The 56,277-nt window shown below is 70.4% G+C and carries 53 protein-coding genes (2 of these 53 cut by a window edge); 34 read left to right on the forward strand and 19 right to left on the reverse strand.

All coding sequences use genetic code 11. The features are described 5' to 3' along the window. The 3 genes from ilvA to ACY34M_RS09480 all read left to right on the forward strand — a co-directional run. Positions 1 to 232, forward strand: partial view of a threonine ammonia-lyase gene (gene ilvA / locus ACY34M_RS09470; protein WP_462716039.1) — the end only. It extends 1,010 nt beyond the left edge of the window; 232 of the gene's 1,242 nt are visible here — the last part of the coding sequence; the start codon falls outside the window, past its left edge; it ends in the stop codon at positions 230 to 232. 119 nt (positions 233 to 351) lie between these two features. Next, positions 352 to 1,347, forward strand: a complete 996-nt coding sequence (locus ACY34M_RS09475) for an ATP-binding cassette domain-containing protein (protein WP_462716038.1) — start codon at positions 352 to 354, stop codon at positions 1,345 to 1,347. Next, positions 1,344 to 2,150, forward strand: coding sequence for an ABC transporter permease (locus ACY34M_RS09480; RefSeq protein WP_462716037.1), 807 nt, complete (start codon positions 1,344 to 1,346; stop codon positions 2,148 to 2,150). Before ACY34M_RS09475 ends, ACY34M_RS09480 begins: the two co-directional genes overlap by 4 nt. 65 nt (positions 2,151 to 2,215) lie before the next feature. On the opposite strand, the gene greA is transcribed toward ACY34M_RS09480, so the two are convergent. Further along, positions 2,216 to 2,713 (reverse strand): transcription elongation factor GreA, encoded by a 498-nt coding sequence (gene greA, locus ACY34M_RS09485; RefSeq protein ID WP_462716036.1) that lies wholly within the window; start codon positions 2,711 to 2,713, stop codon positions 2,216 to 2,218. A gap of 143 nt (positions 2,714 to 2,856) precedes the next feature. Beyond that, positions 2,857 to 3,261, reverse strand: a complete 405-nt coding sequence (locus tag ACY34M_RS09490) for a DUF4307 domain-containing protein (RefSeq protein WP_462716035.1) — start codon at positions 3,259 to 3,261, stop codon at positions 2,857 to 2,859. A 133-nt stretch (positions 3,262 to 3,394) separates the two neighbouring features. On the opposite strand from ACY34M_RS09490, the gene mca reads away from it, so the two are divergent. Then, positions 3,395 to 4,276, forward strand: coding sequence for a mycothiol conjugate amidase Mca (gene mca, locus ACY34M_RS09495; protein WP_462716034.1), 882 nt, complete (start codon positions 3,395 to 3,397; stop codon positions 4,274 to 4,276). Next, the gene (locus ACY34M_RS09500) at positions 4,269 to 4,511 is read left to right on the forward strand and encodes a hypothetical protein (protein WP_462716033.1); all 243 of its coding nucleotides are present in this window, start codon (positions 4,269 to 4,271) and stop codon (positions 4,509 to 4,511) included. The genes mca and ACY34M_RS09500 overlap by 8 nt, the downstream gene beginning before the upstream one ends. Before the next feature lie 115 nt (positions 4,512 to 4,626). Here ACY34M_RS09500 and ACY34M_RS09505 read toward each other — a convergent pair whose 3' ends face one another. Beyond that, positions 4,627 to 7,836, reverse strand: a complete 3,210-nt coding sequence (locus ACY34M_RS09505; protein ID WP_462716032.1) for a tetratricopeptide repeat protein — start codon at positions 7,834 to 7,836, stop codon at positions 4,627 to 4,629. A 117-nt stretch (positions 7,837 to 7,953) separates the two neighbouring features. Here ACY34M_RS09505 and ACY34M_RS09510 point away from each other — a divergent pair, with 117 nt between their 5' ends. Continuing rightward, positions 7,954 to 9,984: a thioredoxin domain-containing protein gene (locus ACY34M_RS09510; protein WP_462716031.1), complete on the forward strand. Its 2,031-nt coding sequence runs from the start codon at positions 7,954 to 7,956 to the stop codon at positions 9,982 to 9,984. Between the two features lie 35 nt (positions 9,985 to 10,019). Here the strand turns inward: ACY34M_RS09510 and trhA are convergent, their stop codons facing one another. After that, the gene (gene trhA / locus ACY34M_RS09515; protein ID WP_462716030.1) at positions 10,020 to 10,703 is read right to left on the reverse strand and encodes a PAQR family membrane homeostasis protein TrhA; all 684 of its coding nucleotides are present in this window, start codon (positions 10,701 to 10,703) and stop codon (positions 10,020 to 10,022) included. 229 nt (positions 10,704 to 10,932) lie between these two features. Between trhA and ACY34M_RS09520 the strand changes: the two genes are divergently transcribed. Next, a complete protein-coding gene (locus tag ACY34M_RS09520; RefSeq protein ID WP_462716029.1) occupies positions 10,933 to 12,771 on the forward strand; it encodes a phosphoenolpyruvate carboxykinase (GTP) in 1,839 nt (612 codons plus the stop codon). Between the two features lie 72 nt (positions 12,772 to 12,843). Here ACY34M_RS09520 and ACY34M_RS09525 read toward each other — a convergent pair whose 3' ends face one another. Then, complete coding sequence (locus ACY34M_RS09525) at positions 12,844 to 13,254, reverse strand: SCO4983 family protein (RefSeq protein ID WP_462716028.1); 411 nt, start codon at positions 13,252 to 13,254, stop codon at positions 12,844 to 12,846. A gap of 86 nt (positions 13,255 to 13,340) precedes the next feature. Further along, positions 13,341 to 14,552, reverse strand: a complete 1,212-nt coding sequence (locus ACY34M_RS09530; RefSeq protein WP_462716027.1) for a pyridoxal phosphate-dependent aminotransferase — start codon at positions 14,550 to 14,552, stop codon at positions 13,341 to 13,343. Positions 14,553 to 14,802: 250 nt separating this feature from the next. On the opposite strand from ACY34M_RS09530, the gene ACY34M_RS09535 reads away from it, so the two are divergent. Then, the gene (locus tag ACY34M_RS09535; RefSeq protein WP_462716026.1) at positions 14,803 to 15,420 is read left to right on the forward strand and encodes an alpha-ketoglutarate-dependent dioxygenase AlkB; all 618 of its coding nucleotides are present in this window, start codon (positions 14,803 to 14,805) and stop codon (positions 15,418 to 15,420) included. 15 nt (positions 15,421 to 15,435) lie between these two features. Here ACY34M_RS09535 and ACY34M_RS09540 read toward each other — a convergent pair whose 3' ends face one another. Then, entirely contained in the window at positions 15,436 to 17,034 is a 1,599-nt protein-coding gene (locus tag ACY34M_RS09540) for an N-acyl-D-amino-acid deacylase family protein (RefSeq protein ID WP_462716025.1), read from the reverse strand. Positions 17,035 to 17,231: 197 nt separating this feature from the next. Further along, complete coding sequence (locus ACY34M_RS09545) at positions 17,232 to 18,503, reverse strand: amino acid deaminase (RefSeq protein WP_462716592.1); 1,272 nt, start codon at positions 18,501 to 18,503, stop codon at positions 17,232 to 17,234. 173 nt (positions 18,504 to 18,676) lie between these two features. Between ACY34M_RS09545 and ACY34M_RS09550 the strand changes: the two genes are divergently transcribed. The 6 genes from ACY34M_RS09550 to ACY34M_RS09575 all read left to right on the forward strand — a co-directional run bounded on the left by ACY34M_RS09550 (position 18,677) and on the right by ACY34M_RS09575 (position 24,553). Beyond that, positions 18,677 to 19,750 carry a sugar kinase gene (locus tag ACY34M_RS09550; RefSeq protein WP_462716024.1) on the forward strand — a complete coding sequence of 358 codons (1,074 nt, stop codon included), beginning with the start codon at positions 18,677 to 18,679 and terminating at the stop codon, positions 19,748 to 19,750. Beyond that, positions 19,747 to 20,496: an IclR family transcriptional regulator gene (locus ACY34M_RS09555; protein ID WP_462716023.1), complete on the forward strand. Its 750-nt coding sequence runs from the start codon at positions 19,747 to 19,749 to the stop codon at positions 20,494 to 20,496. The genes ACY34M_RS09550 and ACY34M_RS09555 overlap by 4 nt, the downstream gene beginning before the upstream one ends. Before the next feature lie 26 nt (positions 20,497 to 20,522). Next, positions 20,523 to 20,933, forward strand: coding sequence for a RidA family protein (locus ACY34M_RS09560; protein ID WP_426901506.1), 411 nt, complete (start codon positions 20,523 to 20,525; stop codon positions 20,931 to 20,933). Positions 20,934 to 21,076: 143 nt separating this feature from the next. Next, the gene (locus tag ACY34M_RS09565; protein ID WP_462716022.1) at positions 21,077 to 22,558 is read left to right on the forward strand and encodes a GntP family permease; all 1,482 of its coding nucleotides are present in this window, start codon (positions 21,077 to 21,079) and stop codon (positions 22,556 to 22,558) included. Between the two features lie 77 nt (positions 22,559 to 22,635). Beyond that, entirely contained in the window at positions 22,636 to 23,160 is a 525-nt protein-coding gene (locus tag ACY34M_RS09570) for a hypothetical protein (protein ID WP_462716021.1), read from the forward strand. A gap of 61 nt (positions 23,161 to 23,221) precedes the next feature. Continuing rightward, positions 23,222 to 24,553 carry an Nramp family divalent metal transporter gene (locus ACY34M_RS09575; protein WP_462716020.1) on the forward strand — a complete coding sequence of 444 codons (1,332 nt, stop codon included), beginning with the start codon at positions 23,222 to 23,224 and terminating at the stop codon, positions 24,551 to 24,553. 66 nt (positions 24,554 to 24,619) lie between these two features. On the opposite strand, the gene ACY34M_RS09580 is transcribed toward ACY34M_RS09575, so the two are convergent. After that, on the reverse strand, positions 24,620 to 25,639 hold the full coding sequence (locus tag ACY34M_RS09580) for a chitinase (protein WP_462716019.1): 1,020 nt from the start codon (positions 25,637 to 25,639) through the stop codon (positions 24,620 to 24,622). Between the two features lie 281 nt (positions 25,640 to 25,920). On the opposite strand from ACY34M_RS09580, the gene ACY34M_RS09585 reads away from it, so the two are divergent. The 11 genes from ACY34M_RS09585 (at position 25,921) to ACY34M_RS09635 (ending at position 35,327) form a co-directional block, all read left to right on the forward strand. Then, positions 25,921 to 26,865: a hypothetical protein gene (locus tag ACY34M_RS09585; protein WP_462716018.1), complete on the forward strand. Its 945-nt coding sequence runs from the start codon at positions 25,921 to 25,923 to the stop codon at positions 26,863 to 26,865. 66 nt (positions 26,866 to 26,931) lie between these two features. Beyond that, complete coding sequence (cpaB, locus tag ACY34M_RS09590; RefSeq protein ID WP_462716017.1) at positions 26,932 to 27,651, forward strand: Flp pilus assembly protein CpaB; 720 nt, start codon at positions 26,932 to 26,934, stop codon at positions 27,649 to 27,651. 94 nt (positions 27,652 to 27,745) lie between these two features. Further along, positions 27,746 to 29,332 carry an AAA family ATPase gene (locus ACY34M_RS09595; RefSeq protein WP_462716016.1) on the forward strand — a complete coding sequence of 529 codons (1,587 nt, stop codon included), beginning with the start codon at positions 27,746 to 27,748 and terminating at the stop codon, positions 29,330 to 29,332. Positions 29,333 to 29,496: 164 nt separating this feature from the next. Beyond that, on the forward strand, positions 29,497 to 29,826 hold the full coding sequence (locus ACY34M_RS09600) for a TadE/TadG family type IV pilus assembly protein (protein WP_462716015.1): 330 nt from the start codon (positions 29,497 to 29,499) through the stop codon (positions 29,824 to 29,826). A 9-nt stretch (positions 29,827 to 29,835) separates the two neighbouring features. After that, positions 29,836 to 31,218 carry a CpaF family protein gene (locus ACY34M_RS09605; RefSeq protein ID WP_462716014.1) on the forward strand — a complete coding sequence of 461 codons (1,383 nt, stop codon included), beginning with the start codon at positions 29,836 to 29,838 and terminating at the stop codon, positions 31,216 to 31,218. Then, entirely contained in the window at positions 31,215 to 32,171 is a 957-nt protein-coding gene (locus ACY34M_RS09610) for a type II secretion system F family protein (protein ID WP_462716013.1), read from the forward strand. The genes ACY34M_RS09605 and ACY34M_RS09610 overlap by 4 nt, the downstream gene beginning before the upstream one ends. A 7-nt stretch (positions 32,172 to 32,178) precedes the next feature. After that, positions 32,179 to 33,081 (forward strand): DUF5936 domain-containing protein, encoded by a 903-nt coding sequence (locus ACY34M_RS09615; RefSeq protein ID WP_462716012.1) that lies wholly within the window; start codon positions 32,179 to 32,181, stop codon positions 33,079 to 33,081. 198 nt (positions 33,082 to 33,279) lie between these two features. Beyond that, a complete protein-coding gene (locus ACY34M_RS09620) occupies positions 33,280 to 33,477 on the forward strand; it encodes a hypothetical protein (RefSeq protein ID WP_462716591.1) in 198 nt (65 codons plus the stop codon). Positions 33,478 to 33,512: 35 nt separating this feature from the next. After that, positions 33,513 to 34,085, forward strand: coding sequence for a pilus assembly protein TadG-related protein (locus tag ACY34M_RS09625; protein WP_462724112.1), 573 nt, complete (start codon positions 33,513 to 33,515; stop codon positions 34,083 to 34,085). Between the two features lie 19 nt (positions 34,086 to 34,104). Then, positions 34,105 to 34,692 carry a hypothetical protein gene (locus ACY34M_RS09630; RefSeq protein WP_462716011.1) on the forward strand — a complete coding sequence of 196 codons (588 nt, stop codon included), beginning with the start codon at positions 34,105 to 34,107 and terminating at the stop codon, positions 34,690 to 34,692. Between the two features lie 2 nt (positions 34,693 to 34,694). Then, positions 34,695 to 35,327 (forward strand): OmpA family protein, encoded by a 633-nt coding sequence (locus ACY34M_RS09635; protein ID WP_462716010.1) that lies wholly within the window; start codon positions 34,695 to 34,697, stop codon positions 35,325 to 35,327. Between the two features lie 34 nt (positions 35,328 to 35,361). Here the strand turns inward: ACY34M_RS09635 and ACY34M_RS09640 are convergent, their stop codons facing one another. Next, entirely contained in the window at positions 35,362 to 36,663 is a 1,302-nt protein-coding gene (locus ACY34M_RS09640; RefSeq protein ID WP_462716009.1) for a cytochrome P450, read from the reverse strand. 207 nt (positions 36,664 to 36,870) lie between these two features. On the opposite strand from ACY34M_RS09640, the gene ACY34M_RS09645 reads away from it, so the two are divergent. Beyond that, positions 36,871 to 37,704 carry a methyltransferase domain-containing protein gene (locus tag ACY34M_RS09645; protein ID WP_462716008.1) on the forward strand — a complete coding sequence of 278 codons (834 nt, stop codon included), beginning with the start codon at positions 36,871 to 36,873 and terminating at the stop codon, positions 37,702 to 37,704. Positions 37,705 to 37,768: 64 nt separating this feature from the next. Continuing rightward, complete coding sequence (locus ACY34M_RS09650) at positions 37,769 to 38,458, forward strand: DUF6882 domain-containing protein (protein WP_462716007.1); 690 nt, start codon at positions 37,769 to 37,771, stop codon at positions 38,456 to 38,458. A 24-nt stretch (positions 38,459 to 38,482) separates the two neighbouring features. Here ACY34M_RS09650 and ACY34M_RS09655 read toward each other — a convergent pair whose 3' ends face one another. Next, positions 38,483 to 38,833, reverse strand: coding sequence for an ArsR/SmtB family transcription factor (locus tag ACY34M_RS09655; RefSeq protein ID WP_457480831.1), 351 nt, complete (start codon positions 38,831 to 38,833; stop codon positions 38,483 to 38,485). Between the two features lie 80 nt (positions 38,834 to 38,913). Between ACY34M_RS09655 and ACY34M_RS09660 the strand changes: the two genes are divergently transcribed. Next, positions 38,914 to 40,854 (forward strand): heavy metal translocating P-type ATPase, encoded by a 1,941-nt coding sequence (locus ACY34M_RS09660; RefSeq protein WP_462716006.1) that lies wholly within the window; start codon positions 38,914 to 38,916, stop codon positions 40,852 to 40,854. A gap of 456 nt (positions 40,855 to 41,310) precedes the next feature. On the opposite strand, the gene mgrA is transcribed toward ACY34M_RS09660, so the two are convergent. Then, complete coding sequence (gene mgrA, locus ACY34M_RS09665; protein WP_462716005.1) at positions 41,311 to 42,348, reverse strand: L-glyceraldehyde 3-phosphate reductase; 1,038 nt, start codon at positions 42,346 to 42,348, stop codon at positions 41,311 to 41,313. Positions 42,349 to 42,458: 110 nt separating this feature from the next. Here mgrA and ACY34M_RS09670 point away from each other — a divergent pair, with 110 nt between their 5' ends. From ACY34M_RS09670 to ACY34M_RS09685, 4 genes are all read left to right on the forward strand, one after another. Next, positions 42,459 to 43,232, forward strand: coding sequence for an isoprenyl transferase (locus ACY34M_RS09670; protein ID WP_462716004.1), 774 nt, complete (start codon positions 42,459 to 42,461; stop codon positions 43,230 to 43,232). A gap of 301 nt (positions 43,233 to 43,533) precedes the next feature. Continuing rightward, positions 43,534 to 44,859, forward strand: a complete 1,326-nt coding sequence (locus ACY34M_RS09675; RefSeq protein WP_462716003.1) for a PhoH family protein — start codon at positions 43,534 to 43,536, stop codon at positions 44,857 to 44,859. A 417-nt stretch (positions 44,860 to 45,276) separates the two neighbouring features. After that, positions 45,277 to 45,999: an aggregation-promoting factor C-terminal-like domain-containing protein gene (locus ACY34M_RS09680; RefSeq protein WP_462716002.1), complete on the forward strand. Its 723-nt coding sequence runs from the start codon at positions 45,277 to 45,279 to the stop codon at positions 45,997 to 45,999. 108 nt (positions 46,000 to 46,107) lie between these two features. After that, a complete protein-coding gene (locus tag ACY34M_RS09685; RefSeq protein ID WP_462716001.1) occupies positions 46,108 to 47,490 on the forward strand; it encodes an AI-2E family transporter in 1,383 nt (460 codons plus the stop codon). A gap of 100 nt (positions 47,491 to 47,590) precedes the next feature. Here ACY34M_RS09685 and ACY34M_RS09690 read toward each other — a convergent pair whose 3' ends face one another. Both ACY34M_RS09690 and ACY34M_RS09695 read right to left on the reverse strand, forming a co-directional pair. Next, positions 47,591 to 48,121: an alkyl hydroperoxide reductase gene (locus tag ACY34M_RS09690; RefSeq protein ID WP_462716000.1), complete on the reverse strand. Its 531-nt coding sequence runs from the start codon at positions 48,119 to 48,121 to the stop codon at positions 47,591 to 47,593. A gap of 2 nt (positions 48,122 to 48,123) precedes the next feature. Beyond that, positions 48,124 to 48,678, reverse strand: a complete 555-nt coding sequence (locus ACY34M_RS09695) for a peroxiredoxin (RefSeq protein WP_399227668.1) — start codon at positions 48,676 to 48,678, stop codon at positions 48,124 to 48,126. Positions 48,679 to 48,810: 132 nt separating this feature from the next. On the opposite strand from ACY34M_RS09695, the gene ACY34M_RS09700 reads away from it, so the two are divergent. Continuing rightward, positions 48,811 to 49,758, forward strand: coding sequence for a LysR substrate-binding domain-containing protein (locus ACY34M_RS09700; protein WP_462715999.1), 948 nt, complete (start codon positions 48,811 to 48,813; stop codon positions 49,756 to 49,758). Between the two features lie 16 nt (positions 49,759 to 49,774). Here ACY34M_RS09700 and ACY34M_RS09705 read toward each other — a convergent pair whose 3' ends face one another. The 5 genes from ACY34M_RS09705 to ACY34M_RS09725 all read right to left on the reverse strand — a co-directional run bounded on the left by ACY34M_RS09705 (position 49,775) and on the right by ACY34M_RS09725 (position 54,652). Further along, complete coding sequence (locus ACY34M_RS09705) at positions 49,775 to 52,171, reverse strand: ABC transporter permease (protein ID WP_462715998.1); 2,397 nt, start codon at positions 52,169 to 52,171, stop codon at positions 49,775 to 49,777. Then, complete coding sequence (locus tag ACY34M_RS09710; RefSeq protein WP_462715997.1) at positions 52,168 to 52,866, reverse strand: ABC transporter ATP-binding protein; 699 nt, start codon at positions 52,864 to 52,866, stop codon at positions 52,168 to 52,170. Before ACY34M_RS09710 ends, ACY34M_RS09705 begins: the two co-directional genes overlap by 4 nt. Then, complete coding sequence (locus ACY34M_RS09715; protein WP_462715996.1) at positions 52,863 to 53,390, reverse strand: PadR family transcriptional regulator; 528 nt, start codon at positions 53,388 to 53,390, stop codon at positions 52,863 to 52,865. Before ACY34M_RS09715 ends, ACY34M_RS09710 begins: the two co-directional genes overlap by 4 nt. A gap of 99 nt (positions 53,391 to 53,489) precedes the next feature. Further along, positions 53,490 to 53,720 (reverse strand): type II toxin-antitoxin system antitoxin, encoded by a 231-nt coding sequence (locus ACY34M_RS09720; protein ID WP_462715995.1) that lies wholly within the window; start codon positions 53,718 to 53,720, stop codon positions 53,490 to 53,492. Further along, positions 53,717 to 54,652, reverse strand: coding sequence for an SPFH domain-containing protein (locus ACY34M_RS09725; RefSeq protein ID WP_462715994.1), 936 nt, complete (start codon positions 54,650 to 54,652; stop codon positions 53,717 to 53,719). Before ACY34M_RS09725 ends, ACY34M_RS09720 begins: the two co-directional genes overlap by 4 nt. A gap of 279 nt (positions 54,653 to 54,931) precedes the next feature. Between ACY34M_RS09725 and ACY34M_RS09730 the strand changes: the two genes are divergently transcribed. Next, positions 54,932 to 56,277 carry the 5' portion of a transglycosylase domain-containing protein gene (locus tag ACY34M_RS09730; RefSeq protein WP_462715993.1) on the forward strand. 901 nt of this gene lie beyond the right edge of the window, so 1,346 of the gene's 2,247 nt are visible here — the first part of the coding sequence; the start codon lies at positions 54,932 to 54,934; the stop codon falls past the right edge of the window.

Below are 56,277 nucleotides of genomic sequence, written 5' to 3' on the forward strand. Positions count from 1 at the left end.
CTACCTGTCGCTGCGGCTGCGCCTGACCGACCGCCCCGGCGCCCTGGCCACGCTCCTCCAGGTGCTGTCGGTGGCCGACGCCAACGTCACCGATGTGAGCCACGTACGGACCGATCCGCGGCTCGGGCTCACGGAGGCGGAGGTGGAGCTGCACCTGGAGACCAAGGGGCCCGCGCACTGCGCCGAGGTCGGCGCGGCGCTGCGGGAGGCGGGCTACACGGTCATCGACTGATCCCGGGTTCACCCGTTCGCCGGGCGCAGCGAACCCGGCATATTTACACTTTCTCCACGTAAGGCGATGTACCCAGGCACAGAACGCATCAGGTAGCACCCACACAATGGGGGAACCACATGCCAGGCGCCATCTACGCCGAAGGTCTGGTGAAGACCTTCGGCGATGTCAGGGCCCTTGACGGCGTCGATCTGGACGTACCGGAGGGCACGGTGCTCGGCCTGCTCGGGCCGAACGGGGCGGGGAAGACCACGGCCGTGCGCTGTCTGACGACGCTGCTCACGCCGGACAGCGGCAGGGCGGTCGTCGCGGGCATCGACGTACTGAAGAATCCGAACGAGGTGCGGCGCTCCATCGGCCTGTCCGGCCAGTTCGCCGCGGTCGACGAATACCTGACGGGGCGGGAGAACCTGCAGATGGTCGGGCAGCTCTACCAGCTGTCCAAGAAGGCCGCCAAGAAGCGGGCCGGCGAGCTCCTGGAGCGCTTCAACCTCGTGGACGCGGCCGACCGCCCCTCGAAGACGTACTCCGGCGGCATGCGCCGCAGGCTCGACCTCGCGGCCGCACTCGTCGTGTCCCCGCCGGTGATGTTCATGGACGAGCCGACGACGGGCCTCGACCCGCACAACAGGCAGCAGCTGTGGGAGGTGATCCAGGAGCTGGTCGCGGGCGGTACGACGCTGCTGCTCACCACCCAGTACCTGGAGGAGGCCGACCACCTGGCGCACGACATCTGCGTCGTGGACCACGGCCGGGTCATCGCCCGCGGCACCGCCGACCAGCTCAAGGCGCAGACCGGCGGCGAGCGCGTCGAGGTCGTGGTGCGCGAGCGGGAGCACATCGCGGCCGCGCGCGAGGTCCTGAGCGGCTTCGGCAAGGGCGGGACGACCGTCGCCGAGCACACCCGCAAGCTGACCGTCCCCGTCACCGGCGGCGCCAAGCTCCTCGCGGAGGTCATCCGCGACCTGGACGCGCGCGGCATCGAGATCGACGACATCGGACTGCGCCGCCCGACCCTCGACGACGTGTTCATCTCGCTGACCGGCCATGTCGCCGAGGAACCGGCGCCCGACGCGGGCGAGCCGGTCGAGGACCAGAAGGGGGCGAGGGCATGAGCGCCTGGAGCGACTCCCTGGTCGTCGGCAAGCGGAACCTGATCCGGATGACCCGGATCCCCGAGATGATCCTGTTCGGGATCATCCAGCCGGTGATGTTCGTGGTCCTGTTCACGTATGTCTTCGGCGGCTCGATCGCCATCCCGGGCGCCGGGGTCAGTGCCAGCGCCTACAAGGAATTCCTGATGGCCGGCATCTTCGCCCAGACCGTCACCTTCGCCACGGCGGGCGCGGGTGCGGGCATCGCGGACGACATGCACAAGGGACTCATCGACCGGTTCCGCTCGCTGCCCATGGCGCGCGGCGCCGTGCTCACCGGCCGGACCCTCGCCGACCTGGTGCAGACGGCGGTGACGCTGGCCGTGCTCGCGGTGGTGGCGCTGCTCGTCGGCTGGCGGACGCACGAGAACCTCGGCAAGGTCCTGGCGGGCTTCGGTCTGCTCCTGCTGCTCGGGTACGCGTTCACCTGGATCGGCGCGCTGATCGGCCTGTCGGTGCGCACCCCGGAGGCGGCGACCTCGGGCGGCCTGATCTGGCTCTTCCCGCTGACGTTCATCTCGATCGCGTTCGTGCCGGTCAACGGCATGCCGAGGTTCCTCCAGTACGTCGCGGAGTGGAATCCCTTCAGCGCGACGGTGGCGGCGGCCCGCGAGTTGTTCGGCAACATGATCGACGGCGTGCCGAAGTCGGTGACCGGCGCCTGGCCGATGGAGCACCCGGTCTGGGCCTCGGTGATCTGGTCCGTCCTGATCATCCTGGTCTTCCGCACCCTCGCGGTGCGCAAGTACCGCAAGGCGGGCTGAGACAGAAACAGGGCCCCGCGGCGTGCACGCGCCGCGGGGCCCTGCTCCTGTCTGTCCGGAGGGCGTCAGCCGCTGTAGGGCTCCGCCTTGAGGATCTTGACCGAGGCCTTCTTGCCGTTCGGCAGCTCGTACTCGGCGTCCTCGCCGACCTTGTGGCCGTTGACCCCCGTGCCGAGCGGGGACTGCGGGGAGTAGGTCTCGAAGTCGCTGCTCGCGTACTCGCGCGAGGCGAGCAGGAACTCCAGGGTGTCGTCCTCGTCCCCGTCGAAGGCGATCGTGACGACCATGCCGGGCGCGACCACACCGGTCGCCGCCGGGGCCTCGCCGACCTTGGCCTTCTCCAGGAGCTGGGTCAGCTGGCGGATGCGGAGCTCCTGCTTGCCCTGCTCCTCCTTGGCCGCGTGGTACCCGCCGTTCTCGCGCAGGTCGCCCTCCTCGCGCGCCGCCGCAATCTTCTGCGTGACTTCCTCGCGCGCGGGACCAGACAGGTACGCCAGCTCGTCCTTGAGCTTGGTGTACGCCTCCTGCGTCAGCCAGGTGACGTCTTCGCTGGTCTGGGTCACAGGTCGCTCCTCGTAGGTACTGGGTATACAAAGCATCGCCCTACCCAGAAGGATGTTCCCTGCTGAGTGGGCGAAACCACGAGCCTAACAATTCAGACGTGAAAGGGGGAGGACAAAAGGCCTCAGTGTTGCGTCGTCGCAGGTCAGTCGGCGTGACAGCCGATGAGTTCCGCTGTCGTGCCGTTGCCGGTCGTCTTCAGGGTGACGACCTTGTCGATCCGCTCGGTCCTCTGGTCGAAGCGGAAGTCGGCGCGGCCCACCTCGGCGCCCGCGGCGTCCTGCGAGCGGACCGTGCAGTAGCCGGTGGCGTCGGTGTCCTTGCGGATCTCCATGTGGACCTGGACGTCGTGCTTGTTCGTGTCGAAGGCGATGACCTCGCCGCTGAACTTGCTGCCGCCGACGACGTAGTACCAGCCGAACCAGACCAGCAGGACCGCGAACAGGGCGCCGAGCACGATTCCCGTGATCTTCAGCTTGCGGTCGGCGCGGGCGTCGGCGGAGCGCGAGGATCCGTATCGGCCCTCGGGCAGCTGCTGCACGGCGCTCATCGGCCAGTTCCTCTCGCGTCGCCCGGCATGTTCGGCGGGCACCGGAATTTTCCACCCCCCGGTTCCGTCACTATAGAAGCCGCCCGGTGCATCTCAGGCACCCGGGCGCCCGAATCTCACCGAGGAACTTGTCTTGACTGAGCAGCTGCGACTGATGGCCGTTCACGCCCACCCCGACGACGAGTCGTCGAAGGGCGCGGCCACGATGGCCAAGTACGTGTCCGAGGGGGTGGACGTGCATGTCGTGACCTGCACGGGCGGCGAGCGCGGCTCCATCCTCAACCCGAAGCTCCAGGGCGACAGGTTCGTCGAGGAGAACATCCGGGAGGTCCGCCGCAAGGAGATGGACGAGGCGCGCGAGATCCTCGGCGTCAAGCAGGACTGGCTGGGTTTCGTCGACTCGGGCCTGCCCGAGGGCGACCCGCTGCCGCCGCTGCCGGAGGGCTGCTTCGCCCTGGAGGACGTCGACCACGCGGCCGGCGCCCTGGTCAAGCAGATCCGAACTTTTCGTCCGCAGGTCATCACGACGTACGACGAGAACGGCGGATACCCGCACCCCGACCACATCATGACCCACAAGATCTCGATGGTGGCCTTCGAGGGCGCGGCGGACGCGGAGAAGTACCCCGAGGCCGAGTTCGGCCCCGTCTACCAGCCGAAGAAGCTCTACTACAACCAGGGCTTCAACCGCCCGCGCACCGAGGCGCTGCACAACGCGCTGCTGGAGCGCGGCATGGAGTCGCCGTACGGGGACTGGCTCAAGCGCTGGGACGACATGGCGCGGGTCGAGCGCACGCTGACCACGCACATTCCGTGCGCCGACTTCTTCGAGATCCGTGACAAGGCGCTGATCGCGCACGCCACGCAGATCGACCCGGACGGCGGCTGGTTCCGCGTGCCGATGGACATCCAGCAGGAGGTCTGGCCGACCGAGGAGTACGAGCTCGCGAAGTCGCTCGTCGATACCTCCCTCCCCGAGGACGACCTCTTCGCGGGCATCCGACACAATGCCTGATGTGAACGCGAATCTGGCATTGACCCATCTCGTCCCCCTTGCCGCCAAGGAGGTCGACGAGAACAAGGTGACTCCGGGCGTGCTCGGCTTCATCGTCTTCGCCGTGATGGCCGTCGCGGTGTGGGGCCTGATGAAGTCGATGAACAAGCACATGGGAAAGGTCGACTTCAAGGAGAAGTCGGACCCGTCCACCGGTGCGGCGAGCGGCAAGGACGCCGGACAGACGTCCTCCTGACCCCGCCTTCGGCCCCGCGCACGAGACGCGCGGGGCCGCTGAGCTGTCCGCCGTGCGCCCCCTGCCTGTCATGTCCAGGACGGGGCCCGGCGGCGGACGTGTGCGACCGGTGCCGCTACGACCGCTGCGCGCCCTCGACGACTCCCATCACGTCCCGCGCGTGCCGGTTCGGCACCATGCCGAGCCGCCAGGCCTGCCAGCCGGCGTCCAGGTCCACCCCCCGCTCCAGGAGCAGCTGGTACGCCTCCACGTAGTCGTCGAGCTTTCCGTCGCGGGCCGGGTGCGTGGCTTCGGCGAGCTGGGACAGCTCCTCCTGGGCGACCGCCGTGCCCACCTCCGAACCGCCCGGCGAGGCGTACGGGAGCAGGGTGCAGCGCAGGAACGTCGCCCAGTCCTCGCCCCTGCGGTCCCCGTACCCGGCGAACAGGCCCGCCGCCTCCTCGCACAGCTCCATCGCCTGCCCGAGCCGCGCGTTGCCCGCGTCGACCACCGCCAGCTCCAGGCACGTCCACGCCTCGCCGTGCGGCACGCCGATGCGCTGGAAGTCGGCGCGGGCGTCGACCAGGAGCTGCCGGGCGAAGCCGGAGTTCCTGAGCGAGCCCGTCTGCGCCGCCCGTTCGTCGCGGGTGACGCGTGCCGAGTGGTGCCGGGCGCAGGCGAGCCCGTACACGTCCCGCATCCGGGAGAACATCGTGCGCGAGCGCTCCAGCTCCCGCACCGCCTTGTCGAGGTCGCCGACCTCCTCCAGGGCCTGACCCAGGTAGTAGTACGACCACGCCTCGCCGCGCGCGTCCTCGTTCTCCCGGTGCCGGGAGGCCGCCTGGCGCAGCCCGTCGACCGCCGCCGACGCCTCGCCGTCGATGAGCCGGGCGCGGGCCAGCTCGGTCAGCGCCCAGGCCTGGCCGCGGTTGTCGCGGGTGCGCCCGTACAGGTCGAGCGCCGCCCGCAGCTCCTCCTCCGCACGCGGCACATTGCCCATCCGCAGGCACAGCTGGCCGAGCTGGAAGTGCGCCCACGCCTCGCCGTGCAGCGACTCGTTCTCGCGGTGCAGGGCGAACGCGTCGGTGAGCAGGGTGAGCGACTCGCGTACGTTCGCCCGGTCGCGCTCGACCGCCGCGAGCGCGTGCAGCGTCCAGCCGCGGTCGCCCTTCGTCTCCGGCGTCGTCTGCAGCTCCAGCGCCTCCCGCAACCGCTGCGCCGCCTCGGTGAGTTGGCCCTGGTGGTGCAGGGTGATGCCGAGGGAGCACAGGGCGCGGCCCTCGCCCGCGCGGTGGTGGGCCTCGCGGTACAGGTCGACCACCGAGGTCAGCGTGGTGTGCGCCTTGTCCAGCTCACCGAGCTGGCGGGCCGCGATACCCGTGCGCCACTGGACCGAGCGCATGAGCAGGCCCTGGTCGATGGACTGCGTCAACTCCTGGATCTCGCCGAGCCGGTAGAGATCGCCGCGCAGCAGGCAGTAGTCGCACAGCGCGCCGAGCAGACCGAGCACCGCGTCCTGGTTGACCCCCTCCGCGTGCCGCAGCGCCGCCGTGATGAAGCTCGACTCGTCGTCCAGCCAGCGCAGCGCCGCGTCCAGGGACGTGAAGCCGTGCGGCCCGGTCTGGCCCGCACGCGTCGACATGTTGCCGTCGACCAGGCGGATCACCGAGTCGGCCAGGTCCGCGTAGTTCTGGATCAGCCGCTCCTGCGCGGCCGTCCGCTCCGCGGGCTCCTCCTCGTCGGCGAGACGGGCCTGGGCGAAGGCGCGGACGAGGTCGTGCAGCCGGTAGCGGCTGCCGCGCACATGGTCGACGAGCCCGGCCCCGGCGAGCGCCGTCAGATGCCGCTTGGCGTCCGTGCTGCTCGTGGCGAGCAGCGCCGCGGCGGCCGAGGCGCCCAGCGAGGCGCGCCCGGCGAGCGCGAGCCGCCGCAGCAGCCGCCTGCACTGCTCGGACTGGTCGGTGTAGCGCAGCCACAGCACCCGGTCGACCGGGTCCACGGGCCCGTACGCGCCCAGATCGGCGGCGAGCTGGCGCGTCGTGCGCGGGCCGATCGCGGAGCCCGCGATCCGCAGCGCCAGCGGCAGTCCGCCGCACAACTCCCGTACGGCGTCCGAGGATTCCGCGTCGTACGGTCCGCTCGCGTCCTGTGCGGCCTCCCGCAGCAGCTCCTCCGCGCCCGCCGCGTCGAGCGCCCTGACCGGCAGGTGGTGCACCCAGGCGGGCGTGTGGTCGCCGAGGTCCAGGTGCTCGCGCGACGTGACGATCACGAGGCTGTCGGAGCGCTCCGGGACGAGGGTGCGGACCTGCTCGGCGCTCGCCGCGTCGTCGAGGACGATCGTCACCGGCAGCCCGGTCAGATGCTGGTGGTACAGCTCGCTGAGCCGCTTGACCTGCTGTTCCTGCGAGGACCGCTCACGGAACAGCAGCTGCTCGCGCGGCGCCCCGAGCCGGTTCAGGAGGTGCAGCAGGGCGTCCCGCGTGGGCAGCGGCGGCGTGTCCGGGCGGTCGCCGCGCAAGTCCACCACGCACGCCCCGCGGAACTGGTCCCGCAGCTCGTGCGCCGCGCGCACCGCGAGCGTCGTGCGCCCCGAGCCCGGCTCCCCGTGCAGCACCACCACGGTCGGCCGGGTCTCGGTGCTGGCCCGCGCCGCGTGCACCCACTGCGCGATCTGCGACATGGCGGCCCGGCGACCCGCGAACGGGCCCTCCGGTTCCGGCAGTTGGCCGAACGACTGCTCGAGCACGCTGCGGCGCCGCGCGGCCGCGCTCTTGTCGGTCCGCCGCAGCTGCGGCGCCGCCGTCTTCTTCGACGTGCCGGTGCTCGCCGCGAGCACCCGCTGCTGATCGAGGAAGGGCCGTATGCCCCGCACCTCCAGGGCGGTCAGCCACTGCAGCCGCAACTGCTCAGGACCGCCCGGCTGATTGCGCGCCCCGGCGCTGCGGCTCGCGGCCGGCAGGTGCGCGGCGGTCACCTTCGCGACGGTCGCGGCGGACCCGAGCACGGCGACGGCGACACCCGCGCCGACGGCCGTCCCGGTCCCCGCGCCCAGCACCAGATCCGCCACGCAGGCGGTGACCGCGCCGACTCCCGCCACCATCAGCGGAGTTGACCCGCCCTCCTTGGCGAACCGCTGCCCGAACGTCATCCGCCCCGCGTCGGCCTCGTCGAGGGCCCGGGTGAACGCGTCGTACTCGTCGGCGGCGCTGCGCCCCATGGCGTCGAGCGCGCCCTTGGCCCGCGACAGCAGTACGGCCCCGTCCGCCCGCCCGCCGGACCGCCTGACCTCTTCCTCCACTGCCCGAGCCAACAGCCGCTCGGCTTCCGCCCGATGGCTGTCCCGCATCTTGACCCCCTCCGATGGCGACAGTACGGGGTCAAGTGTGCTGCGTATGGGGTGTCGGCGCGAGGGTCCCGGCGATCAGAGACGCGACGTGGATCGCCATGAGCGAGGATGGGAGGCATGCCGAACCGACTGGCCCATGAGACGTCCCCCTACCTCCTCCAGCACGCCGACAACCCGGTGGACTGGTGGCCCTGGTCGGCCGAGGCCTTCGCGGAGGCGCGGCGTCGCGGGGTGCCGGTGCTGCTCAGCGTCGGGTATTCGAGCTGTCACTGGTGCCATGTGATGGCCCACGAGTCCTTCGAGGACGCGGCCACCGCCGCCGTCCTGAACGACAACTTCGTCAGCGTCAAGGTCGACCGTGAGGAGCGCCCCGACGTCGACGCCGTCTACATGGAGGCGGTGCAGGCCGCCACGGGCCAGGGCGGCTGGCCGATGACCGTGTTCCTCACGCCGGACGCCGAGCCGTTCTACTTCGGCACGTACTTCCCGCCCGAGCAGCGGCACGGCATGCCCTCGTTCACCCAGGTCCTCCAGGGCGTGCGGGACGCGTGGACCGAGCGGCACGGCGAGGTCACCGAGGTCGCAGGGAAGATCACCGCCGATCTGGCCGGGCGGGAACTGCCGTACGGGAACACGGAGTTGCCGGGGGAGAACGAGCTGGCGCAGGCGCTGCTCGGGCTCACCCGCGAGTACGACGCGACGTACGGCGGCTTCGGCGGCGCGCCCAAGTTCCCGCCGTCCATGGTGATCGAGTTCCTGCTGCGGCACCACGCGCGCACCGGCGCGGAGGGCGCGCTGCAGATGGCCGCCGACACGTGCGAGCGGATGGCGCGCGGCGGGATCTACGACCAGCTCGGCGGCGGCTTCGCGCGGTACTCGGTGGACCGGGAGTTCACGGTGCCGCACTTCGAGAAGATGCTGTACGACAACGCGCTGCTGTGCCGCGCGTACGCGCACCTGTGGCGTTCCACGGGCTCCGAGCTCGCCAAGCGCGTCGCTCTGGAGACCGCCGACTTCATGGTGCGCGAGCTGCGCACGAACGAGGGCGGGTTCGCGTCCGCGCTCGACGCCGACAGCGAGGACCCGGCGAGCGGCAAGCACGTCGAGGGCGCGTACTACGTGTGGACGCCGCGGCAGCTCACCGAGGTCCTCGGTGAGGACGACGCGGAGGTGGCCGCCCGCTGTTTCGGCGTCACGGCGGAGGGCACCTTCGAGGAGGGCGCCTCCGTGCTCCAGCTCCCTCAGGAGGACGCGGTGTTCGACGCCGCGCAGATCGAGCGGATCCGGCAGCGGCTCGCCGCGGCCCGTGACGAGCGCCCCGCCCCCGGCCGGGACGACAAGGTCGTCGCCGCGTGGAACGGGCTCGCGATCGCCGCGCTCGCCGAGACCGGCGCCTACTTCGGGCGCCAGGACCTCGTGGACACCGCCGTGTGCGCGGGCGACCTGCTCGTGCGCCTGCACATGGACCCGCTGGCCCGGCTGGCGCGGACCAGCAAGGACGGGCACGTCGGGGCCAACGCGGGCGTCCTTGAGGACTACGCGGACGTCGCCGAGGGCTTCCTCGCGCTCGCGTCCGTGACCGGCGAGGGCGTGTGGCTCGAGTTCGCCGGGTTCCTCCTCGACCACGTCATCGACCGGTTCACCGACCCGGAGAGCGGGGCGCTGTACGACACCGCGGCCGACGCGGAGCAGCTCATCCGGCGGCCCCAGGACCCGACGGACAACGCCACGCCCTCCGGCTGGACCGCCGCCGCGGGCGCCCTCCTGTCGTACGCGGCGCACACCGGCTCCGAACCGCACCGCACTGCCGCGGAGCGGGCCCTCGGCGTGGTCAAGGCGCTGGGCCCGCGGGCGCCGCGGTTCATCGGCAACGGTCTTGCGGTCGCCGAGGCGCTGCTCGACGGGCCGCGCGAGATCGCGGTCGTGGGGGAGGTCGGCGGGCGGCTGCACCACGCGGCGCTCACCGGGACGGCGCCCGGTGCCGTCGTCGCCGCCGGTGCGGAGGGTGGCGGAGAGCTTCCGCTGCTGGCCGACCGGCCGCTCGTCGACGGACGCGAGGCCGCCTACGTGTGCCGCCACTTCGTGTGCGACGCGCCGGTGACGGACGCGGACGAGCTGGGGCGGATGCTGGGCGAGACGCAGGCGTAGGCCGGGGACCGGCACGGCCGGCCCCCGGCAGGGGGTCAGCCGTGCTGGTAAGCCACCAGCGAGATGCCCACGTAGTGCACGACGAACGCGGCCAGCGTGAACGAGTGGAAGACCTCGTGGAAGCCGAACCAGCGCGGGGAGGGGTTCGGGCGCTTGATGCCGTAGATGACCCCGCCCGCGCTGTAGAGCAGTCCGCCGACGATCACCAGGACGAGCACGGCGATGCCGCCCGTGCGCATGAAGTCCGGCAGGAAGAAGACGGCGGCCCAGCCCATCGCGATGTAGCAGGGCGTGTAGAGCCAGCGCGGGGCGCCGACCCAGAACACGCGGAAGATGATCCCCGCCGCGGCCGCCGCCCAGATGCCCCACAGCAGCCACTGCCCCTTGGCGCCGGGCAGCAGAAGCATGGTCAGCGGCGTGTACGTACCGGCGATGATCAGGAAGATGTTCGCGTGGTCGAGCCGGCGCAGGACGCCGCCCGCGCGCGGCCCCCAGTTCCCCCGGTGGTAGAGGGCGCTCACGCCGAACAGCAGGCAGGCTGTGAGGACGAAGATCCCGCAGGCGACCCTGCCGCGCGTGGAGTCCGCGAGGGCCGTGAGGAAGATGCCCGAGATCAGTACGGCGGGGAACATGCCGGCGTGCAGCCATCCGCGCAGTCTCGGCTTCAGCGCGGAGGGCTGGACGGCGGGGACTTCGGGCTGCTCGGTGGCGACGCTCATCCCGGCATCGTACCTACGCGACCGTAGGTAACGGGCCGTTCGAGTGGTGATGCTCACCTCGCTCACCTGTGAGGCCCCCTGGACAGATGGGCGATTCGGTCGGATGATCAAATGAGTGCGGTCGGCACCGGATGAGCGCCCACTGAGCTCCAGTGGATTGGGAGGCGCAGCGTCCGGGTCGCAGCCCCCACGGGGCATCAACCTCAGAACCCCTCATTTAGGAGCGATCGTGGCGCGCGACATCGCGGCTCCCTCCCTGGACACCCTCCCGACCAACCACCAGGAACTGATCTCGTGGGTCAACGAGATCGCCGAACTGACGCAGCCGGACAGTGTGGTCTGGTGTGACGGCTCCGAGGCCGAGTACGAGCGCCTCGCCGAGGAACTCGTCGCGCAGGGGACGTTCAAGAAGCTCGACCCCATCAAGCGCCCCAACTCGTACTACGCCGCTTCCGACCCGACCGATGTCGCGCGGGTCGAGGACCGTACGTTCATCTGCTCCGAGAAGGAGGAGGACGCGGGCCCCACGAACCACTGGAAGGCCCCCGCCGAGATGCGGGAGATCTTCCGGGGCAACGAGGGGAACGGGGGGATCTTCCGCGGCTCGATGCGCGGTCGCACGATGTACGTCGTCCCGTTCTGCATGGGTCCGCTCGGCTCGCCGCTGTCCGCGATCGGCGTCGAGATCACCGACTCGGCCTACGTGGCCGTCTCCATGCGCACGATGACCCGGATGGGCCAGCCGGTCCTCGACGAACTGGGCGAGGACGGTTTCTTCGTCAAGGCCGTGCACACGCTGGGCGCCCCGCTGGGTCCCGACGAGGCGGACGTGCCGTGGCCGTGCAACTCCACGAAGTACATCTCGCACTTCCCCGAGGACCGCGAGATCTGGTCCTACGGCTCCGGCTACGGCGGCAACGCCCTGCTCGGCAAGAAGTGCTACGCCCTGCGCATCGCGTCCGTCATGGCGCGCGACGAGGGCTGGCTCGCCGAGCACATGCTGATCCTCAAGCTCACCCCGCCGACCGGTGAGTCGAAGTACGTCGCCGCCGCCTTCCCCTCCGCCTGCGGCAAGACGAACCTCGCGATGCTGGAGCCCACGATCTCCGGCTGGACCGTCGAGACGATCGGTGACGACATCGCCTGGATGCGGTTCGGCGAGGACGGCCGCCTCTACGCGATCAACCCCGAGGCCGGCTTCTTCGGCGTCGCGCCCGGCACCGGCGAGCACACCAACGCCAACGCGATGAAGACCCTCTGGGGCAACTCCGTCTTCACGAACGTCGCGCTCACCGATGACAACGACATCTGGTGGGAGGGGATGACCGAGGAGACCCCGGCGCACCTCACCGACTGGAAGGGCAACTCCTGGACCCCGGACTCGGGCGTCCCGGCCGCGCACCCCAACGCGCGCTTCACCACCCCCGCCTCGCAGTGCCCGATCATCGCGCCGGAGTGGGAGGACCCGAGGGGCGTGCCGATCTCGGCGATCCTCTTCGGTGGCCGCCGCGCCTCGGCCGTGCCGCTGGTCACCGAGTCCTTCGACTGGAACCACGGCGTGTTCCTCGGTGCGAACGTCGCCTCCGAGAAGACCGCCGCCGCCGAGGGCAAGGTCGGCGAGCTGCGCCGCGACCCCTTCGCCATGCTGCCGTTCTGCGGCTACAACATGGGCGACTACATGGCGCACTGGGTGAAGGTCGGTGCCGACAAGGACGCGACGAAGCTCCCGAAGATCTACTACGTCAACTGGTTCCGCAAGAACGCCGACGGCAAGTTCGTGTGGCCCGGCTTCGGTGAGAACTCGCGCGTTCTGAAGTGGATCGTGGACCGCCTCGACGGCCGCGCCGAGGGCGTCGAGACGCCGATCGGCATCCTGCCGACCAAGGAGTCCCTGGACACGAACGGCCTGGACCTGGCCGACGCCGACCTGGACTTCCTGCTGACGGTGGACAAGGAGGCGTGGCGCGACGAGGCGTCGCTCGTCCCGGCGCACCTGAACACGTTCGGCGACCACACGCCGACGGAGCTGTGGGACGAGTACCGCAAGCTCGTGGAGCGGCTCGGCTAGAGCTGAGGCGATGAAGAAGGGGCGCGGCCGACAGGCCGCGCCCCTTCTCGTTTCTCCGTCTTTCTCCGTCGGTCACACAGCGACGAGGTCCCCCGCGGACGCGTGCGCCTCCATGCGCTGCGCGGCCAGGATCGCGGCCGCCGTGTCCGCGCGGGACGCCGCGACCACCAGGGCGCGGCCCGCGAGGGCGTGCGCCCGCTGGTGCAGCGCGGCGACGTGCGGCTCGTGCACCGCGGCCGCCACGGTCGAGCGGACCGGCGCGTGGCCGCCGCGCAGCCGGGCGACCTGCGCGGACAGCGCCTCGGCCGCCTCGTCCAGGTCGGCCGCGGGGCGCAGCGCGCGCAGCTCGTCGGTGAGGGCGAGCAGCGCGCTCAGGTGCCCGGCGAGCTGGATGTCCAGCTCTTCCTCTCGGGAGCGGTGGGGGAATTCGCCGCTGTTGGCCGCCGTCGAGTGGACCGACTTGGTGCGGATCGGCTCGTACATGGGAGGCCTCCAGGGCATGCGTGTCAGCTTGGCCTCCATCGTACCTTAGATCGTGTCTAAATTAGAACCTGTCCAAAGTGGGGATGTCACGGCTGGCTGTAGCCGTCGAGGAAGTTCCCGATCCGGGTCACGGCCTCCGTCAGCTGCCGGGTGTCGGGCAGCGTGACGACGCGGAAGTGGTCGGGCTCCGGCCAGTTGAAGCCGGTGCCGTGCACCACCATGATCTTCTCGGCCCGCAGCAGGTCGAGCACCATCTGGCGGTCGTCCTTGACCTTGAAGACCTTCGGGTCGAGCCGCGGGAAGAGGTACAGGGCCCCCTTCGGCTTGACGCAGGTCACGCCCGGGATCTGCGTCAGCAGGTCGTACGCCACGTCCCGCTGTTCCTTCAGCCGCCCGCCCGGCAGCACCAGCTCGTTGATCGTCTGCCGCCCGCTGAGCGCCGCGACGACGCCGTGCTGGCCCGGCATGTTCGCGCACAGGCGCATGTTGGCGAGGATCGTCAGGCCCTCGATGTACGACTCCGCGTGGGCGCGCGGACCGGAGATCGCCATCCAGCCCACCCGGTAGCCGGCCACCCGGTACGCCTTCGACATGCCGTTGAAGGTGAGCGTCATGAGGTCCGGCGCGACGGCGGCGGTGGGGGTGTGCGTGGCGTCCTCGTAGAGGATCTTGTCGTAGATCTCGTCGGAGCAGACGAGGAGGTTGTGGCGGCGGGCGATGTCGGTGAGGCCGCGCAGCATCTCGTCGCTGTAGACGGCGCCCGTGGGGTTGTTGGGGTTGATGATGACGATGGCCTTGGTGCGGTCGGTGACCTTCCGCTCCACGTCCGCCAGGTCCGGCATCCAGTCCGACTGCTCGTCGCAGCGGTAGTGCACGGCGGTGCCGCCGGAGAGCGAGACCGCGGCCGTCCACAGGGGGTAGTCCGGGGCGGGGACGAGCACCTCGTCGCCGTCGTCGAGCAGTCCCTGCATCGCCATGACGATCAGCTCGGACACGCCGTTGCCGATGAAGACGTTCTCGACGTCCGTCTCCACGCCGAGCGTCTGGTAGTGCATCATCACCGCGCGGCGGGCGGCGAGCAGGCCCTTGGCATCGCCGTAGCCGTGGGCGTCGCCGAGGTTGCGGAGCATGTCCTCGAGGATCTCCGGCGGGCAGTCGAAGCCGAACGCCGCGGGGTTGCCGGTGTTCAGCTTCAGGATGCGGTGCCCTGCCGCCTCCAGCCGCATCGCCTCCTCGAGCACCGGGCCACGGATCTCGTAGCAGACGTTGGAGAGCTTGGTCGACTGGATGAGCTGCATCCCCAAACTTTACGGCTGCGTTTCGGGATGGCGCGCACCCTTTGTCGGCCGGTGGGGCGGGGTGGGCGGCACCGGTTTCGGATGCGGTGGCACGCGGTGCCGGATGCCTCCGGATCGGCGGGTTCCGGGGTGGGTGCGGCTTTGATGGGGCGGGTCGGCGGGGCGGGTGAGATGGGCCACGCCTCTCCTCGCGACCGGCGGCCCTGTGTTAAATCGAGCGCATGTTCGAAACATTGGTTACGGTGGAACCATGCTTCAGGGATCGCTGTTCGACCAGGCCGAGGAGATGGCGCTCGGACCGCTCGGAGCCGTGCGGCGCACCGTGCTCGGCGACGGGGCCTGGATCGACGTGCTGCCGGGGTGGCTGAGCGGCGCCGACGAGCTGTACGAGCACCTCGCCGGCGGTGTGCCGTGGAAGGCCGAGCGGCGGCAGATGTACGAGCGGATCGTCGATGTGCCGCGGCTGCTGAAGTTCTACGGGGCGGGGGAGCGGCTGCCGCACCCCGTGCTCGACACGGCGCGCGACGCGCTGTCCGGGCACTACGCGCGGGAGCTGGGCGAACCGTTCAGCACGGCGGGCCTCTGCTACTACCGGGACGGGCGGGACAGCGTTGCCTGGCACGGCGACCGGATCGGGCGCGGCGCCCGCGAGGACACGATGGTCGCCATCCTGTCCGTGGGCACGCCGCGCGATCTCGCGCTGCGGCCCGTCGGCGGCGGACCGGTCGTGCGCCGACCGCTCGGGCACGGCGACCTCATCGTGATGGGCGGGTCCTGCCAGCGGACCTGGGAGCATGCGATCCCCAAGTCCGCGCGTGCGGCCGGAGGCCGGATCAGTGTCCAGTTCCGGCCGCACGGGGTGCGGTGAGAGGTACTGCGGTGATCAGACGGTCCTGCGCACCGAACGGCCCGCGAGGACGTCCGTCCGCTTCCCGTCCTCGATCACGAACCTGCCGTCGACCAGCACGTGCGGGATGCCGACGGGCAGCGTGCGCGGCGCCTCGAACGTGGAGCCCGCCGCGACCGTCTCCGGGTCGAACAGGACCAGGTCGGCGCGGTACCCCTCGCGGACCAGGCCGCGGTCCGGCAGACGCAGCCGGGCGGCCGGGCGCGAGGTGAGGTGCGCGACCGTCTCCTCCAGCGACATGACGCCGAGGTCGCGGGCGTAGTGGCCGAGGTAGTGCGGGAACGTGCCGTACGCGCGCGGGTGCGGCTTGTAGCCCTGGAGGATGCCGTCGCTGCCGCCGGTGTGCACGGAGTGCTGCATGATCGCGCGGACGTTGTCCTCGTGGCCGACGTGCTGAAGGATCGTCGAGCCGAGCTTGTCGTTGATCAGCAGTCGGCGGGCGGTGACCCAGGGGGCCTCGCCGCGCTCGCCCGCGGCCTGCGCGACCGTCTTGCCGACACAGGAGGCCAGACCCGGGTCGGAGACGCCCGAGATCTCGATCCTGTCCCACTCGATCGGCACGCCGTGACAGCCGTCCGCGCCGATCTCCTCGACGTGGTGCCGGATCCGCTCGGCGGTCTCGTCGTCCTTCAGGCGGGCGAGGGTCGCGTCGGGGCCGCCCTCGTTGGCCCAGCTCGGCAGCATCGCGACCAGTGTGGTGGCGCCCGGGGTGTACGGGTACGTGTCGAGGCTGATGTCGGCGCCGTCCGCGATGGCCTGGTCGAGCAGGGCGAGCAGGTCGACGCCCTTGCCCTTGTTCACGCCGAAGTTCATGGTGGCGTGCGCGAGGTGGAGGGCGCAGCCCGCGGTGCGGGTCAGCTCCACCATCTCCCGGTACGCGTCGAGCGCACCGGCGCCGTAACTGCGGTGGTGCGGGCAGTAGTAGCCGTCGTACGAGGCCACCACCCGGCACAGCTCGGTGAGTTCGGCGTCCTTCGCGTACATGCCCGGTGTGTAGGTCAGTCCGGAGGACATGCCGACCGCGCCCTGTTCGAGCCCCTCGGCGACCAGCTGCTTCATGCGCTCCAGCTCGGCCGGCGTCGCGTCGCGGTCGTCCCAGCCGACCGCGTACATGCGGACCGTGCCCTGCGGGATGAGGTACGCGGCGTTCACCGCGATGCCCTGGCGGTCGATGCGGTCCAGGTACTCGCCGACCGTGCGCCAGTCGAAGTCGATGTCCGAGCCGTCGCCGTTCCACCCGGTGATCGCCTGGCGGACCTGGGCGAGGGTGCGGTCGTCGACGGGGGCGTACGACAGGCCGTCCTGGCCGAGGACTTCGAGGGTGACGCCCTGGGCGGCCTTCGCGCTGTGGTCCGGGTCGCGGAGCACGGCGAGGTCGCTGTGCGCGTGCATGTCGATGAAGCCGGGGGAGAGGGCGAGTCCTTCGGCCTCCACGGTGCGCTCCGCGGTGGGGCGGGGGCCGTCCCCCTCGCGGTGGATCCCGGCGATCCGGCCGTCCTGCACGGCTACGTCGGCTCGTTGGGAAGCGCCGCCGCTGCCGTCAATGACGCGCGCGTCGCGGATGACCAGGTCCATGGGGGGTGCCTCTCTGGGTGCGGTTGTGCGGCGCCGTGGTGTGGGCCGTCGTATCGGCGCGCGGCGCCGGGGTGCCGCCTTGCCCACCCTGCCGCCCAAGGCGGCAGATTGCCCAAGGCGGCCGGCAATTCAAGCCCCTGCGGCGATTGAGCAGCGGGGGCCGGGGCGGAGCCCCGTGGCGTGGGCGACGGCTGGGCTCAGAAGTACGTGCGGATGTAGTCGACGACCGTGCCGTCGGACTCCACCAGCGGAATGAGCTGCCACTTGTCGAACGACGTGCACGGGTGCGAGAGGCCCATGCCGAGCCAGTCGCCCACCTCGACGTCGGCACCCGGCTCCGTACGAACCCACCCGTGCTGGTCGGAGAGCCCGGTGACCGCGACACCCGTGGCCTCGCGCACCTCGCCGGTCCGCGCGTCCCGGACGACCTGCGCCTCCGGCAGATCGATGTCGTACGCCGCGTCCCGCTTGCCCGCGTTGGTGAACGCCTGCCCGTCGGTGGGCCGCGAGACGAACTGCGCCCACAGCCGGAACGCCGGCTCCAGCGCACCCTCCTCCGGGACCCGGTTGAACGGGGTGAGGTGCCGGTAGTGGCCGTCGTCGTGCGAGACGTACGCGCCCGAGCGCAGCAACTTCACGACAGGAGCGCTCAGTTCGGGGATCTCGGCGAACACGTCCGCCACCGCGTCGAACCACGCGGAGCCGCCCGCGCTCACCACGATCTCGTCGAGGCCCGCGAACCGGCCCGCCTTGTCGAAGTCCGCCGCGAGCGCCACCAGCCGGCGCAGCCAGGCGCGCACCCGCTCGCCGTCCGCGTCCGGCACCTCGCCCTCGTAGCCCGCGACACCGCCAAGGCGCAGCTTGTCAGCCGCATCCACCGCTTCCGCGATCTCCGCGCAGTCCGCCTCGGTGCGGGCCCCGGTGCGCGCGCCGTCGCCCGCGCCCAGCTCCACCACGACGTCGACCGGGCGGTCCGCGCCGGCCTCCGTCAGGGCGGCCTGCATCAGTTCGACGCCGCGCACGGAGTCGACGTAGCAGAGGAAGCGGAAGGACGGGTCGGCGTCCAGCTCCTTCGAGAGCCAGCGCAGCGCGGCCGCGTCGACCAGCTCGTTCGCCAGGAAGATCCGGTCGATGCCGAACTCGCGGGCCACGCGGACCTGGTGGGGGACGGCGAGGGTGATGCCCCACGCGCCGTGCTCCAGCTGCCGGTGGAAGAGCTGCGGGGCCATCGACGTCTTGCCGTGCGGGGCGAAGGCGAGGCCGTGCCGGGCGGAGTAGGTCTCCATGAGCGCGAGGTTGTGCTCCAGGCGCTCGGCGGAGAGGGCGAGGACGGGGGTGGTGAAGCCGTCCGTGAAGAGGTTCAGGCGGCGCGCGGCCAGCTCGCCGACCGTGGCGCCGTCCGCCTCGGGAGGCAGTCCCTTGAAGCGGAAGTCCACCCGCTCCGTCGCCAGCTCCTCAAGACGAGCGATACGGCGCTCGACGGCTTTGTCGGCGTTCTGGGCGGTCACGGCGCCTCCTCCAGGCAGCCCGTTGCACCATTTGCAACGGTCATTGCGTATGTCGCTTCATGCTGTCTAACATCCGAGCCAACGTCGGGTCAACGGAGCCCGAAGTCCCCCAGCCGCGAGGAGTGCGACCCATCGTGACCGCCACCGGACCCGCAGTACCGACCAGCGCAGTCGATGCCGATGGCGCCGATGTCGTCGCGCTCGGCGAGTCCATGGTCACGTTCCGGCCCTCCGTGCCCGGGCGGCTCGCCGATGTGCCCTCGTTCGACCGCGGGATCGGCGGCGCCGAGTCCAACGTGGCGTGCGTGCTCGCCGCCGCGGGGCACCGCTCCGCCTGGGTCAGCCGGGTCGGCGCCGACGGCTTCGGCGACCACCTCGTGGAGGCCATCGGCGCGTACGGCGTCGACACCTCCGCCGTCCGCCGCGACCTGCACCGCCCCACCGGCATCTACTTCCGCACGGCGGGCGACCGGGCCACCGCCGCCCACGAGGTCGCCTACTACCGCGCCGGATCCGCCGCCTCCGCCATGTCCACCGCCAACCTGGACCTGGACGCGCTGCGCTCCGGCCGGATCCTGCACCTGTCCGGGATCACCGCCGCGCTCTCCGCCGGCTGCCTCGACCTGCTGCGCGAGCTGACCGCCCCGCGCGCGGGCCGCCCCCTCGTCTCCTTCGACGTCAACCACCGGCCCGGCCTGTGGTCCGGCTCCGCCGAGGGCCCCGAGGTCCTTCTGGAGCTCGCGCGCGGCGCCGACATCGTGTTCGTCGGCGACGACGAGGCCGAGGACGCCTGGGGCATCACCGGCGGGCCCGACGCCATCCGGGAGGCGCTGCCCGAGCCCGCGCTGCTCGTCGTCAAGCGGGGTGCCGACGGCGCCATCGCCTACGACAAGGACGGCCGCACCGACGAGCCCTCCCCGCGCGTCGACGTCGTCGCCGCCGTGGGCGCGGGCGACGCCTTCGCCGCCGGATTCCTCTCCGCCACCCTGCGCGGGCTGCCCGTCGCCGAACGCCTTCGGCACGGCCACCTCTGGGCCGCCGTCGCCCTCACCGAGCCCGGCGACCTCGCGGCGCCCCCGAGCCGCGCCCGGGCCGACCGCCTGGTCGGCCTCGACGCCGCCTCGTGGGGGACACTGCACGTCGGCCCCGGTTGGGCAGCAGCCGATCCCGCCGACGGGCCGGCCGCCGAGGAGGTACGTACGCCATGAGCCAGACCGTCGACCGCGCGCTCAGCATCCTGCCGCTGCTCGCCGAGGGACCCGCCGACCTGGGCCAGGTCGCCGACCGCCTCGGCGTGCACAAGTCCACGGCGCTGCGCCTGCTGCGCACCCTCCACGAGCACGGCCTGGTCTACCGCCAGACCGACCAGCGCTACCGCCTCGGCGCCCGCCTCTTCGCGCTCGCCCAGGAAGCCGTCGAGAACCTCGACGTCCGCGAGATCGCCCACGCCCACCTCGTCGAGCTCAACGAGAAGGTCGGGCACACCGTCCACCTCGCCGTGTACGCGGAGAACGAGGTCCTCTACATCGACAAGGTCGAGAGCCGCTACCCGGTGCGCATGTACTCGCGCGTCGGCAAGCCGGTCGCCATCACCGTGGCCGCCGTCGCCAAACTGCTGCTCGCCGACCTGTCCGAGTCCGAGCGCCGCGCCCTCGCGGAGAAGCTCGACTACCCCATGTACACGTCCCGTTCCACCCCCAACGCCGCAGCGTTCCTGCGGGAGTTGGAGAAGGTGCGCGAACAGGGCTGGGCCACCGACCTCGGTGGCCACGAGGAGTCCATCAACTGCGTCGGCGCCCCCATCCGCGGCGCGGACGGCCGGGTCGTCGCCGCCATGTCGGTCTCCGCGCCGAACGTCGTCGTCACCGCCGAGGAACTCCTCACGCTGCTCCCGCTGGTGCGCCGCACGGCGGAGACCATCAGCCGGGACTACTCCGGTACCCCTCCCAAGTAACACCCCTCGAAAGAAAGCCAGTTCACATGTCTGAGAAGACCGCGCTCACGCCCTCCACCCACACCACCCCGCCGGCGAAGTTCTCCCACGGCGTCAAGAAGGGCAACATCCTTCAGGTCGCGGGTCAGGTCGGCTTCCTGCCGGCCGAGGAGGGCAAGGCCCCGACCCCCGCGGGCCCCACCCTCAAGGAGCAGACGCTCCAGACCTTCGCCAACGTCAAGGCGATCCTCGAAGAGGGCGGCGCGAGCTGGGACGACGTCATGATGATGCGCGTCTACCTCACGGACGTCGACCACTTCGCCGAGATGAACGCCATCTACAACGAGTACTTCGAGGGGCAGGGCCTCAAGGAGGCGCCCGCCGCCCGCACGACCGTCTACGTCGGTCTGCCCAAGGGCCTGCTCATCGAGATCGACGCGCTCGCCGTCCTGAGCTGAGCCCCCTGAGCCCTCCGGGCTCCCACTGAATCGCGCTCGTCGTCACGGTGCGGCCGCCCCCGCGGGGGCCGCACCGCGATCCCTCCTGCCTGGAAACGCTGGAAACCACCCCACTCCCCCCCCATGTACTTACGAGGTCAACGATGTCCCCGTACGCCACCCTCGCGTCCGCCGCCGCGGAACAGCCAGAGCACTCCGGCGGCCTGCTCCTGCTCATACCCGGCACGGCCGGCCTGCTGACCGTTGCCGTCCTCGGCATCGCCCTGCTGCTCTTCCTGATCATCAAGGCCAGGCTCCAGCCCTTCGTGGCCCTCCTGACGGTCTCCATCGCCGTCGGCCTCGCGGCCGGCCTCTCGGTCACCGAACTCTTCGGCACCGTCCAGAAGTCCACCGCCACCTCGGTCATCGAGGACGGGATGGGCGGCACCCTCGGACACATCGCGATCATCATCGGCCTGGGCACCATGCTCGGCGCGATGCTCGAGGTGTCCGGCGGAGCCGAAGTGCTGGCATCCCGCCTGATCCACCTCTTCGGCGAGAAGCGCGCCCCCATCGCGATGGGCCTCACCGGCCTCATCTTCGGCATCCCCGTCTTCTTCGACGTCGGCATCTTCGTGCTGGCGCCGATCGTCTACGCGGCCGCCAAGCGCGGCGGCAAGTCGATCCTGCTGTACTGCCTGCCGCTGCTCGCCGGCCTGTCGATGACCCACGCGTTCCTGCCCCCGCACCCGGGTCCCGTCGCCGCCGCCGGACTGCTCCACGTCGACCTCGGCTGGGTCATCCTCATGGGCATCGTCTGCGGCATCCCCGCCGTCCTCGCCGCATGGGCCTGGGCCGCCTGGATCGGCAAGAAGATCTTCGTGCCCGTCCCGCAGGACATGGTCGAGGCCGCCGACGAGGCGAAGGCCGCGCTCGCCGAGGAACAGCGCAAGGACGGCATCACGCCCCGCGAGGACCCGGTTCCGCTCGGCATCGTCTTCACGATCATCGCCATCCCGCTGGTGCTGATCCTCGCCGCGACGTTCTCCTCGATCGCCCTCGACCCGTCGACGGTCCGCTCCGTCATCGAGTTCTTCGGCAACCCGTTCGTGGCGCTCACCATCGCGCTGTTCGCCGCGTACTACCTGCTCGGCCTGCGCCGCGGCTGGTCCCGCAAGTCCCTGGAGACGGTGTCCACCGCGTCCCTGAAGCCGGTCGCCAACATCCTGCTCGTCGTCGGGGCGGGCGGGGTCTTCGGCGCCGTCCTCCAGGCCAGCGGCATCGCGCAGGCGCTGTCCGACACGTTTAACAGCATCGGTCTGCCGATCATGGTCCTCGCGTACCTGATCTCGCTGGTGCTGCGCGTGGCGCAGGGTTCGGCGACGGTCGCCATCGTCACCACGGCCGGCATCGTGGGCCCGCTGCTCCAGGCGGGCGACTACTCGCAGCCGTACACGGCCCTCGTCATCATGGCGATCTCGGCGGGCTCCATCTTCGCCTCGCACGTCAACGACGGCGGCTTCTGGATGGTCTCCAAGTACTTCGGGATCTCCGAGCGGGACACCCTGCGCTCGTGGACCGTCCTGGAGTCGGTCCTCTCGGTCGCCGGATTCGTGGTGGCCCTGGTGCTCGGCCTCTTCGTCTAGCGCCCCACGCCGTACGTCTGTGCCGCACCCACCCCTGGGGGAGGTGCGGCACAGGCTTGTCCGCCATACTTCCGCCCGTGGAGCAGCGTATGGAGAACGAGAAGGTCACGCCCGTCACCGGTGCCGGCTTCGACCCGGCGCACATCCCTGGCCTGACGGCTCCCGCACGGCAGCCGGACGCCGAGGTCACGGATGCCGAGGAGACGCCGGAGGAGGTGACGACCACGCAGCCCGAAGCACGGCCCGAGGAGCCCGAAAAGGCTCAAGAGGCGGAAGTGGCAGCGGAAGCGGACGAGGAAACGGACGAAGAAACGGACGACCCCGAGGCCGACGCCCCCGTCCTTGAGGCCAAGGACCGCCGCGGCTCCATCACCGTCGACGCGACCGGCGTCCGCTTCACGCTCGACGACCAGGAGGCCGACTTCACCTGGGACGAGATCAGCGCGGTCGAGTTCGGCACCGCGCGCAAGCGCCTCACGGTGACGGTCCACATGCCCAACAGCCGCTGGTTCCCGAACGACGTCGAGGCCCCCGACAAGGCCCGCCTGGCGGAGTGGACGGACCAGCTGGACAAGGCGCTGGACCGGTACTTCGAGGAGTAGCCGGCAGTTGGTGCTGTCGGCCCCCTTGCGGGCGGCCCGGCTTTACGCACCCTTGGTGTTCATGGCGGACACCACGGGCACCCCAGGAACCGGCACCACCACCTCCTTCGACTCTCACCCCCGAAAGTCCAGCTGGAAGTACATCGGCCCCGGCATCGTCGTCGCCGCGACGGGTGTCGGGGCGGGCGACCTCGTAGCCACTCTCATCGCGGGCAGCAACTTCGGCTACACACTGCTCTGGGCCGCGGTTCTCGGCTGCCTCGTCAAGATCAGCCTCGCGGAGGCGGCGGGCCGCTGGCACCTGGCCACGGGGCGCACCCTCTTCGACGGCTGGGCGAGCCTCGGCAAGTGGACCACGTACTTCTTCGTCGTCTACGCGGTGATCTGGGGCTTCGTGTACGGCGCGGCGGCGATGTCGTCGAGCGGACTGCCCCTTCAGGCGCTCTTCCCCGACGTGTTCCCGGCGGACTGGTCGATCAAGCCGTGGGCGATCCTCTGCGGCATCGTCGGCCTGGTCTTCGTCTGGCTCAACAAGTACGCCGTCTTCGAGAAGGTCATGACGGTGCTCGTCGGCGTCATGTTCGTCGTGACGGTCTATCTGGCGATCCGCGTCACCCCGCACCTCGGCGACGCCTTCGCGGGACTGCTCCCGGTGCTGCCCGACGAGAAGGACTCGATCCTCAACACACTGGGCCTGATCGGCGGCGTGGGCGGCACCATCACCCTTGCCGCGTACGGCTACTGGGCCAACGCGAAGGGCTGGACGAACACCTCCTGGATGAAGGTGATGCGCCTCGACAACCGGGTCGCGTACATCACCACCGGCATCTTCGTCGTGGCGATGCTGTTCGTCGGCGCGGAGCTGCTGCACTCCTCCCACACGGCGATCGCCGAGGGCGACAAGGGGCTCGTCGACCTCTCCAAGATCCTTGAGGCCGAGTACGGTACGGCGACGGCGAAGCTCTTCCTGGTCGGCTTCTTCGCCACGTCGTTCACGTCGCTGATCGGCGTCTGGCACGGCGTGAGCCTGATGTTCGCCGACTTCGTGGAGCGCTACCGCCTCGCGCGCGTCGTGACCGGCGAGGAAGTGGCGCGCGGCGACCGCGAGAAGGGCTGGCCGTTCCGCGCCTTCCTGCTGTGGATGACGTTCCCGCCGATCATCCTGCTCTTCCAGGGCCAGCCGTTCCGCCTGGTCATCATCTACGGGGTCCTGGGCGCGGCCTTCATGCCGTTCCTCGCCCTCACCCTGATCTGGCTCCTCAACTCCTCGCGTACGCCTGCGAGCTGGCGCAACGGATGGCTGAGCAACGGCATGCTGGCGGCGGCGGGCCTGCTGTTCGTGGTCCTGTGCGCGAAGCAGATCTGGGACGTGCCCTGGTCCGACTTCTTCTGAATCGCCCGGAGGGCCGGGGTGCGGGCAGCGCCGCCGGGGGAGCGGCGGCGCTGCCCGTGCGTGGGGTTACATGGCGTCGACGTGCGGGCCCACGGCCGAGGACCATGCGTTGCCGGAGCTCGCGTCCCAGTTGGTGGACCAGGTCATCGCGCCGCGCAGGCCCGGGTAGGTCTTCGACGGCTTGAACGAGCCGCAGTTCGTGCCCTTGGCGAGGCAGTCGAGGGCGTCGTTCACGACCGACGGGGAGACGTAGCCGCTGCCCGCCGCGCTCGACGAGGCCGGCGTGCCGATGCCGACCTGCGAGGGATCGAGCCCGCCCTCCAACTGGATACAGGCGAGGGCGGTCAGGAAGTCGACGGTGCCCTGGCTGTAGACCTTGCCGTCGCAGCCCAGCATCGAACCGCTGTTGTAGTACTGCATGTTGACGACGGTCAGGATGTCCTTCACCGCGAGGGCCGTCTTGAAGTACTCGGCCGAGGTCGACTGCATGTCGATGGTCTGCGGCGCCATCGTGAGCACGAAGTCGCCGCCCGCCTTTCCGGCCAGCGACTTCAACGCCTGCGACATGTACGTCGAGTTGAGCCCGTTCTCCAGGTCGATGTCGACGCCGTCGAAGCCGTACTCCTGCATGAGCGCGTACACGGAGTCGGCGAAGTTGTTCGCGGAGGCCTCGTCGCTGACCTGGATGGTGCCCTTCTCGCCGCCGATCGAGATGATCACGGACTTCCCGGCCGCCTGCTTGGCCTTGATGTCGGCCTTGAAGGCGTCCTCCGTGTACCCGCCGAGGCCGGCGGAGTCGAGCGTGAAGTCGACGGCGCCCGGCGTCGTGGTGGCGTCGGCGAAGGCGACGGCAACGATGTCGTAGTCGTCCGGGACGTCGGCGAGCTTCTGCACGCTCGCGCCGTTGTCGAAGTTCTGCCAGTAGCCGGTGACGGCGTGCTCAGGGACGGCGGCCGTGGAGCTTTCCGCCGTACTCGCCGCATTCGCGGTACTTGTCGTGGCGAGACCGCCCACGGCGAGCGCCGCCGCCGTGAACGCGCCCAGAAGCACACCGGGCCGTGACCGTCTGCGAGGGGAATGCGCCATTTCTTCCTCCAAGTGGGGGAGGTCTCCCGGCACCGAAGTGGGGGAGGTGTGGGGGGGAGTTGGGGAAGCAGCTGCTGGCCGTACAAACTGGTCCAGACCAATGCGCTTGTCAAGGGTTGTCGCCGACGCTTCTTCGCCAACCGGCCGACAACCCCGGCCCATCGCACCGTGAACAGTGCGAAGTGGGGTGTTGCGGGGCGGCCTCGTGGATATGGTGCTGGAGCAGTGGCACCGACAGATGCTGCTGAAGGGACGCAGAGCGACGACCGGGGGGTTTACGCGTGCCGACCGCCATAGCCGTGACCGACCCCGACCTGGTCCTCGCCTCGCCGGACCGGCACACACCGACCGCGACCGTACTGCCCCTGGGCGAAGCAGCGGAGAAGTATCCGCTGGACCGCGCCCTGCTCGACGTACACACGCTGATCGAACAGCACGGGTACGTGATCGTGCTCTGCCCGGAATCGGCGCCGGACGCGACCGTGCACCGCCTGCATTCGATCCGTTCCATGCTGGAAACCGATCGGATCGCGATCCTGCGCCCCGCGCTGCCGCCCCTCGGGGTCGCCGTGCTGGCGCTGCAATTGCGCCAGTTGTCCATCTGCGACTTCAGCCCCGGCGTCCTCGCGTCGGCGGCCCGCCTCCTCGCGCACTACGTGTACGCGGGCGCCGTCCTCGGCTCGGTCGCCAAGCTGGACCGGGTCCCGGTCACCCTGAAGGCACACGCCAAGTCGTGGTCACCGAACGCCCAGTTCGCGGTGGTGGCCTCCCCGCAGCCCCAGCTCATCCGCCTGACGGACTCGGCGGAGCCCCCCGCAGGCCCCGCCTTCCGCACGCGGATGGTCTACGCCGTCGGCCAGCACACCCCCGACTGGCTCACCGGCGTCCTCGCCCCCGCCTGGCGGGTGCAGGGCGTCACGCGGACGCGGCTGCCGGCCGAGTCCGCGCGCTGGTGGGCGACGGGCAAGCCGGGCAGCCCCGGCCGGATCGTCGAGTTCGCGGCGGCCATCCCCGACATCTCCGTGCTCTACCAGCTCGTCTCCTCCGTCCGCCGCGAGCAGTGCCACTGGTGCGGCCTCGAACTCATCGGCGACCGCTGCGGGTTCTGCTCCGCGCCGCTGGCCGGGGAGTCGCCACCCGAGGGCGCGGGCGCGACGGCACACGAGGCGCTCGCCCCCGCGGCGGGCTCGACCCGAACAGCACTGCCACGAGCGACCCGCCACTGATCGCAACCGACCCCCGACGCTCCTTACCGACCCCTACTGGCCCCTAGCAACGAGGTTGTCCGGTCCATGAACTCACGTCAGCGCCGCGGCGTCATACTCCTGGTCGTCTCGGCCCTGTGCGCGATCGGCGCGTTCGCCGGTGTGCTCGCCGTGATCCGTGACGTGGACTCGAAGGTGGCGCCGGAGACGGACGCGTACGAGCTGAAGCAGGACGTGTCCCCGTACAAGCAGCTCACGGCGGACCAGTTCGAGAAGGTGCGGATGCCGAAGCGCTGGCTGTCGGACACGGCCGTCACCGACCTGGGCGAGATCCGCGGCAAGATCGCCGTCACCCGGCTCAAGAAGGGCTCCCTGCTGCAGTCCGACATGATCGTCGACCGCCCGAAGCTGGAGGCGGGCCAGCAGGAGATCGCCATCATGATCGACGCGGAGACCGGCGTCGCCGGAAAGATCAACCCCGGTTCGCAGGTCAACATCTACGCGACGTTCAAGGCCGAGAACGACAGCGAGCGCGACCAGTCCAAGGTGATCGTGGAGAGCGCCAAGGTCATTGACGTCGGCAAGCTGACCCCGATCGACCAGCAGGGCGCCGCGGACACCGAGAACTCCGCGCGCAGGCAGGGCGAGGCGGTCCCGATCACCTTCGCCCTGGGCGCCGCGGACGCCCAACGCGTCGCATACGCGGAGTCGTTCGCGACCCACGTACGCCTGGCCCTCGTGGCCCCGGGCGACGACGACAAGATCGCACCGGGGGACAGGTCGTACACGCTGGAGGGTGACAAGTGAGCCCACTGACAGCCCCTGCGGCGATTGAGCAGCGGGGTCCGGGGCAGAGCCCCGCGTCCGCAACCACGGTGCCGGTGAACGGAGGGTCCCGCCCATGACCACCCGCATACTCCCGGCCGTCGCCGACCCGGAGATCGCCCGCTCCCTCATCACGCTCCTCTCCCAGCTCCCCGACACCGAACCCGCCCCACCCGTCGCCGACGCCACCGCCCTCCTCGACACCCTGGCGGGCCTCGCCGCCGAGTCCCTGGACGAGGTCCCCGAGGTCGTCCTGGTCCACGAACGCATCGGCCCGGTCCCGGCGCTCGACCTCATCCGCGACCTGGTCCTCCGCTTCCCGGCGGTCGGCGTCGTCCTGCTCACGGCCGACACGAGCCCCGCCCTCCTCACCGCCGCGATGGACAGCGGAGCGCGCGGCATCGTCACGTTCCCCCTCGGCTACGACGCCCTCGCGGAACGCGTCCAGGCGGCCGCGTCCTGGTCGGCCGGCATGCGCCGCCACCTGGCGGGCGGCACCGGCACGGAACTCGTCCCGGCGGGCGGCGGCGGCCGCGTCGTGGCGGTGGCGGGCGCGAAGGGCGGCGTGGGCACCACGGTCACCGCGGTCCAACTGGCCCTGGCTGCCCGCGCATCCGGCCGCTCGGCCGCCCTCCTGGACCTGGACCTCCAGTCCGGCGACGTGGCGTCCTACCTCGACGTCCAGTTCCGCCGCTCCGTCGCCGACCTCGCCGCGATCCGCGACATCACGCCCCGCGTCCTCCAGGACGCAGCCTTCACCCACGAGTCCGGCGTCGACCTGCTCCTGGCCCCCGGCGACGGCGAACGCGGCGAGGACGTCACCGACCGCGTCACCCGCCAGGTGATCCACGCCCTGCGCGCCCGCTACGACGTGGTGGTCGTCGACTGCGGTACGCAGATGGGCGCGGCGAACACGACGGCGATCGAACTCGCCGACCAGGCGGTCCTCCTGGTCACCCCGGACGTCGTGGCGGTCCGGGCCGCGAAACGCATGGTGCGCCTCTGGGACCGCCTGCAGATCCGCAAAGCGGAGGAGACCCTCACGGTCGTCAACCGGCACGCCCGCTCCGCGGAGATCCAGCCGAGCCTGGTGGAACGGGTGACGGGGACGAAGACTGCCCGCACCTCGATCCCGGCCGCGTACAAGGAACTCCAGGCGGCCGTCGACGCGGGCCGCATGCAGGACCTCGACAACCGCTCGTCGGTCAAGCAGGCGATGTGGTCGCTGGCGGCGGAACTCGACCTGGTGGCCACGCCCGCGCCCCCGACGTCGGGCCGCCGGGCCCGCCGCCGCGGCGACAAGGGCGCGGTCACCCTCGAATTCGCGGCGATGTTCCCCCTGGTCCTGGTCGTCATGGGCCTGCTCTGGCAGTGCGTCCTGTGGGGCTACACGTACTCCCTGGCCGGCAACGCTGCGGACGAGGCGGCGCGGGCGGCGACCTCCGCGTACGCCTCCGGCGGCGACGGACAGGGAGCATGTGACGCTGCGGGCCGCAAGAACCTGCCGGGAGCGTGGCAGGGGGCCGACATCAGCTGCCCGGACAGCCCCGGCGTCGTCACGCAGGCCACGGTCGAGGTCGACGTCCCCCTGTTCTTCCCCGGCGTGAACCCCGGCTGGAAGGTCACGGGAGAGGCAGGCGCAGCAACGGAGGCGAACAAGTGACGGGCCGCGAAGGGCCGGTTCCGGCAATTCAAGCCCCTGCGGCGATTGAGCAGCGGGGTCCGGCAAATCAAGCCCCGCCGGCGATTGAGGCGCGGGGTCCGGGGCGGAGCCCCGAGACGTCAACCCCGCCTCGGCGAACCCCAACCGGCGACCGCGGAGTCTCCATGCTGGAGTTCGCCGGCTTCCTCCCCTTCCTCCTCGTCATCGGCATGGCCGCAATCCAACTCGGCCTCGTCGGCTACGCCGCCAACCAGGCAGGATCCGCCGCCCGCGCAGCGGCCCGCGCCGAATCCCTCACCCCCGGCTCCGCCCAGGCGGCCGCCTCCGCATCGACGAGCTCCTGGCTGCGACCCCGGGCGGAGCCCAACGGCACCGACGACACGGTGACGTACACGGTCACCGTGCACGTACCCGCGGTCATCCCGCTCTTCGAAGGCTGGCCCCTCCACCGCACCGCGACGATGCCGAACGACCGACAGAACGAGGGGAGTTGACCTGAGGACATGAGCCTGCGCTCACGAGTGGTCGCCACCCGCGACCCGGCAGGCGGCGCCCCCGGCACCGCCACCCCCGCCGACCGCGACGAGGGCCTGGTCGCGGTCTACCGCACCAAGCTCCTCGAAGAGATCGACCTCGCCGAGATGTCCACGCTCGCGGCGGCGGACCGACGCGTCCGCCTGGAGCGCGTACTCGGCCACATCATCAGCCGCGAGGGCCCGGTCCTCTCCTCGACGGAACGCACCCAACTGATCCGCCGCGTGGTCGACGAAGCCCTGGGCCTCGGCATCCTCGAACCGCTCCTAGCGGACGCCTCGATCACCGAAATCATGGTGAACGGCCCGGACTCGATCTTCGTGGAACGGGCGGGCCGCGTAGAGCAGCTCCCCCTGCGCTTCACATCGTCCGAGCAGCTCATGCAGACGATCGAACGCATCGTCTCCACGGTGAACCGCCGCGTCGACGAGTCCAACCCCATGGTCGACGCCCGCCTCCCCACCGGCGAGCGCGTCAACGTGATCATCCCCCCGCTGTCGCTCACGGGCGCCACGCTCACCATCCGCCGCTTCCCGCGCGCGTACAGCCTCACCGAACTGCTCGAACTGGGCTCGCTCGACGAGAACATGCTGATGTTCCTCGCGGCGTGCGTCCGCGCCCGCTTCAACATCATCGTGAGCGGCGGCACCGGCTCCGGAAAGACGACCCTCCTGAACGCCCTCTCGGCGCTCATCCCGTCCCACGAACGCATCATCACGATCGAGGACTCGGCGGAACTCCAGCTCCAGCAGGACCACGTGATCCGCCTGGAGTCCCGCCCCGCGAACGTGGAGGGCAAGGGCCAGATCACCATCCGCGACCTGGTCCGCAACAGCCTGCGCATGCGCCCCGACCGCATCATCGTCGGCGAGGTCCGCGGCGGCGAGACCCTCGACATGCTCCAGGCGATGTCGACGGGCCACGACGGTTCGCTCGCCACGGTCCACGCGAACACCGCGGAGGACGCGCTGACCCGCCTCCAGACCCTCGGCTCGATGTCGGAGGTCGACGTCCCGTTCGAGGCCCTGCGCGACCAGATCAACTCGGCGGTCGACGTCCTCGTCCAGCTCACGCGCGCCGCCGACGGCTCCCGGCGCATCACGGAGATCGCCCTCCTCATCTCCCACGGCCGCGAACAGTTCAGGATCGCGACCGCGACCCGTTTCGTCGCGCAGCCCTACGTCTCCGGGGCCACGGACGAGGAGATCCGCCGGGTCCGCGGCTACTACGAACACCTCCCGCTGCCCCGCGCCCTCGCCGACCGGCTGTACGTGTCGGGGGAGGCGGTGCCACCGGCGTTCGGCGTCGTGGAGTCGGTGGACGTACTCAACACGAGGGAGGCGACGGGATGACCACCCCTGTCCTGCTGGCCCTGGGCGCCACGGTCCTCGCCTGCGTCGTCGCGATCGCGGGCGTCCACACCCTGGCCTCGGGCCGCGCCCGGCGCCAGGACCTCGTCGACCGCCTGGACGCGTACCCGGCGGGCGGCGATCCGGCCGCCGCGGGCGCGGGCGGCCGGGCCCGCCGCTTCGCCGCCATCGACCGCCGCCTGCGCCGCACGCGCCTCGGCCGCTCGGTGCACCTGCGCCTGTCGGCGACGGGCCTGGACCTGACGGCGGGCGAGTTCTCGGTCTACGTGGCCGTGGTCGCGCTGGCCCTGTGGCTGCTCGCGGCGTCGACGCTGGCGCCGTTCTTCGGCCCGATCGCGGCACTGGTGGCCATCTACAGCGCACTCATCTTCCTCAACTGGCAACGCCAGAAACGCATCGAGGCCTTCATAGCCCAACTCCCCGACGTGGCACGCCTTCTGGCGAACGCGACGGCGGCCGGCCTGGCGCTGCGTACCTCGCTGGCGATGGCGGCGGAGGAGCTGGAGGCTCCGGCGGGCGAGGAACTCTCGCGTGTGACGGACCAGTTGGCGCTCGGCCGCTCGGTCGACGACGCCCTGGACGAGCTGGCGGCGCGACTGCCCTCCAGGGAGCTGGTCGTCCTGGTCACGACGCTGGTCCTGTCCAACAAGGCGGGCGGCACCGTGGTCTCCTCCCTCCGCAACCTGACGAAGACGCTGGAGGACAGGAAGGAGACCCGCCGCGAGATCCGCACGATGCTCTCCGAGGTCAACGCGACGGCCTTCACGGTCCCGCTCCTCGGCCTCGGCTCCCTCCTGATGGTCAACGCCTCGAACGACGGCGCACTGGCACGGGTGACGGACTCCGGGGTGGGCCGCACGCTCATCCTGATCTCGCTGGGCCTCTACGGCATCGGCTTCTTCGTGATCCGCCGCCTCGGCCGAATCGAGGTGTGAGCGAGCGATGTCGACGACCATGGTGGGCGTACTCCTGGCGGTCCTCGCGGGGGCGGCGGTCCTGGGAATCTTCCTGGGGGTCCGCATGTACCGCGCGGACGCCAAGGTCCCCAGCGATCTCGCCCTCGCCCTGGAAGTGGGCGCCAGCCGCGTCTCCACCACCGGCTCCGCGGTCGACCGCATCGGCATGCGGTTCGCTCCGCTGGTCCTGCGCCTGATGGGCCCGCGCCGCGTGGACGCGAAGCGCCGGAAGATCGACATGGCGGGCAACCCCGGTGGCCTGACGATCGACCGCTACGCGGCGCGCAGAGCGGTGTACGGGGTGTTCGGCCTGATCATGGGCGCCAGTTTCCTGTCGGCGGGGCAGACCCTCTTCGGGATCCTGGCCCTCGCCTTCGGCGCGCTGGCGGCGGACGCGCTCATCTGGCAGGCGGTACGGGACCGCAAAGAGGTCATCGACCGCACGCTCCCGGACTTCCTGGACGTCCTCGCGGTGGTGGTCTCCGCCGGCCTCGGCTTCCGCCAGGCCCTGGACCGGGTCTCGGAGAAGTACGAGGGGCCCTGGGCGGACGAACTGCGCATCACCCTGCGCCAGATGGACATGGGCGTCCCGCGCCGCCAGGCCTTCGACGAACTCCGCCGCCGCAATGCCTCCGAGCAGGTGGCCCAGTTCGTCTCCGCGCTGCAACAGGGCGAGGAGCTGGGCTCCCCGATCGCGGACACGCTGATCCAGCTCGCCACGGACATGCGCCGCACGGACGCCCAGAACTCGCGGCGCCGAGCGGCGAAGACGATCCCCAAGGCGACGATGGTGACGCTGGTCTTCATGCTCCCCGCGACGATGATCCTGATCGGTACGGGCATGTTCCTGGGGTCGGGTACGAACTTCGGCTCCATTCTGGGCCGCTGAGACGTATGGGGCGGAGGCCGGCGATGGCGAAGAGGGCAACGCGTCGACAACTTCCGGTCAAGCGCGTCCCCTTAGTTGGCGAATACGAGCGCAGAGGGTTGCGCTCCACGTACGTTGCGTGTGTTGATTTGGTTGCCTTGGCGAAAGCGCCGGAAGTGGTGAAAGGGGGCTCCCGTGATCAGGGACAAACTGCTCGGGATGTGGGTGACGTGGACCAATGCGGTGGGGGAGCGGGTTCGCGGCGCCCGACGGGATTCCGGGGCCGGGTTCGTGGAGTACGCGGGCTTGATGATTCTGATCGCGGGGATTTTCGTGGCGATCGATCAGCTGGGGTTGGGCGGGAAGATCTCCCAGGCCATCGGCAACGCGATAAATCGAGTCATCGGAGGGGGCTGACCGCCCGGCTGCCGCGTGGGGATCGGGGCTCTACCCTGCCGATCTACATCTGGTTGACCGGAATCCTGATGTTCGCTTCCTTCGCCTTCTTCGCGTTCGCCCAAGCGGCTTCGACGCGCAATGGTGCCCAATCTGCCGCTGATGCTGCCGCGTTGGCCGCAGCGCAGTCCTCCCGCGAGGAGCTGATGCTGGGGCTGGGCGACGCGCTCGAAGGCGGTGGAGACGACTGGCTGGACTGGCTGGACGGCATGGAGCCCAAGGGCACCGAGGCGATGGCCGCCGCGAGCCGGTTGGCGGCGGCCAACGACGCCACTGTTCAGGGACTCCCCGTCCGTAGGGAGGTCAACGGGTATCCGGGCTACGAGGTCGAGGTGGAGACCCGCTACACCGTCGGCGACACGATCATTCCCGGTACCGAGAACCAGCGGGCCAAGGCGCACGCCACAGCGGTGGTCCAGCCGCGCTGCGACATTCCGCTCGACCTCGATCCGACGAAGGCCCTCCAGCTCGACTGCGACGGCAAGACGTGGGACTTCGACCCCGAGGACTTCGACCTGGACGACCTGCCGGACGCGTCCGACCTGTTCGCCGTCCACCTTGCCGACTGACGAGAAGGAAGCCGCACCGATGAACCTTCGGCGTACGACGACCACCCGCCGGGCACTGGCCGCGGCGACGATCGCGGCCGGCCTGGTCCTGTCCGTGACGGCCTGCGGAGGCGGCGGAGACAACGGCGAGGGGGACGCGGCGAAGTCCTCGGCACCCGCGCAGCAGGGCAGCGACGACAAATCGAAGCCCTCGGCGCCGGAGGCCGACAAGACATTGGCTGAGGTGAAGAGCAACGGCATCACGCTCACGGTCAAGTCGGCCACGCGTGATCAGGGTGGCTTCCTCAACGTCACTGGCTCGGTCACCAACGGAACCTCCGGAATCTGGGTCGCCAATGAGTGGCGCAGCAACGAGACGGAGTTGCAGGGCAACGGCGGGTCCATGGCCGGGGCCAGCGTCGTCGACCAAGAGGGCAAGAAAAAGTACCTGATCCTGCGGGACACACAAGGCCGCTGCCTCTGCACGAAGTTCGAGGGCGGCATCGACCAGGGCAAGTCACGCGACTGGTTCGCCCAGTTCCCGGCCCCGCCCGAGGGCACGAAGTCGGTCCAGCTCCAGGTCCCCACCATGCCCCCGGCCCAACTCGACCTCACCGAGGGCGAGTGACCATGCCGCGAAGCCATCGAACCGCCACCGTGTCCACCGTCCTCACCGCCGCGACCGCCCTGCTGCTCACCACGGCAGTCGCCGCCCACGCCGACGACGACCCCACCGGCGCCCCGCCCGGCAGTACCAGCAGCTCGCCGCCGCCCTCGCTGGACGCGAACAGTCCCGGTCTGAAGCTCGCCGACGGGGCCACCCTCGCGCCGGCCAAGGTGCTGGACATCAAGTCGGTCGTCGAGGACCTCTCCGGCGACGAGCGCCGCACGGACACCAACGAGGACGTGACGTTCGCCCTCCAGGCGGAGGTCCTCTTCCCCAAGGACAGCGCCAAGCTGAACCCCGACGGGAAATCCCGGATCCAGGCGATCGCCGAGGAGATCGAGAACCAGAAGGCGAGCTCCGTGCGGGTCTTCGGGTTCACCGACAACCTCGGCTCGTACGCCCACGGCCTCAAGCTGTCCAAGAACCGCGCGGAGGCCGTCCACGACGCCCTGACGTCGGCCCTCGGCGCGCGCGGCGGGAGCATCACGTTCCAGGTCAGGGGCTACAGCGAGGACTACCCGATCGCGGACAACGACACGGAACAGGGCCGCAAGAAGAACCGCAGGGTCGAGGTCTCCCTCCCGAAGTCGAACTGAGAGGGCGAGCCGGGAGGGCGAACCGAGAGGCCCCTCAGCCCACCCGCACCGGCAGCCGGTCCACCCCGTACACGATCGAGAGCTTGCGGAACTCCAGCTCCGACGGCTCCACCGCGAGCCGCAACTCCGGGAATCTCCGCACCAGTTGAGGGAACGCCGCGCGCAGTTCCATCTTGCCGAGTTCCGCCCCGATGCACCGGTGGATGCCGTAGCCGAACGCCAGGTGGGAGGAGGCGGGCGGACGGGCGGGGAGGAAGGCGTCCATGTCGTCGCCGAGGCGCGGATCGCGGTCCGCGGCGCTCAGCGAGACGATGACTATGTCGCCGGAGGCGAGCGGCACCCCGCCGATCTCGATGTCCTCGCGCGCGAAGCGGGGGAAGGCGGTCTGGACGACCGTGAGGTGGCGCAGCAGCTCGTCGACGAAGGGCGCCGCGACCGTCGCCGGGTCCTCCGCGTCGCGCAGCGCCGTGAAGTGCTCGCGGTCCTTCAGCATGATCATGGTGCCGAGGGCGATCATGCTCGCCGTCGTCTCCAGGCCACCGGTCAGGACGCCGTCGGCGAGGCCGGTCAGCTCCTCGTCGGTGATGTTGTCGCCGTGTTCGCGCACCAGCATGCCGAGCAGGCCCTCGCCGGGGTCGCGGCGCTGTGCGGCGACGACGCCGCGCAGATAGTCGAGCGACTGCGACACCGCGCCGAAGGAGGCCCCGGCCCCGCCCAGCACGTCGAAGCGGGCGACCGAGAACTGCTGGAACGCGTCCCGCTCCTCGTAGGGGACGCCGAGCAGCTCGCAGATGACGAGCGCGGGGACCGGCATCGCGAAGTGCTCCACGAAGTCGGCCGTGCCGTCGGGCGACTCCTGGGCCGCCTTCTCCAGCTGCGCCAGCTGCTCCTCGATGATCGCGTGGATGCGCGGCGTGAGCCGTGACAGGCGGCGCATCGTGAACTCGGGCGTCAGCAGGCGGCGCAGCCGCGTGTGGTCGGGCGGATCGCAGAAGCCGAGGCCGCCGGGGTGGTGCTCGGCCTCGGCGCCGCCCACCCCCACCAGATTGCGGAAGTCGTTGCTGAACGCCTTCGCGTTGCCGAGGACCTCCTTGGCCTCCTCGTATCCGGACACCAGCCACACCGTCATGCCGGGGATCGGCAGTTTGCTGACGGGTTCCCGGTCGCGCAGCACGCCGATCTCGGGGACGGGGTCCACGCCGTCGCGGCGCAGTGGCAGCAGCGCGGCGTCGGGGAGCTTCGACAGGACGGACAGGTCGAGACTTCCCCCCTTCTTGCGCAGCCGGGAGAAGTAGAGGCGGGTCAGCCAGGTCGCTATCGCGGAACGTACGGACATGTGCTCGCATTTCTGCGGTGAGGCGGTAGGACGGACGGGCCTGATGGAGGTGTCGGGGCTGGGGAATGCCAGTGGGGAACGCCAAGGGTACGTGCGATCCCCCTGTTGTACGGAAGAGGGGCAACCCCCGTAGGCACCCTGGTGCCAGCCCCAGGACGGGGGAAAAGGAGCTGAATCGGGCGGTCCCGTACTGAGATCATGCACACCATGACCGGCACCGAGACCCCACACACGGACCACCCGCCCACACCTCGCCCCCACCCCACCCACACGGGTCGGCCCTACGGCGAGCTCGTGGCGGCGGCCGTCGCCGAGCCCACCGAGGGCTGGGACTTCTCCTGGTTCGAGGGCCGGGCCACCGAGGAGCGGCCCTCGTGGGGCTACGCGCGCCTCATGGGGGAGCGGCTCGCCCGCCAGGACGTGCACGCCGCCCTCGACCTGGACACGGGTGGCGGCGAGGTGCTGAACCTGGCCCCGAAGCTGCCGCCCGTGATGGCGGCGACGGAGGGCTGGCCCCCGAACGTCGAGAAGGCCACCCGTCTCCTCGGTCCCCGCGGCGTGGTCGTCGTCGCCTCGTCGGACGGCGCCGACGCCCCGCTGCCCTTTGCCGGCGGCGCGTTCGACCTGGTCACCGCCCGGCATCCGGTGAAGCCCCCGTTCGCGGAGATCGCCCGCGTGCTGCGCCCCGGCGGCACGTACCTCGCCCAACACGTGGGCCCCAGAAGCGTTTTCGAGGTCGTCGAGTACTTCCTGGGGCCGCAGCCGGACGTGGTGCGCGGCGCCCGCGACCCGCTCACGGAGCGGCAGGAGGCGGAGGCGGCGGGGCTGGAGATCGTCGATCTGCGCGCCGAGCGGCTGCGCATCGAGTTCTACGACATCGGGGCCGTTGTCCACTTTCTTCGTAAGGTCGTCTGGATGGTGCCGGGTTTCACGGTCGAGGCGTACGAGCCCCAACTCCGTTCCCTGCATGAGCAGATCACGGCGGAAGGTCCGTTTGTGGCACACAGCACACGGCATCTGATCGAGGCCCGCAAGCCGTAGCCGGTCATCGCGGTCACCTCCGGAAATCTGGCCTCTACAGCCGTCTCGCGTAAGGTCCCGCCCCATGAGCCACACGCAATTCAGCCAAGCCTTTCTGTACGAGACCGAGCGGCACGCGGCGTGGGGTGGCGCTCAGCTCGAAGCTCTCATGGGGTTCCTGCCCGAAGGATCGTGGACGGCGGACCTGCCGACCTGCCGCTACCGGCAGGGCCATGTGGACCTGCGCGTCGGTGTCCTCGGCACGTACGACTCCGCCCAGCGGTCCTGGATGTGGGGCTGGGCCAACCCCGAACTGCGCGGATCGCCCGTCGCGGCGCTCTCCGAGCAGGTGGGGCGATTCGGCCAGAGCCAGGGGATAGCCGAGTTCACGACCCAGGTGCTCGATCTCTCCGGCTTCCCCGACCCCCGGCGCGCCGCCGAGACCCTCGCCTTCGCCGGGATGGGCGTGACGGGCGCCCCCGGCTACATCAGCGTTCCCGCCAACGCCGAGACCCAGGTCTACTTCCTGCCCGAGGATCCCCAGGTGCCGCGCGCCGCCCTCGACCCGGTCACGCTGCCGCGCACCCTCGTACAGGCCGAGGGACTGCTCGGCGTCGACGCCCGGCGCCTGGTCACGGGCTTCTTCGACCACCACGGGGTGGCGTACCGGGACAACGGCGGGCAGATAGCCGCCGAGCTGCCCGGCTCGGTCCCGGCCGAGATCGGCTTCGACGAGGCGGGCCGCATCGCCGGCATCCGCCTCGCACTGCACTGAAGGCCGCGAGGCCGCCGGAAGAAGCTACGCCTCGTCGCGCAGCCCGAGGCGCAGGTGCTCCACGTGGAAGAGCGCCTGGTCGAGCAGTTGCGCGACGTGGTCGTCGTACAGCGCGTAGACGATCGAGCGCCCCTTGCGTTCACCGCTGACAAGCCCCAGATTCCGCAGCAGCCGCAGCTGGTGCGAGCACGCGGACTGTTCCAGTCCGGCCGCCTCCGCGAGCTCGCCGACCGCGCACGGCCCCTCCTGCAGCCGGGCCAGGATGCGCAGCCGGGACGGGGTGGCGAGGGCCTGGAGCGTCGCCGCGACATCGGCCGCGCCCACGGCGTCGAGCCGCTCGCGGGTGCTGCTCTTGTCATCGATTCCATGGCCCATGGCCTCATCGTATCCAGGCGGGCGCCACCCTTCATGGCATGCATGAAGAGGTCTTCATATGTTCCTGTATCCTGAGCCCCATGCCTGCCCCTGTGTCCACCGCCGCCCCGGCCGAGGCCGCCCCTGCCGCGCCGTCGGCCGCCCGCGGTGCCCGCACCCCGCTCCTCGCCCTCCCCGAGGCGCGCTGGGCGGCGCTCGCGACCGTCGCCTTCCTCCTCGCGCTCCCGCTCCAACTCCTCGGCGCCACGGCCTGGTTGTGGGGTCCGCTGTACGCCGTCGCCTACGTGGCCGGCGGCTGGGAGCCCGGACTCGAAGGGCTCAGGGCGCTGCGCGAGAAGACCCTCGACGTCGACCTCCTGATGGTGGTGGCCGCGCTCGGCGCCGCCGCGATCGGGCAGGTCATGGACGGTGCCCTGCTCGTCGTGATCTTCGCGACGTCCGGCGCCCTGGAGGCGCTGGCCACCGCCCGCACCGAGGACAGCGTGCGCGGACTGCTCGACCTGGCCCCCGCGACCGCCACCCGCCTCACCGCCGACGGGACGGAGGAGACCGTCCCCACCTCCGAACTCGCCATCGGCGACGTTCTGTTGATCCGCCCCGGCGAACGCGTCGGCGCGGACGCCCGCGTCGTCGACGGCGCGAGCGACGTCGACCAGGCCACCATCACCGGCGAGCCGCTCCCCGTGCCCAAGACCGTCGGCGACGAGGTGTTCGCCGGCACCCTCAACGGCACCGGGGCGCTCCGCGTCCGCGTCGAGCGCGACCCCTCCGACACGGTCATCGCCCGCATCGTCGCCCTGGTCGAGGAGGCCACCCGCACCAAGGCGCCGACGCAGCTGTTCATCGAGCGCGTCGAGCAGCGCTACGCGCTCGGCATGGTCGCCGCGACCCTCGCGGTCTTCCTGGTCCCGCTGGCTTTCGGCGACGCTCTCACCGACGCGCTCCTGCGCGCCATGACGTTCATGATCGTGGCCTCGCCGTGCGCGGTCGTCCTCGCGACGATGCCGCCGTTGCTGTCGGCGATCGCGAACGCGGGACGGCACGGCGTGCTCATCAAGTCGGCGGTGGTGATGGAGCGCATCGGCCGCACCGACACGGTCGCCTTCGACAAGACGGGCACGCTGACGGAGGGCGTCCCGCAGGTGACGGAGGTCCGCCCCGAATCCCCGTACACCGAGGCCGAGTTGCTGACCCTGGCCGCCTCGGTGGAGCAGCAGAGCGAACACCCGGTGGGGCGCGCGATCGTGGCGGCGGCGCGGGAGCGGGGCCTGCCCCTGTACTCCGTGGAGGCTTTCGCGTCGACGCCGGGCAAGGGCGTCTCGGCGAGGGTCTTCAGCGGTGCCGACGACCCCGTCGACATCGCCGCGGGCTCCCCGCGCCACTTCGGCGTCGAGGCAACCACCACCCCCGGCACCGAGGTCGCCGTCCAGGTGGACGGCAAGCTGGCCGGCCGCCTCACCCTCACCGACACCCTCCGCCCCACCGCTCCCGAGGCCGTCCACGCGCTCAGGGCCCGCACGGGCACCGCCCCGATCCTCCTCACCGGCGACCACGAACACGCCGCGGCCGACGTGGCCCGCCAGGTCGGCATCGCCCCCGGCGACGTAAGGGCCGGTCTGCTGCCCGACGAAAAGGCGGACGCCGTGCGGGAGTTGGCGGACGCAGGGCGTACGGTCCTGCTCGTCGGCGACGGGGTCAACGATGCCCCCGCGCTCGCCGCCGCGCACACCGGCGTCGCCATGGGGCGCGGCGGCTCCGACCTGGCCCTGGAGACCGCGGACGCCGTTCTCGTCCGGGATGAGCTGGGCGCCCTGGAGCGCACGGTGGCGCTGTCCCGGCGCGCCCGCCGCCTGGTCGTGCAGAACCTCGTCGTCGCGGGAGTCTTCATCGCCGGGCTCGTGATCTGGGACCTCGCGGGGCATCTGCCGCTGCCGCTCGGCGTCGCGGGGCACGAGGGCTCCACCGTCCTCGTCGGCCTCAACGGCCTGCGCCTGCTGCGCGAGCGCGCCTGGATCCGCTGAGCAAGCGATCCGGATCGTTATCGATACGCGATCGAATGCGGCGTTCATCTCACGTAAGTTCAGACCAACGGCAATTCGCGTGAGCAAAGCTGCGCGTCGGTACCGCGCGGTGGAGGGGGCTGCGCGGTACCCCGGCCGTAATCGCGCCATTCGTTCGCGGCACGGTTCGAAGGGTGGGCCCAGGCGTCAACTCCGCGTGTGACACGGGAGGGGGACGCCGCTCCGCGGCCCGCCGACCCCGTGAAATCGGCCCGAGAACCCCGTCGAACCTGCTCCCGGGCGGCTTGAAAGCCACCTCCTGCCGTCGTCGGGCGACTGCGGAGCGTAGTTGTGGCACGCCGATGCGCGCGCCGGCACTTACGAAGGGTTATGGTGGAAACCCCCCCTCGGGCCGGTCCGTCTCCCCCCCCCCCACGGACCGGCCCGTTTTTTTGTTCCGGCTCCCGGCAGGGGAGTTCAGCGCCGGCCGTTCCAGATGTTCGTGCCCTCGGTGGAGATGGCGAACGAGTCGATTTCGGTCAGCTCCTCCTCGGTCAGCTTCGGGCCCTCCAGCGCCGCCAGGTTCTCCTCCAGCTGCTTGACGCTGGAGGCGCCGATCAGCGCCGACGTCATCCGCTCGTCCCGCAGCACCCAGCTCAGCGCCATCTGCGCGAGCGACTGGCCGCGGCGCTGCGCGATGTCGTTCAGCCCGTTCAGCCGGCGGACGACGTCCTCGCTCAGCAGGTTCGGGTCGAGGGACTTGCCCTGCGTCGCGCGCGAACCCTCCGGGATCTCCTTCAGGTACTTGCCGGTCAACAGGCCCTGCGCGAGCGGCGCGAAGGAGATGCAGCCCATGCCGGCCGCCTCCAGCGTGTCCAGCAGGTTGTCGTCCTCGGTCCAGCGGTTGAGCATCGAGTACGAGGGCTGGTGGATGATCGCCGGGACGCCCATCTCCCGCAGCAGGCGCGCCGCTTCGGCCGTCTGCTCGCTGGAGTAGGAGGACACCCCCACGTACAGCGCCTTGCCCTGCTGGACGGCCGAGGCGAGCGCGCCCATCGTCTCCTCGAGCGGAGTGTCCGGGTCGAAGCGGTGCGAGTAGAAGATGTCGACGTAGTCGACGCCCATCCGCTTCAGGGACGCGTCGAGCGACGACATGAGGTACTTGCGGCTGCCCCACTCCCCGTACGGGCCCGGGTGCATGCGGTAACCCGCCTTGGTCGAGATGACCAGTTCGTCGCGGTAGGGCGAGAAGTCCTGCGCAAAGATCTTGCCGAAGTTCAGCTCGGCGCTGCCGGGCGGCGGCCCGTAGTTGTTCGCGAGGTCGAAGTGTGTGACGCCCAGGTCGAAGGCCCGCCGCAGGATCGCACGCTGGCCGGTGAGTGTGCGGTCGTCACCGAAGTTGTGCCACAGTCCGAGGGAAACGGCGGGGAGCTTCAGACCGCTGCGGCCCGTGCGCCGGTACTCCATGGAACCGTACCGGCCTGCCGAGGCGACGTAAGGAGAGGTGTCGTTCATGGCTACGAAGCTACGTCAGGTCACTGACACCCCATAGCGAGGCACCCGCACCCCACCCCAGTAGGCTTCCGCCTTCGGGGACTCCCATCTGCACGGAGGGCAAAAAGACCGTGAACCTGCGCGACAGGCTGCGCGGCCTGCTGGTCAGGCTGTACGCACGCCGGGTGGAAGGCCACCTGGACCACGCCCAGGTGCCCAAGCACATCGGCGTCATCATGGACGGCAACCGCCGCTGGGCCAAGGCCGCCGGATCCACCACCGCCCAGGGCCACCAGGCCGGCGCTCACAAGATCGAGGAGTTCCTCGGCTGGTGCAGCGAGACGGACGTCGAGGTCGTCACGCTCTGGCTGCTCTCGACGGACAACTTCGACCGCCCCCAGGAGGAGCTGGTCCCGCTCCTCGGCATCATCGAGGGCGTCGTGCGCACGCTCGCCGAGGACGGCCGCTGGCGCGTGCAGCACGTGGGCGCCACCGACATCCTCCCGGCGGGTCTGCGGAACACGCTCAAGGAGGCCGAGGAGGCCACCGCGGACCGCGGCGGAATAGTGGTCAACGTCGCGATCGGCTACGGCGGCCGCCAGGAGATCGCCGACGCCGTCCGCTCGATGCTGCTCGACGCCTCGGACAAGGGACAGTCGCTCGAGGACGTCGCCGACACCGTGACCGTCGACGCCATCGGCAAGCACCTCTACACCAAGGAGCAGCCCGACCCGGACCTGGTCATCCGCACCAGCGGCGAGCAGCGCCTGTCCGGCTTCATGCTCTGGCAGACGGCCCACTCCGAGTACTACTTCTGTGACGTCTTCTGGCCGGCCTTCCGCAAGGTCGACTTCCTGCGCGCGATGCGCGACTACGCGCTGCGGCACCGGCGTTTCGGGGGCTGACCACCGGTCCCTCGGGGACGTACGTCATCAGGAGTTAACGAACGCGCCGTCATGTGCTTTTGCATGGCGGCGCTTGTTCGAGGGAATAAGCCTTCCAAGTCGGTGCCCGCACCAAGGACACCGCATCTCAGCGGACGGCACGGGCTGTCCGCCCGGGAGGCCCTTTGCACCAGGACGACCGTACGCAGATGGGTACGGAAGACGACTTGGAGGGCCGGTTCTCGGCCCGCGCATCGCGGCCGACGACCGGCCCCGAAATCTCCGTCGCTCCCCGACCTCATCCGAGGGGGTACGTCCTTCCGTGGTGACCAGCAACAAGCGCCTTCCCAAGCCCGACCGGCGCACCTATGTTCTCGACACCAGCGTCCTGCTGGCCGATCCGAACTCCATGACCCGATTCGACGAACACGAAGTGGTACTTCCTGTCGTCGTGGTCACCGAGTTGGAGGCCAAGCGGAATCATCCGGAGCTGGGTTACTTCGCCAGGCAGGCACTGCGCCTGCTCGACGACTACCGGATCCGCCACGGACGCCTGGACGCGCCGATCCCCACCGGCGAACTGGGCGGCACCCTGCGCGTCGAGCTCAACCACTCCGACCCCAGCGTGCTGCCCTCGGGCTACCGCCTGGGTGACAACGACAGCCGCATTCTCGCGGTCGCCCGCAATCTGCAGGCCGAGGGGTACGACGTCACGGTCGTGTCGAAGGACCTGCCCCTGCGGATCAAGGCGTCCTCGGTGGGCCTCCTCGCCGAGGAGTACCGCGCCGAACTCGCCATCACGGACTCCGGCTGGACCGGCATGTCCGATCTCACGCTCCCCGCCGAGCAGGTCGACCTCCTCTTCGAAGAGGAGACCCTCTACGTTCCCGAGGCCGCCGACCTGCCCGTGCACACGGGCCTGACCATCCAGTCCGAGCGCGGCAAGGCGCTCGGCCGGGTCACGCCCGAGGGGAACGTCCGCCTGGTGCGCGGCGACCGCGACGCCTTCGGCCTCAAGGGCCGCAGCGCCGAGCAGCGGATCGCCCTGGACCTGCTGCTCGACCCGGACGTCGGGATCATCTCGATGGGCGGCCGGGCCGGCACCGGCAAGTCCGCGCTCGCGCTGTGCGCGGGCCTGGAGGCGGTCCTGGAGCGGCGCCAGCACCAGAAGGTGATGGTCTTCCGGCCGCTGTACGCGGTCGGCGGGCAGGAGCTCGGCTATCTGCCGGGCAGCGAGGCCGAGAAGATGGGGCCGTGGGCCCAGGCGGTCTTCGACACGCTCTCCGCCGTCACCTCGCGCGAGGTGATCGAGGAGGTCACGGCGCGCGGCATGCTGGAGGTGCTGCCGCTCACCCACATCAGGGGCCGCTCGCTGCACGACGCTTTCGTGATCGTGGACGAGGCCCAGTCCCTGGAGCGGAACGTCCTCCTGACGGTCCTTTCACGCATTGGGGCGAATTCGCGTGTCGTGCTCACCCACGACGTCGCGCAGCGCGACAACCTCCGGGTCGGCCGCTACGACGGGGTCGTCGCGGTCGTCGAGAAGCTGAAGGGACATCCGCTCTTCGCGCACGTCACGCTCACCCGATCGGAAAGGTCGCAGATCGCGGCCCTGGTGACCGAAATGCTGGAGGACGGTCAGATCTAGCCCGTATGGGGGTTGTTCGTCCGAATTGGCGCCGTTCGGCAAAGCTGGAGAGCTTAGCCGGGCGGCGTCGCGGCGCGTGCTCGTTTCCGTAAATCCCGTGGAGCAAACGGGGTGTGACCTTTCACACGCGGTGGGGAATTGCCTTGCCAGGCTCCGATACGGCAGAGTCACGGTCCTGTCAGGCCCCGCATACGACACTTGCGTGCCCCCAGCGGTACGAAACAACAGCAGCACCCGCTGCACCTGAACTACATAGAGGCCGTCGTATGCCGCCCGAGCACCACGCGGCGCTCCCGTCACGGGAGTTGTCCACCGGGCCCGTGTCTCCCGTGACCCCGCAGTTGGGAGACCAGTGCCAGGGGCACGATTGCGTCCGCGACGGTCACACTCAAGCGGGCGATGCTGGAAGGAAACCGTGTGAGCCGGATTTCGGTCCGGGGATTCGCAGTGGCCTCGGCCACCGCGGTCACCACAGTCGGCGCCGTCGTGGGTGTTGCCTCGGGCAGCACTGGTCAGCCCTCTCAGGAGGCTGAGGCCACGGCGAGCGACTCGACCCTCCTCGCAGACATCCCTGCCGGTCAGCAGGCGCAGGTCCAGACCTCGTCGCTGAAGCAGCAGGCGCAGACGCAGGCCATCGCGGCCGACACGGCTGCGCAGAAGTCCGCCGAGGAGTCCGCCCGGAAGCAGGCAGCCGAGGACGCGGTCGCCAAGCAGCAGGCCGCACAGGACGCCAAGGAGGCCAAGGAGAAGGCCGAGAAGGAGGCCAAGGAGCGGGAGGCAGCCAAGAAGGCAGCCGCCAGCCGCTCGGCCACCCGCGACGCCTCCGACTTCGCCACCCAGGCTTCGTACAGCGTCGCCCAGGTTCAGTCGATGGCCCGTCAGATGGTGCCGTCGGGTCAGTTCCAGTGCTTCAGCAACATCGTGGACCACGAGTCCAGCTGGAACTACAAGGCCACCAACGCCTCGTCCGGTGCCTACGGTCTCTTCCAGGCCCTGCCCGGAACCAAGATGTCGTCGGCCGGCGCCGACTGGCAGACCAACCCGGCCACGCAGATAAAGTGGGGCCTCGGTTACATGAACGACCGTTATGGCAGCCCTTGCGAGGCCTGGTCGTTCTGGCAGGCCAACAACTGGTACTGAGCTGCCAGTAGTTCGCAACCTCGCGAAGCCCCTCACCGTCTCACGGTGAGGGGCTTCGACGTTTTTACACGGTACGGTCGGTGCCAAAGGCTCAAAGAGGGACGGACAATGTCGCGAGTTCCCGGGTGGCTCGGCCGAGTCGGCGCCGGAATCAGCAAGATGGGCGAGCGCCTCGACGAGCGCCGCGCGGAGGCCGAGCGGGCCGAGGGGGACGTGCTGCCCGATCCGCCGCCGGGCAAGCCGGCCAGGGCGCCCGATCCCGCTCCCGACCCGGCGCCGGACGGACCGGGCCCCGACAAGGAACCCCCGCCCGAGCATGCCGCGGACCGCGTGCCCGCCCCGCCCGCGTACGCACCGGCGGTCTCGCCACGGCCCGAGCCGGCCGTCGCGCTGCCGTGGGGCCTGCGGGTCGCGGCCGAGGCGGGCTGGCGGTTCCTGGTGCTCGCCGGGACGCTCTGGATCCTGATGAAGGTCATCAGCTCGGTGCAGCTGGTGATCTTCGCGTTCGTCGCGGCGCTGCTCATCACCGCGCTGCTGCAGCCGACGGTGAAGCGCCTGATGCACCGCGGTGTGCCGCGCGGCCTCGCCACGGCGCTGACCGCGATCCTCGGCTTCGTCATCATGGGGCTCGTCGGCTGGTTCGTGGTCTGGCAGGTCCAGGAGAACATCGACCAGCTCTCCGAACAGGTCCAGGACGGCATCGACGATCTGCGCCGATGGCTGCTCAACAGCCCCTTCCACGTGACCGACGGCCAGATCAACAACATCGCCAAGTCGCTGCGCGACGCGGTCGGCGCGAACACGGACGAGATCACGTCGGCGGGCCTCGAAGGCGTCACCGTCATCGTCGAGGCGCTGACGGGCGTCCTCCTGACGATCTTCTCGACGCTGTTCCTGCTCTACGACGGCCGGCGCATCTGGGAGTGGACCCTGGGGCTCGTCCCCGCGCAGGCCCGTCCCGGCATCGCGGGCGCGGGCCCGCGCGCCTGGCGCACGCTCACCGCGTACGTCCGCGGCACGGTGATAGTGGCCCTGATCGACGCCATCTTCATCGGTCTCGGCATCTTCTTCCTGGGCGTGCCCATGGCGGTGCCGCTCGCCGTCTTCATCTTCCTGTTCGCGTTCATCCCGCTGGTCGGCGCGGTCGTCTCCGGCGCGCTCGCGGTGGTCGTCGCGCTGGTGACCCAGGGCGTGTTCGTGGCCGTGATGACGCTGGTCGTGGTGCTGGCGGTGCAGCAGATCGAGGGCCACATCCTGCAGCCCTTCATCCTGGGCCGCGCGGTCCGCGTCCACCCCCTGGCCGTCGTCCTGGCGGTCGCCGCGGGCGGCATGGTCTCCGGCATCGGCGGAGCGGTGGTGGCGGTGCCGCTGGTGGCGGTGACGAACACGGTGGTCGTCTACCTGCGGGCGTACTCCCGCGAGGCAACCGTCAGACAGTCCCCGGAACCACGGGGCGCGACGGCGGTCGACTCAAGCCCGGCCGGCAAATAAAGCCCCTGCGGCGATTGAGCAGGCGGTGCCGTGGCTGAGGCCTCGGGGCTCTGCCCCGGACCCCGCTGCTCAATCGCCGCAGGGGCTTGAATTGTCCCGCTTACGCCAAGACGTCTTCCGCGTCGAGCGTGACGCCGACCGCCTGGATCACCGAGGCGATCTTGAAGGCCTCCTGGACGACCTCACGGTCGACCCCGGCCTTGCGGAGCACCTGCTCGTGCGAGTCGAGGCACATCCCGCAGCCGTTGATCGCGGAGACCGCGAAGGACCACAGCTCGAAGTCGACCTTGTCGACGCCCGGGTTGCCGATGACGTTCATCCGCAGACCCGCGCGCATCGTCCCGTACTCGTTGTCCGAGAGCAGGTGACGCGTGCGGTAGAAGACGTTGTTCATCGACATGACGGCGGCAGCCGACTTCGCGGCGGTGTACGCCTCGGGCGACAGGTTCGCCTTCGCCTCGGGCTCCAGCTCGCGCAGCACGCGCGGGGACCGGGACGCGATGGCGGTCGCGAGGACCGTGCCCCACAGCTGCTGGGCCGGCAGGTCCGAGTTGCCGATGACCGAGCCCAGGTTGAGCTTCAGGTCCTTGGCGTAGTCCGGAACGGCGGACTTCAGCTCATCGAGGGCCATGCTCACTCACCGGCCAGCAGCGCGACGGGGTCGAGGGTGTCCTCGCCCTGGCTCCAGTTGCACGGGCACAGCTCGTCCGTCTGGAGGGCGTCGAGGACCCGCAGGACCTCCTTGGGGTTACGGCCGACGCTGCCGGCGGTCACCATCGTGAACTGGATCTCGTTGTTCTGGTCGACGATGAAGACGGCGCGCTGCGCGAAGCCGTCCTCGCCCTCGATGCCGAGGTCACGCATGAGCTCGTGCTTCGAGTCGGCCATCATCGGGAAGGGCAGGTCCGTCAGGTCCGGGTGGTCCTTGCGCCAGGCGTGGTGCACGAACTCGGAGTCGCCGGAGAAGCCGAGGATCTGGGCGTCACGGTCGGCGAACTCCTCGTTCAGCTTGCCGAACGCGGCGATCTCGGTCGGGCACACGAAGGTGAAGTCCTTGGGCCACGCGAAGACGATCTTCCACTTGCCCTCGTAGGTCTTGTGGTTGATCTGCTCGAACTCAGAGCCCTTCTCCAGCGAGACACAGGCAGTCAGGTCGAACTCGGGGAACTTGTCACCGACAGTGAGCACACGAACTCCTTGCAGTAGGAGACATCCCTTTTGGGGCTGTTTCCATGGGTTGGACTGCTCAAGATCGTGGCACAGGGTGCATTGATTAAGGAAATAGCTAGACTCGGTCATGTTGATCGGAGGTGGCTATCAGTGGCCGTACAGAACGGAAAGCGCAGACAGCCCAGCCTGGCGCAGCTCAGGGCGTTCGCCGCGGTCGCGGAGCATCTGCACTTCCGGGACGCGGCGGCGGCGAACGGGATGAGTCAGCCCGCGCTGTCGGGCGCGGTCTCGGCCCTGGAGGAGACGCTCGGGGTGACCCTCCTCGAGCGTACGACGAGAAAAGTGCTGCTCTCGCCCGCCGGGGAGCGGATCGCGGTGCGGGCGAGGGCCGTGCTCGACGAGGTCGGCGCGCTCGTCGAGGAGGCCGAGGCGGTGCGGGCGCCGTTCACGGGGGCGCTGCGGCTCGGAGTGATCCCCACCGTGGCGCCGTACCTGCTGCCGACCGTGCTGCGGCTCGTCCACGACACGTATCCCGATCTGGACCTCCAGGTGCACGAGGAGCAGACGTCCTCGCTCCTCGAAGGACTGGCGGCGGGCCGGCTCGATCTGCTGCTGCTCGCCGTGCCGCTCGGGGTGCCGGGGGTGACCGAACTCCCGCTGTTCGACGAGGACTTCGTGCTGGTCACTCCGCTCGACCACTGGCTGGGCAGCCGGGAGGGGATCCCGCGCGAGGCGCTGCGCGAGCTGAACCTGCTGCTGCTCGACGAGGGGCACTGCCTGCGCGACCAGGCGCTCGACATCTGCCGGGAGGCGGGCCGCGACGACGCGCCCGTCGCCACGACCGCCGCCGGACTGTCCACACTCGTCCAGCTGGTCGCGGGCGGCCTCGGGGTGACGCTGCTGCCGCGCACCGCCGTGTCCGTCGAGACCAGCCGCAGCAGCCAGTTGCTCACCGGGTACTTCGCGGAGCCCGCCCCCGCGCGCCGCGTGGCCTTCGCCATGCGGACGGGGGCGGCACGCTCCGCCGAGTACGAGGAGCTGGCCTCGGCCCTGCGAACCGCCTTGAAGGGCCTGCCGGTTCGCGTCCTCGGCGGCTGAGCCGACGATCGGCCGGTCACTCCGTGCGCAGGCCCTCCGCCCGCATCATGCGGTACAGCGGCGGAAGAGACAGGAGGGTCACCGCCGCGACGACGGCGGCCGCCACCCCGCTCAGCGGGAGGAACAGCAGCCAGTCGCTCACCGGCTTGCCGACCAGGCGCAGCATCAGCCAGCCGAGCGTCAGTCCGCCCGCCACGGCCACGACCATGCCCAGGGCCACCGGGACCGCCGTCTGCCACAGCACCGACCAGGCGAGCGTCGAGCGCTTCGTGCCGTAGGCGACGAGCACCGACAACAGCCGCTTGCGCTCACGGAGCTGCTCGATCTGCGAGACCAGCATCGACGCCGCGATGATCACCATCGTGAGGGCCGCCGCGGTGAACAGGGCCGTGCGGATGCTCGCGTACTCCTTGTCGCGGGTCGTCAGCTCGTACGTCCACACCTGCATGGCCGGGTCGACCGCGAACGCGGTGTTGCGGACCTGGTCCGCCGCGTCGGGCACGCTCTCGTCGATCTGGATCTGCGCCGTGGTCGACGCGGTGTGCAGGATCGCCGGGTCGAGGGCGCCCGGTGTGGCGAGGATGCCGCCGTAGTACTCGCCCGCCGGGTCCTTCCGGGCGTCGACGGTGCGCACGTCCCGGGGCAGCGACCAGTGCACCGGCTTCAGGTCGGTGCGGCCCGCGTCCTCGGGGTTGTCCACGACGAGCCGCCCGCCGGGCACGGCGACCTTCTCCAACTGCTCGTCGCTGTACGAGTCGTGCGAGCGGGTGACGCGGAAGACGTCGCCGTCCGAGCACGACGGCAGGTGGGCCAGCTCGCGCAGCGAGGGGCAGGAACCGACGGACAGCGAGACGGACGGGGCGTAGCCGTCCGCGTCCGGCTTGGCGCCCACCCGCTCGGCCGAGGAGCTGACCGTGCCGATGACCTTCCGTACGCCCTTGGTCGTCCGGAACTCCTGGACCATCCGGTCGGCCAGCGCGCCGCTCGGGAAGTCGGTGTTCGCGCCGATCTGGGCGCGTTGGGGGTCCTGGCCGGTCGCGCTGTTGAAGCTGTCGTTGATGCCGACGGTGAACATCTGCAGGGCGATGCCGCCGGCCACCGCGATGGTGATGCCGGAGACCGCGCGGGTGGCGCCGCTGCTGTTCAACTGGAGCCTGCGGGTCGCCAGTTGCCAGGGGACGGAGCCGCCCCGCAGCCGGCTCACGACGGCCTCCACCAGCCAGGGCAGGACCAGCACCATGCCGACGAGGGTCAGCAGGACACCTCCCGCGATCACGGCCATGTCCATCTGGGACGAGCCCTCGCCGAAACTGGACAGGAACAGGACCAGGACGCCCGCGACGGGGACGGGCAGCCGCCACCACAGCCTGCGGTGGCGCACCCGCCCGCCCCGCACGACACCGAGGGGTTCGATCGAGACGGAGCGCAGGGCGAACACCGTGACGGCGATCGCGGACAGCGGCACCGCGAGCAGCACCACCGCGGCGAGGACCGGCACCGGAGTGAAGTCGTCGGGGAACGCCGACAGGCGCCACACCTCGACGTGGGCGAACACCTGCCGGCCCGCGTAGAAGGCGAGCAGGCCGAACGCCAGGCCGATGAGCGTGCCGAACAGTGCCTCACCGGCCGCCACCCAGCGCGTCATCCGCGCATCCGCGCCGACGAGCCGCAGCGCGGCGAGCCTGCGGTCGCGCCGCTCGCCGCCGAACCGCACGGCGGTCGCGATGAAGATGGCGATGGGGGCGAGCAGCACGACGCAGCCCAGCAGGATCAGCAGCACCAGGGCCGGGTCCAGCGGACTGTCGTCGCCCGCCTTCCCGAAGCCGTCGATGCGGGTGGCGCCGCGGTCCGTGCCGATGCTGTCGCTGCCCGCGTACAGGTACAGCTCGAAGGGGTCGCCCAGGCCGGCCTGCTGGATGGTGCCGACGTCGCGGAAGTCGTAGCGCTTCTTGAGCAGTTCGCCCTTGGGGGAGTCGAGGAGGTCGCGCAGCGCGGGCGAGACCAGCATCTCGCCGGGGCCGGGCAGCTTGTCGACGCCCGGCGGCAGGACGGGGTGCCCGCCCTCGCCGCGCAGCATGTGGCCGCCGACCGACAGATCCTTGTACGAGGAGCCAATGTCGATCGTGAGCAGCGTGCGGTCCGACGGCTTCTCGGCCTGCGCGGCGTAGTCGGGCACGCGGGCGTCGTAGCGGGCGTTGCGGGCGCTCGTGAAGTTCGGCACCGACGCGGCGCCGAGCAGCACGGCGACGCCGAGGCCGACGCCGAGCGCGGTGAGCAGCGTACGGATCCAGCCCTCGCGGCCGCCGGAGAAGCCGAAGCGGAGGCCGAGCGCGAGATCGCGCGCGCGGCCCGCGAGGCCGGGGCGGGTGGGCGGTGGCGGGGCCTGGACGGGCCGGTCGTCGAGGAGGGTCATCGGGCGAACTCCATGTCCCTGGCCTTGCCGTCCCGTACGACGATCTCGCGGTCGGAGTAGGCGGCGACCCGGGTCTCGTGGGTGACGAGGACGACGGCGGCGCCGGTGCTGCGGGCGGCGTCCGTGAGCAGCTCCATGACGCGCTCGCCGTTGAGCGAGTCCAGGGCGCCGGTCGGCTCGTCCGCGAACAGCACGCGCGGCCCCGTGACCAGGGAACGGGCGACGGCGACGCGCTGGCCCTGGCCGCCGGACACCTCGCCGGGCCGCTTGCCCGCGAGGTCGTCGACCTCCAGGCGCTCCAGCCACTCGGCGGCCCTGCGCTCGGCGTTCTTGCGCTTCACGCCGTTCAGCCGCAGCGGCAGCGCGACGTTCTCCACACACGTCAGCTCGGGGACGAGCTGGCCGAACTGGAACACGAAGCCGAACTCGCCGCGGCGCAGCGCGCTGCGCTCCGCGTCGGACATGGCGGTCAGCTCGCGGCCGTTGTACGTGATGGTGCCGGAGTCCGGCGTGACGATGCCGGCGAGGCAGTGCAGCAGCGTCGACTTGCCCGAGCCGGAGGGGCCCATGACGGCGACGACCTCGCCGGGGTGGACGGAGAAGGAGGCGCCGTCGAGCGCCGGGGTCGGTCCGTACGCCTTGTGCAGGTCGGCGGCGGCCAGCAGGGAACCGGCGGGCGCGATGGGGGAACTCATGAAGGTCGTACCTCCGCGGCGAGCTTGTCGAGGCGCGCGGCCGTCAGTTCCAGCCAGCGCAGGTCGGCTTCCAGGTGGAACAGGGCGTGGTCGCAGATGAGCTGGTCGGCGAGGTCGCCCTTGCGCTTGCGGTCCGTGAGGATGCGCATCAGGCGCAGGTGCTCGGCGCGCTGCGAGTCGAGCAGTTCGGTGGCGTCGCGCCGGGTCAGCAGGGCGAGGACGACCTTCGTGTAGAGGGTCGACTGGAGGTACGGCTCCGGCTTCTCCGGAGTCGCGAGCCACTGCCGCACGTCGGTGACGCCGGCTTCGGTGATCGCGTACCGCTTGCGCTCGGGGCCGTCGCCCGCCTCCACCCCGTCGACCTCGACGAGGCCGTTCTTCAGGAGGCGGGACATGGTCGAGTAGACCTGCCCGTAGTGCAGCGGCTTGTCGTGCCCGAACGTCTCGTCGAAGGTGCGCTTGAGGTCGTAACCGTGGCGGGGCCCGGATTCGAGCAGCCCGAGAAGAGTGTGGCCGATGGACATGCGAGTGACTATACACACCGTGTATACGCGGTGTGTATAGCTGGCCGAGAGAACGCCGCAGGGGCCTGAATCATCAAGCCCCTGCGGCGATTGAGCAGATCAGTCGGTTTCTTCGGCCGGCGGACGGCCCCGCTTCGGTATCGGCTTCGCCGAACCCGGCAGCCTGCCCGCCTCCGCCAGCGCCTTCCGCAACAGGAACTCGATCTGCGCGTTGGCCGAGCGCAGGTCGTCGCCCGCCCAGCGCGCGAGCGCGTCGTACACCGCGGGGTCGAGCCGCAGCAGGACCTGTTTGCGTGCCGGGCGGCGCTCGCGGTCGGGGGGCGGCGTCACTGGTAGAGCGTTCCGGTGTTCAGGACCGGCTGGGCGGCGCGGTCTCCGCAGAGCACGACCAGCAGGTTGCTCACCATGGTCGCCTTGCGCTCCTCGTCCAGTTCCACGAAGTCCTGCTCGGCGATCCGGGCGAGCGCGGCCTCGACCATGCCGACCGCTCCGTCGACGATCTGCCGGCGGGCCGCCACGACCGCGCCCGCCTGCTGGCGCTGGAGCATCGCCGAGGCGATCTCGGGGGCGTACGCGAGGTGCGTGAAGCGGGACTCGATGATCTGGACGCCGGCCGCCTCCACGCGCGCGTGGAGCTCCAGGGCGAGCTTCTCCGTGATCTCCTCCGCGTTGCCGCGCAGCGACAGGCCCTCCTCGTCGTGCGCGTCGTACGGGTACTCGATGGCGATGTGCCGGACCGCCGCCTCGGTCTGCGTCGAGACGAACTCCAGGAAGTCGTCGACCTCGAAGGTCGCCTGTGCCGTGTCCTCGACCTTCCAGACGACGACCGCGGCGAGCTCGATCGGGTTGCCGTACGCGTCGTTGACCTTCAGGACCGCCGTCTCGTGGTTGCGCACACGGGTCGAGATCTTGGTGCGCGAGGTCAGCGGGTTCACCCAGCGCAGGCCGTCCGTGCGGATCGTGCCCCGGTAGCGGCCGAAGAGCTGGACGACGCGGGCCTCGCCCGGCGCCACCATGTTCAGGCCCGCCATGGCGAAGACCGAGCAGATCGCGACCACGACGCCGATCGCGATGAGTGACGCCTTGGCGCCCGCCGAGTCGGTGGAGGAGGCGATCGCGATGAGGCCCGCGCCGACGATCAGGCCGACGAGGCCGAGCAGCAGGGCGAGTCCGCCGCCGATGCTGTGGGCCGTGAACTCGCGTACGTGCGCCTTGGGCATCTGCACGTCGGGAGTGTTCGGTGTGGCGTCCGTCTCGGACATGGCCGTCCCCGTTTCTCTGAGCTGGTCGTTCGTGGCTCGAATGCCCCGAACACGGTCTAGCAAAGTGATATCACTTTATCGCGTCCGGCAACCATCCGCACCCCTCACTCGTCGGTTCCCATGGGGCAGGTGCTGATTGTCACGTCCGATATGGCCGAATCAACGGAGATTCGACATAAGTGACGGGTTAGGTTCTTGAGCCGATTCAGCACGATCGTGAGTAGTGGGTACGTACTCGTAGACGTACGCGCACGGACAAGATGCGGAGCGACTGAGGTCATGGGCCGAGCGGAAGCGAGGAAGGCGCGCAAGCGCGCGGCGCGGCCGTCTGGTATACGCCGCTTCTTCACCTGGAAGAAGCTCCTGGGCACGTTCTTCGGACTCGTGCTGCTGTGCATGGGCACCTTCATCGTGCTGTATCTGGTGATCGACGTGCCCGAGGGCAACCCCGACGCCACGGTGCAGAGCAACGTCTACAAGTACAGCGACGGCTCGACGATGGCCCGCACCGGCAAGCTGAACCGCGAGAACGTGGACCTCGCCGAGGTGCCCCAGAAGGTCCAGCACGCCTTCGTCGCCGCCGAGAACAAGACGTTCTACACGGACAAGGGCGTGGACATGAAGGGCACCGCCCGCGGCGTGCTCAACACCGTCCTCGGCAAGGGCAAGCAGGGTGGTTCGACGATCACCCAGCAGTACGTGAAGAACTACTACCTGACGCAGGAACAGACCGTCTCCCGCAAGCTCAAGGAACTGGTCATCTCGCTGAAGGTGGACCAGAAGAAGTCCAAGGACGAGATCCTCGCCGGGTACATCAACACCAGCTACTACGGCCGCGGCGCCTGGGGCGTCCAGGCGGCGGCCCAGGCCTACTACGGCATCGACGCCAAGGACCTGGACGTGCAGCAGGGCGCGTACCTCGCAGCCCTGCTCCAGGCCCCCAACCAGTACGACTGGGCGATCGCCTCCGACACCGGCAAGCGGCTGGCGCAGGCGCGCTGGAACTACGTGCTCGACAACATGGTCGACATGAAGTGGCTGAGCGCGAGCGAGCGGCAGGGCATGACGTTCGACAAGCCGAAGCAGCCGAAGGCGGCCTCCGGGCTCCAGGGCCAGGAGGGGTACCTCTACCAGGCGGCCAGGGACGAGGTCATCAAGGAACTCAACCTCACCGAGGCACAGTTCGACGCCGGCGGCTACACGGTCACCCTCAACATCAACCGCAAGAAGCAGAAGCAGCTCGAGAAGTCGGTCGAGCAGCAGCTGAGCGACAACCTCGACCGCAAGCACAAGAAGGCCGACGCGCGCGTGCAGGCCGGCGCCGTCTCCGTCGACCCGAAGACCGGCAAGGTGCTCGCCCTGTACGGCGGCGAGGGGATCAACGAGCACTACGCCAGCAACGCGACCCGCACCGACTACCAGCCCGCCTCCACCTTCAAGCCGCTGATCCTCGCGGCCGCCCTGGAGAACGGGGCCACGACGCAGTCGGGTCAGAGCATCACCGCGGACACGATCTACGACGGCACCAGCAGGCGCCCGGCCGTCGACAACGGCGAGAAGGTCGGCTTCGCCCCGCCGAACGAGGACAAGAAGAGCTACGGCCCCGTCACCCTCCAAACCGCCAT

The organism is Streptomyces sp. EDA2-14, assembly GCF_054963755.1.

Bases quoted from the DNA above. Each gene is read 5' to 3' on its own strand.
- ACY34M_RS09565 (WP_462716022.1), top strand. From the start codon at position 21,077: ATGTCCCCGTACGCCACCCTCGCGTCCGCCGCCGCGGAACAGCCAGAG.
- ACY34M_RS09615 (WP_462716012.1), top strand. From the start codon at position 32,179: ATGTCGACGACCATGGTGGGCGTACTCCTGGCGGTCCTCGCGGGGGCG.
- mgrA (WP_462716005.1), bottom strand. From the start codon at position 42,348: ATGAACGACACCTCTCCTTACGTCGCCTCGGCAGGCCGGTACGGTTCC.
- ACY34M_RS09530 (WP_462716027.1), bottom strand. From the start codon at position 14,552: ATGCAGCTCATCCAGTCGACCAAGCTCTCCAACGTCTGCTACGAGATC.
- ACY34M_RS09480 (WP_462716037.1), top strand. From the start codon at position 1,344: ATGAGCGCCTGGAGCGACTCCCTGGTCGTCGGCAAGCGGAACCTGATC.
- ACY34M_RS09500 (WP_462716033.1), top strand. From the start codon at position 4,269: ATGCCTGATGTGAACGCGAATCTGGCATTGACCCATCTCGTCCCCCTT.
- ACY34M_RS09505 (WP_462716032.1), bottom strand. From the start codon at position 7,836: ATGCGGGACAGCCATCGGGCGGAAGCCGAGCGGCTGTTGGCTCGGGCA.
- ACY34M_RS09630 (WP_462716011.1), top strand. From the start codon at position 34,105: ATGAACCTTCGGCGTACGACGACCACCCGCCGGGCACTGGCCGCGGCG.
- ACY34M_RS09490 (WP_462716035.1), bottom strand. From the start codon at position 3,261: ATGAGCGCCGTGCAGCAGCTGCCCGAGGGCCGATACGGATCCTCGCGC.
- ACY34M_RS09715 (WP_462715996.1), bottom strand. From the start codon at position 53,390: ATGTCCATCGGCCACACTCTTCTCGGGCTGCTCGAATCCGGGCCCCGC.
- ACY34M_RS09725 (WP_462715994.1), bottom strand. From the start codon at position 54,652: ATGTCCGAGACGGACGCCACACCGAACACTCCCGACGTGCAGATGCCC.
- ACY34M_RS09555 (WP_462716023.1), top strand. From the start codon at position 19,747: ATGAGCCAGACCGTCGACCGCGCGCTCAGCATCCTGCCGCTGCTCGCC.
- ACY34M_RS09685 (WP_462716001.1), top strand. From the start codon at position 46,108: ATGTCGCGAGTTCCCGGGTGGCTCGGCCGAGTCGGCGCCGGAATCAGC.
- ACY34M_RS09560 (WP_426901506.1), top strand. From the start codon at position 20,523: ATGTCTGAGAAGACCGCGCTCACGCCCTCCACCCACACCACCCCGCCG.
- ACY34M_RS09605 (WP_462716014.1), top strand. From the start codon at position 29,836: ATGAGCCTGCGCTCACGAGTGGTCGCCACCCGCGACCCGGCAGGCGGC.
- ACY34M_RS09650 (WP_462716007.1), top strand. From the start codon at position 37,769: ATGAGCCACACGCAATTCAGCCAAGCCTTTCTGTACGAGACCGAGCGG.
- ACY34M_RS09705 (WP_462715998.1), bottom strand. From the start codon at position 52,171: ATGACCCTCCTCGACGACCGGCCCGTCCAGGCCCCGCCACCGCCCACC.
- ACY34M_RS09690 (WP_462716000.1), bottom strand. From the start codon at position 48,121: ATGGCCCTCGATGAGCTGAAGTCCGCCGTTCCGGACTACGCCAAGGAC.
- ACY34M_RS09475 (WP_462716038.1), top strand. From the start codon at position 352: ATGCCAGGCGCCATCTACGCCGAAGGTCTGGTGAAGACCTTCGGCGAT.
- trhA (WP_462716030.1), bottom strand. From the start codon at position 10,703: ATGAGCGTCGCCACCGAGCAGCCCGAAGTCCCCGCCGTCCAGCCCTCC.
- cpaB (WP_462716017.1), top strand. From the start codon at position 26,932: ATGAACTCACGTCAGCGCCGCGGCGTCATACTCCTGGTCGTCTCGGCC.
- ACY34M_RS09635 (WP_462716010.1), top strand. From the start codon at position 34,695: ATGCCGCGAAGCCATCGAACCGCCACCGTGTCCACCGTCCTCACCGCC.
- ACY34M_RS09655 (WP_457480831.1), bottom strand. From the start codon at position 38,833: ATGGGCCATGGAATCGATGACAAGAGCAGCACCCGCGAGCGGCTCGAC.
- ACY34M_RS09660 (WP_462716006.1), top strand. From the start codon at position 38,914: ATGCCTGCCCCTGTGTCCACCGCCGCCCCGGCCGAGGCCGCCCCTGCC.
- ACY34M_RS09575 (WP_462716020.1), top strand. From the start codon at position 23,222: ATGGCGGACACCACGGGCACCCCAGGAACCGGCACCACCACCTCCTTC.
- ACY34M_RS09535 (WP_462716026.1), top strand. From the start codon at position 14,803: ATGCTTCAGGGATCGCTGTTCGACCAGGCCGAGGAGATGGCGCTCGGA.
- ACY34M_RS09595 (WP_462716016.1), top strand. From the start codon at position 27,746: ATGACCACCCGCATACTCCCGGCCGTCGCCGACCCGGAGATCGCCCGC.
- ACY34M_RS09600 (WP_462716015.1), top strand. From the start codon at position 29,497: ATGCTGGAGTTCGCCGGCTTCCTCCCCTTCCTCCTCGTCATCGGCATG.
- ACY34M_RS09540 (WP_462716025.1), bottom strand. From the start codon at position 17,034: ATGGACCTGGTCATCCGCGACGCGCGCGTCATTGACGGCAGCGGCGGC.
- ACY34M_RS09610 (WP_462716013.1), top strand. From the start codon at position 31,215: ATGACCACCCCTGTCCTGCTGGCCCTGGGCGCCACGGTCCTCGCCTGC.
- ACY34M_RS09645 (WP_462716008.1), top strand. From the start codon at position 36,871: ATGACCGGCACCGAGACCCCACACACGGACCACCCGCCCACACCTCGC.
- ACY34M_RS09525 (WP_462716028.1), bottom strand. From the start codon at position 13,254: ATGTACGAGCCGATCCGCACCAAGTCGGTCCACTCGACGGCGGCCAAC.
- ACY34M_RS09580 (WP_462716019.1), bottom strand. From the start codon at position 25,639: ATGGCGCATTCCCCTCGCAGACGGTCACGGCCCGGTGTGCTTCTGGGC.
- ACY34M_RS09640 (WP_462716009.1), bottom strand. From the start codon at position 36,663: ATGTCCGTACGTTCCGCGATAGCGACCTGGCTGACCCGCCTCTACTTC.
- ACY34M_RS09510 (WP_462716031.1), top strand. From the start codon at position 7,954: ATGCCGAACCGACTGGCCCATGAGACGTCCCCCTACCTCCTCCAGCAC.
- ACY34M_RS09620 (WP_462716591.1), top strand. From the start codon at position 33,280: ATGTGGGTGACGTGGACCAATGCGGTGGGGGAGCGGGTTCGCGGCGCC.
- ACY34M_RS09710 (WP_462715997.1), bottom strand. From the start codon at position 52,866: ATGAGTTCCCCCATCGCGCCCGCCGGTTCCCTGCTGGCCGCCGCCGAC.